Source organism: Embleya sp. NPDC055664, assembly GCF_053618075.1.
In genome coordinates this window covers 115,343-173,013 of the sequence record NZ_JBSHGZ010000001.1, presented here as the reverse complement: position 1 = coordinate 173,013, position 57,671 = coordinate 115,343, and the positions used below count along the sequence as shown (strand labels likewise).

Annotated in this window: 41 protein-coding genes and 2 pseudogenes (1 of these 43 cut by a window edge); 29 read left to right on the top strand and 14 right to left on the bottom strand. The window is 70.8% G+C overall.

Features of this window, described 5'->3' with window-relative positions; genetic code table 11:
* Nucleotides 1-246 precede the first annotated feature (246 nt).
* The 3 genes from ACWGR4_RS00670 to ACWGR4_RS00660 form a co-directional block, all read right to left on the bottom strand.
* Nucleotides 247-996 (bottom strand): hypothetical protein, encoded by a 750-nt coding sequence (locus tag ACWGR4_RS00670; RefSeq protein ID WP_452134159.1) that lies wholly within the window; start codon nucleotides 994-996, stop codon nucleotides 247-249.
* 75 nt (nucleotides 997-1,071) lie between these two features.
* The gene (locus ACWGR4_RS00665) at nucleotides 1,072-8,208 is read right to left on the bottom strand and encodes an RHS repeat-associated core domain-containing protein (RefSeq protein WP_452133713.1); all 7,137 of its coding nucleotides are present in this window, start codon (nucleotides 8,206-8,208) and stop codon (nucleotides 1,072-1,074) included.
* A gap of 271 nt (nucleotides 8,209-8,479) precedes the next feature.
* On the bottom strand, nucleotides 8,480-8,863 hold the full coding sequence (locus tag ACWGR4_RS00660) for a hypothetical protein (protein WP_452133712.1): 384 nt from the start codon (nucleotides 8,861-8,863) through the stop codon (nucleotides 8,480-8,482).
* Between ACWGR4_RS00660 and ACWGR4_RS00655 the strand changes: the two genes are divergently transcribed.
* Nucleotides 8,850-13,508: an FG-GAP-like repeat-containing protein gene (locus tag ACWGR4_RS00655; protein WP_452133711.1), complete on the top strand. Its 4,659-nt coding sequence runs from the start codon at nucleotides 8,850-8,852 to the stop codon at nucleotides 13,506-13,508. The two genes, ACWGR4_RS00660 and ACWGR4_RS00655, sit on opposite strands and share 14 nt — an antisense overlap.
* A gap of 74 nt (nucleotides 13,509-13,582) precedes the next feature.
* Here ACWGR4_RS00655 and ACWGR4_RS00650 read toward each other — a convergent pair whose 3' ends face one another.
* On the bottom strand, nucleotides 13,583-15,592 hold the full coding sequence (locus ACWGR4_RS00650; protein WP_452131133.1) for a S9 family peptidase: 2,010 nt from the start codon (nucleotides 15,590-15,592) through the stop codon (nucleotides 13,583-13,585).
* Between the two features lie 105 nt (nucleotides 15,593-15,697).
* Here ACWGR4_RS00650 and arfB point away from each other — a divergent pair, with 105 nt between their 5' ends.
* Both arfB and ACWGR4_RS00640 read left to right on the top strand, forming a co-directional pair.
* Nucleotides 15,698-16,120, top strand: coding sequence for an alternative ribosome rescue aminoacyl-tRNA hydrolase ArfB (arfB, locus tag ACWGR4_RS00645; protein WP_379996425.1), 423 nt, complete (start codon nucleotides 15,698-15,700; stop codon nucleotides 16,118-16,120).
* Between the two features lie 248 nt (nucleotides 16,121-16,368).
* On the top strand, nucleotides 16,369-16,872 hold the full coding sequence (locus ACWGR4_RS00640) for an ATP-binding protein (protein ID WP_379996423.1): 504 nt from the start codon (nucleotides 16,369-16,371) through the stop codon (nucleotides 16,870-16,872).
* Nucleotides 16,873-16,891: 19 nt separating this feature from the next.
* On the opposite strand, the gene ACWGR4_RS00635 is transcribed toward ACWGR4_RS00640, so the two are convergent.
* Nucleotides 16,892-18,073 (bottom strand): acyl-CoA dehydrogenase family protein, encoded by a 1,182-nt coding sequence (locus ACWGR4_RS00635; protein WP_439677051.1) that lies wholly within the window; start codon nucleotides 18,071-18,073, stop codon nucleotides 16,892-16,894.
* A 98-nt stretch (nucleotides 18,074-18,171) separates the two neighbouring features.
* Between ACWGR4_RS00635 and yidD the strand changes: the two genes are divergently transcribed.
* On the top strand, nucleotides 18,172-18,846 hold the full coding sequence (yidD, locus tag ACWGR4_RS00630) for a membrane protein insertion efficiency factor YidD (RefSeq protein WP_452131134.1): 675 nt from the start codon (nucleotides 18,172-18,174) through the stop codon (nucleotides 18,844-18,846).
* A 40-nt stretch (nucleotides 18,847-18,886) separates the two neighbouring features.
* On the opposite strand, the gene rsgA is transcribed toward yidD, so the two are convergent.
* From rsgA to ACWGR4_RS00615, 3 genes are all read right to left on the bottom strand, one after another.
* The gene (rsgA, locus tag ACWGR4_RS00625; protein ID WP_379996417.1) at nucleotides 18,887-19,981 is read right to left on the bottom strand and encodes a ribosome small subunit-dependent GTPase A; all 1,095 of its coding nucleotides are present in this window, start codon (nucleotides 19,979-19,981) and stop codon (nucleotides 18,887-18,889) included.
* Between the two features lie 240 nt (nucleotides 19,982-20,221).
* Nucleotides 20,222-21,589: a YihY/virulence factor BrkB family protein gene (locus ACWGR4_RS00620; protein ID WP_379996415.1), complete on the bottom strand. Its 1,368-nt coding sequence runs from the start codon at nucleotides 21,587-21,589 to the stop codon at nucleotides 20,222-20,224.
* A gap of 111 nt (nucleotides 21,590-21,700) precedes the next feature.
* A complete protein-coding gene (locus tag ACWGR4_RS00615) occupies nucleotides 21,701-22,231 on the bottom strand; it encodes a MarR family winged helix-turn-helix transcriptional regulator (RefSeq protein ID WP_379996413.1) in 531 nt (176 codons plus the stop codon).
* Nucleotides 22,232-22,458: 227 nt separating this feature from the next.
* Here ACWGR4_RS00615 and ACWGR4_RS00610 point away from each other — a divergent pair, with 227 nt between their 5' ends.
* The 11 genes and pseudogenes from ACWGR4_RS00610 to ACWGR4_RS00560 all read left to right on the top strand — a co-directional run bounded on the left by ACWGR4_RS00610 (nucleotide 22,459) and on the right by ACWGR4_RS00560 (nucleotide 32,396).
* Nucleotides 22,459-22,542, top strand: coding sequence for a putative leader peptide (locus tag ACWGR4_RS00610; protein WP_355541009.1), 84 nt, complete (start codon nucleotides 22,459-22,461; stop codon nucleotides 22,540-22,542).
* 133 nt (nucleotides 22,543-22,675) lie between these two features.
* Nucleotides 22,676-24,373 carry a nitrite/sulfite reductase gene (locus tag ACWGR4_RS00605; RefSeq protein WP_379996411.1) on the top strand — a complete coding sequence of 566 codons (1,698 nt, stop codon included), beginning with the start codon at nucleotides 22,676-22,678 and terminating at the stop codon, nucleotides 24,371-24,373.
* Nucleotides 24,370-24,570 (top strand): annotated as a pseudogene (locus ACWGR4_RS00600) (hypothetical protein); the annotation flags it as partial. The gene ACWGR4_RS00605 and the pseudogene ACWGR4_RS00600, both read left to right, overlap by 4 nt.
* Nucleotides 24,571-24,644: 74 nt before the next feature.
* Nucleotides 24,645-25,343 (top strand): phosphoadenylyl-sulfate reductase, encoded by a 699-nt coding sequence (locus tag ACWGR4_RS00595; RefSeq protein ID WP_379996409.1) that lies wholly within the window; start codon nucleotides 24,645-24,647, stop codon nucleotides 25,341-25,343.
* Between the two features lie 55 nt (nucleotides 25,344-25,398).
* Complete coding sequence (cysD, locus tag ACWGR4_RS00590; protein ID WP_379996407.1) at nucleotides 25,399-26,325, top strand: sulfate adenylyltransferase subunit CysD; 927 nt, start codon at nucleotides 25,399-25,401, stop codon at nucleotides 26,323-26,325.
* A gap of 2 nt (nucleotides 26,326-26,327) precedes the next feature.
* Nucleotides 26,328-27,674: a sulfate adenylyltransferase subunit 1 gene (locus tag ACWGR4_RS00585; protein ID WP_379996405.1), complete on the top strand. Its 1,347-nt coding sequence runs from the start codon at nucleotides 26,328-26,330 to the stop codon at nucleotides 27,672-27,674.
* A 217-nt stretch (nucleotides 27,675-27,891) separates the two neighbouring features.
* Nucleotides 27,892-28,956 (top strand): ABC transporter substrate-binding protein, encoded by a 1,065-nt coding sequence (locus ACWGR4_RS00580; RefSeq protein WP_379997304.1) that lies wholly within the window; start codon nucleotides 27,892-27,894, stop codon nucleotides 28,954-28,956.
* 83 nt (nucleotides 28,957-29,039) lie between these two features.
* Nucleotides 29,040-29,837 carry an ABC transporter ATP-binding protein gene (locus tag ACWGR4_RS00575; RefSeq protein WP_379996402.1) on the top strand — a complete coding sequence of 266 codons (798 nt, stop codon included), beginning with the start codon at nucleotides 29,040-29,042 and terminating at the stop codon, nucleotides 29,835-29,837.
* Nucleotides 29,824-30,744, top strand: a complete 921-nt coding sequence (locus ACWGR4_RS00570) for an ABC transporter permease (RefSeq protein ID WP_379996400.1) — start codon at nucleotides 29,824-29,826, stop codon at nucleotides 30,742-30,744. The genes ACWGR4_RS00575 and ACWGR4_RS00570 overlap by 14 nt, the downstream gene beginning before the upstream one ends.
* A 2-nt stretch (nucleotides 30,745-30,746) precedes the next feature.
* Nucleotides 30,747-31,484 carry a sirohydrochlorin chelatase gene (locus tag ACWGR4_RS00565; RefSeq protein WP_452131135.1) on the top strand — a complete coding sequence of 246 codons (738 nt, stop codon included), beginning with the start codon at nucleotides 30,747-30,749 and terminating at the stop codon, nucleotides 31,482-31,484.
* Nucleotides 31,485-31,508: 24 nt separating this feature from the next.
* Nucleotides 31,509-32,396, top strand: a complete 888-nt coding sequence (locus tag ACWGR4_RS00560) for a phosphotransferase enzyme family protein (RefSeq protein ID WP_452131136.1) — start codon at nucleotides 31,509-31,511, stop codon at nucleotides 32,394-32,396.
* A 49-nt stretch (nucleotides 32,397-32,445) separates the two neighbouring features.
* Here the strand turns inward: ACWGR4_RS00560 and ACWGR4_RS00555 are convergent, their stop codons facing one another.
* Complete coding sequence (locus tag ACWGR4_RS00555) at nucleotides 32,446-33,864, bottom strand: SAV2148 family HEPN domain-containing protein (RefSeq protein ID WP_452131137.1); 1,419 nt, start codon at nucleotides 33,862-33,864, stop codon at nucleotides 32,446-32,448.
* 309 nt (nucleotides 33,865-34,173) lie between these two features.
* On the opposite strand from ACWGR4_RS00555, the gene ACWGR4_RS00550 reads away from it, so the two are divergent.
* From ACWGR4_RS00550 to treZ, 4 genes are all read left to right on the top strand, one after another.
* The gene (locus ACWGR4_RS00550) at nucleotides 34,174-34,377 is read left to right on the top strand and encodes a hypothetical protein (RefSeq protein ID WP_379996391.1); all 204 of its coding nucleotides are present in this window, start codon (nucleotides 34,174-34,176) and stop codon (nucleotides 34,375-34,377) included.
* A 185-nt stretch (nucleotides 34,378-34,562) separates the two neighbouring features.
* The gene (gene glgX, locus ACWGR4_RS00545) at nucleotides 34,563-36,677 is read left to right on the top strand and encodes a glycogen debranching protein GlgX (RefSeq protein WP_452131146.1); all 2,115 of its coding nucleotides are present in this window, start codon (nucleotides 34,563-34,565) and stop codon (nucleotides 36,675-36,677) included.
* A gap of 75 nt (nucleotides 36,678-36,752) precedes the next feature.
* Nucleotides 36,753-39,044, top strand: a complete 2,292-nt coding sequence (treY, locus tag ACWGR4_RS00540; RefSeq protein WP_452131138.1) for a malto-oligosyltrehalose synthase — start codon at nucleotides 36,753-36,755, stop codon at nucleotides 39,042-39,044.
* Nucleotides 39,045-39,128: 84 nt separating this feature from the next.
* Nucleotides 39,129-40,889, top strand: coding sequence for a malto-oligosyltrehalose trehalohydrolase (treZ, locus tag ACWGR4_RS00535; protein ID WP_452131139.1), 1,761 nt, complete (start codon nucleotides 39,129-39,131; stop codon nucleotides 40,887-40,889).
* A 49-nt stretch (nucleotides 40,890-40,938) separates the two neighbouring features.
* Here the strand turns inward: treZ and ACWGR4_RS00530 are convergent, their stop codons facing one another.
* Together ACWGR4_RS00530 and zapE are read right to left on the bottom strand one after the other, a co-directional pair.
* Nucleotides 40,939-41,811, bottom strand: coding sequence for a PPK2 family polyphosphate kinase (locus ACWGR4_RS00530; RefSeq protein ID WP_452131147.1), 873 nt, complete (start codon nucleotides 41,809-41,811; stop codon nucleotides 40,939-40,941).
* A gap of 824 nt (nucleotides 41,812-42,635) precedes the next feature.
* Nucleotides 42,636-43,676, bottom strand: a complete 1,041-nt coding sequence (gene zapE / locus ACWGR4_RS00525) for a cell division protein ZapE (protein ID WP_452131140.1) — start codon at nucleotides 43,674-43,676, stop codon at nucleotides 42,636-42,638.
* A gap of 31 nt (nucleotides 43,677-43,707) precedes the next feature.
* Between zapE and ACWGR4_RS00520 the strand changes: the two genes are divergently transcribed.
* The 6 genes and pseudogenes from ACWGR4_RS00520 (at nucleotide 43,708) to ACWGR4_RS00495 (ending at nucleotide 49,367) form a co-directional block, all read left to right on the top strand.
* Nucleotides 43,708-44,448: a dihydrofolate reductase family protein gene (locus ACWGR4_RS00520; protein WP_452131141.1), complete on the top strand. Its 741-nt coding sequence runs from the start codon at nucleotides 43,708-43,710 to the stop codon at nucleotides 44,446-44,448.
* 137 nt (nucleotides 44,449-44,585) lie between these two features.
* Nucleotides 44,586-45,062 (top strand): indole-3-glycerol phosphate synthase, encoded by a 477-nt coding sequence (locus tag ACWGR4_RS00515; protein WP_379996381.1) that lies wholly within the window; start codon nucleotides 44,586-44,588, stop codon nucleotides 45,060-45,062.
* Nucleotides 45,063-45,121: 59 nt separating this feature from the next.
* Nucleotides 45,122-46,549: a UDP-N-acetylmuramate--L-alanine ligase gene (murC, locus tag ACWGR4_RS00510; protein WP_452131142.1), complete on the top strand. Its 1,428-nt coding sequence runs from the start codon at nucleotides 45,122-45,124 to the stop codon at nucleotides 46,547-46,549.
* 70 nt (nucleotides 46,550-46,619) lie between these two features.
* Complete coding sequence (gene msrB / locus ACWGR4_RS00505) at nucleotides 46,620-47,030, top strand: peptide-methionine (R)-S-oxide reductase MsrB (protein WP_379996377.1); 411 nt, start codon at nucleotides 46,620-46,622, stop codon at nucleotides 47,028-47,030.
* A 127-nt stretch (nucleotides 47,031-47,157) separates the two neighbouring features.
* Complete coding sequence (locus tag ACWGR4_RS00500; protein WP_452131143.1) at nucleotides 47,158-48,030, top strand: TIGR04222 domain-containing membrane protein; 873 nt, start codon at nucleotides 47,158-47,160, stop codon at nucleotides 48,028-48,030.
* 132 nt (nucleotides 48,031-48,162) lie between these two features.
* A pseudogene (locus ACWGR4_RS00495) lies at nucleotides 48,163-49,367 on the top strand (DUF692 domain-containing protein).
* Nucleotides 49,368-49,888: 521 nt separating this feature from the next.
* On the opposite strand, the gene hemQ reads toward ACWGR4_RS00495, so the two are convergent.
* From hemQ to hemE, 3 genes are all read right to left on the bottom strand, one after another.
* Nucleotides 49,889-50,686 carry a hydrogen peroxide-dependent heme synthase gene (gene hemQ / locus ACWGR4_RS00490; protein ID WP_379996373.1) on the bottom strand — a complete coding sequence of 266 codons (798 nt, stop codon included), beginning with the start codon at nucleotides 50,684-50,686 and terminating at the stop codon, nucleotides 49,889-49,891.
* 30 nt (nucleotides 50,687-50,716) lie between these two features.
* Nucleotides 50,717-52,168, bottom strand: coding sequence for a protoporphyrinogen oxidase (hemG, locus tag ACWGR4_RS00485; RefSeq protein ID WP_452131144.1), 1,452 nt, complete (start codon nucleotides 52,166-52,168; stop codon nucleotides 50,717-50,719).
* A 715-nt stretch (nucleotides 52,169-52,883) separates the two neighbouring features.
* Nucleotides 52,884-53,948, bottom strand: coding sequence for a uroporphyrinogen decarboxylase (hemE, locus tag ACWGR4_RS00480; RefSeq protein WP_452131145.1), 1,065 nt, complete (start codon nucleotides 53,946-53,948; stop codon nucleotides 52,884-52,886).
* Nucleotides 53,949-54,040: 92 nt separating this feature from the next.
* On the opposite strand from hemE, the gene ACWGR4_RS00475 reads away from it, so the two are divergent.
* The 4 genes from ACWGR4_RS00475 to efeU form a co-directional block, all read left to right on the top strand.
* Nucleotides 54,041-54,637, top strand: coding sequence for a DUF3000 domain-containing protein (locus ACWGR4_RS00475; protein WP_379996366.1), 597 nt, complete (start codon nucleotides 54,041-54,043; stop codon nucleotides 54,635-54,637).
* A gap of 179 nt (nucleotides 54,638-54,816) precedes the next feature.
* Nucleotides 54,817-55,485 carry a response regulator transcription factor gene (locus ACWGR4_RS00470; protein WP_078974877.1) on the top strand — a complete coding sequence of 223 codons (669 nt, stop codon included), beginning with the start codon at nucleotides 54,817-54,819 and terminating at the stop codon, nucleotides 55,483-55,485.
* A 245-nt stretch (nucleotides 55,486-55,730) separates the two neighbouring features.
* Entirely contained in the window at nucleotides 55,731-57,011 is a 1,281-nt protein-coding gene (locus ACWGR4_RS00465) for a ribonuclease D (protein ID WP_379996364.1), read from the top strand.
* Nucleotides 57,012-57,237: 226 nt separating this feature from the next.
* On the top strand, nucleotides 57,238-57,671 hold the 5' portion of the coding sequence (gene efeU / locus ACWGR4_RS00460; RefSeq protein ID WP_452129982.1) for an iron uptake transporter permease EfeU. 418 nt of this gene lie beyond the right edge of the window; only the first 434 of its 852 coding nucleotides appear in the window; its start codon is at nucleotides 57,238-57,240; its stop codon lies off the right edge, out of view.

The following is a 57,671-nucleotide window of genomic DNA, read 5'->3' as shown; positions in this document are numbered from 1 at the left end:
CCCAGTGAAACAATCAATGTTAACGCCACGTGTCCAACTGCTCACGCACTTGGCATGGGTCGCACCGTCTTCGCTACGGCAACAGACCGGCTGTCGCCAAGGTACGCAGCAGCCCCGCCAGGTACCGACTCCTGGCGGGGCTCCCATGTCCTCTTACTATTCGATCGGGATGGATTCCGGTTTCCCGCGGGCACATCTCCCGACGTGAGATTTTTTCGGGACCCCGGCCAACCGACTCCTCACCTTCTAAAAAGGCGGCTCGTCAACCGATTCCCAATTTTCCTGCGAATCATGAACTTTCCCGTACTCCCCGGAGGGGAGCTGATCAGTATACGATTCAATCAATATCCGCCCCTGCCCCCAGGCATTCAATGCCTCGGAAGCCAAACGTCTACGCAACTCACTGGAGCTTTGCGCCAGAATGTTCTCCACCAAAGGAGTCAATCCCCTGCGATGCATCGCCAATGCTGGGGACTCCAAGAATCGAACGGCGGCAACAAGGGCCACCTCCACTACTCTCGAATCAGAGTCATCAAAGTAGGAAGCAACACTTGGAAAAGCTTCCGGATAAACGCTCCTCATACCTATGAAATCGGGGAACGGCTCGGTTGGTGAATATTTGCCCCATTCTCGAATGCGCTGCTCCTGGCCAACGCTGACATCAAAAGCCACGTTGGCCAGCCATTTAAGAAGTTTGCCTCGGAGTGGGAATTTTCCCTCTTCCCACGGAGGGGCAAGTGCGGCTCGACTTGGCCGGTCACCCAAAAGCGCGGCAACATACCTGAAAGCTGGCACGGTTGCAGAATACACCACCCCATCGTTGAGGAGAGTGTTGTCAAGGTGATCGAGTGAACTCACTACCGCCGAAAAGTCACCCGATGCCAAGTCTCGAAGCTTGGCCGGAGTATCCGGGAAGGCCACGCCGTCAGCATTTTCGAGATCAGCCCAATCGGTGAGATCGATGATCGCATATGGATTCAAGTTATCGCCGTTCACATTTATAACGCCACCATAGTGGCCCACTGGAGAGCAGCCAAGGCGCGGCCATAGGGGCCGCGCCTTGGCAAATCCTCAGAAGGATACCTCACTGAAAACTTGGCCGCGCTGAGATCGAACCCCTAGCGATGAGTTCGCCGGCAGCATTCCCCTCACGTTCGACTTGCAGAATCCGCACGGCCCGCCAGGCTTTGAAACCATCAGCCGACCAACCAACCCCCCGGATCCCGACTGTTTAGCCAGAATCCTCATGATAGTGGCAGCCTGAACCTCGACATGCGAACCGAAAAACTTACCGCCGCCCGGTTTCGCCGCAGCAGGCATCTCGTCCATGTTGGCTTTGATCAAGGGATGGAGCCTATCGGAAGATAGGTCGAACAACTCCCTGTGTCCCTTAATCCAGAGGTACCCGCCGGTGGCTTCGTCCGGCCGACTGGAACGTGCGGCGCTCTCCGAAGCTCTGGCATGCGCCCGTTCATCCCGAGTGCAGTTGTGAACGAGTGCCGAAGCCCCGCCGGCCACCACATAGTACGTATGCAGCTTCGATACCGTCAGATTACGGACGCTTTGACTTTCCGTCCATGACTTGACCGAAACAGCCTGCACCCAAGTACCGGCGGATGTCCGCAGCCAAGCGCCAGGCACAATTTGATCGGCGCGTGTCCACTCTCGCGCCTCGGGCAACCAGAACGGATGACCATCGGTCGCGGTGATTTTTTCTGTCACCGACCCGGCGCTTCCGTCCGTGTCGACGGTAATCTCAACGAGGTTCTTGACTCCCTCGCCCTTGATCAGCGCCACGACAGTCTCTTCGCCGCTGCGCCCCGACTCGGGATCGTCTGCCAAGACCGTGTCACCGAGTCGAATGTCTTCGATTGGCTTTGCCGAACCATCCGCCATCAAGACTCCGGTACCCGGGACGAAACTGTTCGCCGTGCAGGAGTCATTCTTGGCGGGCTTCTCCGCCGCCTTCTTGTTTTCGGTCGACTTCGAGGCCTTGCCGTCGCCGTCCGAACTCTTGGCCTTGGTAGACGACTCCTTGCCCTGTTTCGCCGCAGACGCCGCTGCCTCGTCAGCCTTCTGGGCCGCCGCTGCGGCTTCCTCCTGGGCCTTCTTGGCTGCGGCGGCCTCCTCCTCGAGTTTTCGGGCTGCCGCTGCTGCCGCTTCCTGTTCTCGTTGCCATGCCGCCAGGTCTTCGGCGTACTTGGCCATTGCCTGCTGGTAGCGCTCGGCCCTCGCGATGATGTCGAGGGCGCGTTGCACGACGCCGGCCCACTTCTTCATGGCGTCGTAGGCGCGCTTCAGGCCCTTGGCTATTCGCTTGGCCGCGCCGCCGCCGCCGAAGAAGGAGAACGCCGCGTCCGCCGCGATGCCCGCGCAGGCCCAGCCGTCGCCGCCGACGCAGTCGCGGATGTCGTTGTAGCCGGATGCGTCCTTGAGGGCCGACATCGCGGCTTCCATCGCGACGTCGATCAGGCTGCGGCCCTTGGCCCAGTGCGCCCAGGCCAACTCGGCGTCCGAGAAGTCCTTGATCGGCATCACCGGCATGCTGATGGCCAGACCCGACGGGTCGCTGAACGTCACCGGAGAGTTGGCCGCGTACACGTACGCGTTCATCTGCTTCGGTTCGCTGTAGTCGATCACCGGGTCGACGGACAGAAACCGGCCTACCGCCGGGTCGTATTCACGTGCGCCGAGATGGACGAGCCCTGTGGACTCGTCGTTCGTCCCGCCCACGAAACCCTGGTTACCGGGCCAGATCGACGGCTTGACCCCGCGAACATCACCGAATGGGGTGAACTTTCGACGCGTCACCTCCTGGGTGTCCGCGTCCACCGCCGTGTTCGCGGTGCCGTTCTGGTCGGCCATCAGGTACGAACGTTTGGTCTGACCGTTCTCCACCGTCTTGACCAGCGTCGGCCCGGCCGGGTGCGCGTAATAACGCGTGCCCTTGACGATGTTGCCTGCCGGGTCGAGTTGGACCTCGGTTCCCGGGAGATACAACGTGGTGCCCGACGGGTCACGCTTGATCAGCCGCTCGCCGCCCGCGTCGTACAGGAACGACGTGACCTTCGTACCCTCGGTGACCTTCGAGACATGACCCTCGACGTCCCATTCCAGATTCTGCGTATCCCCCTGGATGGTCCGCGTTGCCGTGTTGCCCGCCGCGTCGTAGGAATACGACTCGGTCCGGCTTCCGCCTGGGCCCGTCGTGTCGACCTTCTTCAGGTAGTTGGCGCCCGCCGTGCCCGGAGTGCCGTACGTGTAGGCCCGGTTGACGTCCTGGCCCGCCGCGCCCGCCGGGTCGTGCTTCGTCTCCGTCTTGCGGTTGCCCGCGGCGTCGAAGCTGTAGGACGACCAGTACGCGTCGGGGCCGCCCACGCTCGGCCGGCCGCCGTTCGGGCCGACCTGGCCCGGCTTCGTGGCGCAGTCGTCCGTGGCCGACCACGCGTCCGTCATCCGGCGCATGTAGTCGTACACGAAGCACTGGGTGTCCGTCGTCGACGGCGTCGGGTTCGGCCCGAACGCGTCCGTGATCCTGGTGATGTTGCCGACCGTGTCGTACTCGGTCCGCGCGTCGTTGATCCGCGACGGCGAGGTCTCCCGGTCGTTCACGGTGCGTGTCGGCCGCCGCGTCTGCTCGTCGTACTCGTACGTCGACCACACCTGCTTCGGCGCCGGACCGGCATGCGTCCGCAGCACGTCGCCCAGCGGCGAATAGTCCACCCGGTCGACGAACGTGTCCCCGTTGATGCCCATCACGGTGGGCAGTTCGTACCGGTTGTAGGACATCGTGATGTCCTCGATCGGCAGACCCGCCACCGCCGGGAACGTGCTGGTCTCGGGCAGACCGTTGGTCTCGGAGTAGGTGCTGGAGAAGGTGTACGTCTTCGCCAACTTGCCCTCGGAGGGCGGGATGGTGATCTTCGTACCCTTCGGGCGGTACTCCGTGTCGTAGCCCGTGACCTCCTGCTTGTACGCGTTGCCGTTCACGAACCGCGTCGAGGAAACCGGCAGCCCCAGCGCGTTCGGCAGCGTGTCGAACACCGACTCGGTCAGCTTCGGGCCGGTGATCGAGCCCTCGTGCGTGGCCTTGACCCGGCCGAGCACGTCGTACTCCGGCGCGACCGTCTTCCCACGCGCGTCCGTCGTCGTCGCCAACCGGTCACCCGCGCCGTAGGTCATCGTCGACGTGCCCTTGTCCGGGTCCGTCACCTTGACCTGACGACCCCTCAGGTCGTACTCGAAGCCCCACGTGTTGCCGGCCTCGTCCACCACCGACGACAGTTGGCCGCGCCGGTTGTAGCTGTAGCGCGTCGTGTCGTGCGCGCCGCTGGGGTCGGTGCCCTTGAAGAACTGCAACTCCGTCTTGCGACCGACGGCGTCCAGGATGGCCTTCGTCGGCGTCTCACCCGTCGGCGGATCCACCATGACGAAGTCGCCACCGTAGGTGGTCGTCGTGCGCGAGGTCTCCACCCCGAACTTGCGCGAGATCTGGACCGTCGGCTGACCCGTCGAGTTGTACTCGGTCAACGTCGACGCCGGGACCTTGGTGTCCAACGGCGCGAACATCGCCCCCTCGGGCGCACCGTCGGCGTAGTAGCCGCCGTTCGACTTCCAGATCTGACCCAGGCTGTTGTAGAAGGTGTCGGTCACCATGCGACCGCCGCCCAGCGCCTCCATCTGGGTCTGCCGGATGCGCAGGCTGCCGTCGTAGATGTCGTAGCTGGTGCGGTAACTGCCGTCGTCCAACAGGTTCTTGTTGGTGATGACGACCGGCCCGTCACGACGCACCGTGTACGAGAACTCGGCGTCCGCCGACTTCTGATCGGGGTTCCGGTCCGGCGACCACGCCTTGACGAGCCGGCCCAGCGCGTCGTACCGCATCACGCTGCGCCGCTTGTTGGCGTCCTCCTGGACCAGCGTCGCGCCGCGTCCCGGGTCGGTCTCGACCGACTGCCGGTGACCCAGCGGGTTCGTGATCGTGGTCTTGGTCGGGATCTGCCCGGCGGCCGGGAAGTATTCGGTCGAGTTGACCGCGCCCAACACATCGGTGACCGACTTCGGCCGACCGTACGCGTCGAACGTGGCCGTGCCATCCAGCACATACACCGGCTGACCGCCCACGTAGTCCGAAAGGGACTCCGTGCGCTCCAGGTTGCCGACCCCGTCGTAGAACATCTTCGCGTCGGAGGTGACATCCTCCGGCCGCTGTACGTTCTGCGCGTCACACGCCTTCGCGACCGACTCGATCCGCGACTGGCGGTCGATCATCCACTTGGTCTCGTCCGGCGCGTACCAGTACCGGGTGCACGAGTCGTCGTTCGGATCCGCGATATCACCCAGCGACGACGTCGTCTCGATGAAACCCCGCGCGTTGAACGTGCTTTCCGTCGCCGTACGGCGCCAGCCCCGCCCGTCCGTCAGCAGCACCCGCGAAGCGGTCTTCGTCGTCTGCTGTACGAACGCCTGCAACGGCGGCGTCTCGTTCGGCCGCACGCGCGTCGCGGTCGGCCCCGACAACCACGGCGTGTACGTGGTGGCCGCCTGGAGCGGGCCACCCTCGCCGTCGTAGACCAACACCTCGCGCGTCTGGCCCGCGTACAGCTTGTGGTCGGCGATCTCGCCGTTCTCGGAGTCCTTGACCTTCACGCTCCGCCGGGCATCCGACGTCGGTGACGCCCGATCGCCGTCCAGACCGCGGAAGAACAACGTCTCGGTCTGCGTACGCCGGTCCGGGGCCTGCCCGATCAGCGTGCGCACCCGCTCGTAGCCGCGCCACTGCGACCACGTACGCGTCTTCGGCTCGGTGAGCTCGTTTTCCTCGTCGTACGCCCACGCCGGCGCGCCGAGGTAGTCGTACGAGGTGACCCGGGTCGGCGTGCCGGCGATCGCGTCCTGCTCCTGGACCCGCTCCACCACGTGCTTGTGGAAGTAGTCCGTGACGTAGAGCTTGCGCTTGCGGTCCGGGTCGCTCGGGTCCGGGATCTCCTGGATCACCGGATAGCACCGCAGCGCGTTCGACTCCGCCGCCGTCGGCAGCTTGACCGGGTCGACCGCCGAGCACTCGGTGTCCTTGAACTTCACCGAGACGATCGAGCCGGTCTCGGTGTCGATGTTCTCGATCCGGTAGCGAAGATACGGCGGCAGCGCGTCGCCATCCTTGTCGACGCGGTTGGGCAGTTGCTTGCCGCGGAAGGTGACCGGCGGCAGCGTGATCGGCGTGCCGTTCTTGCCGGTGCGCTGGATCGACGCGAGCCACAGCGGATAGTCGGTGCCGTCGCCCGTCATCGGAAAGTCCTGGGTCAGCGCCCAGGTGTCGACCGGCTGATAGGCGGCGCCCGTCCAGACCTTGGTGTTGATCTCGGTCAAGCGTTTGCGGGTGAAGAACGTCGGGGTGAACCGCGCCTTGCATTCCTCGTTCGCCGCGCACAGCTGGTCACCCGGGGTGTCCGGCCACATCTTGGCGATGTTCCAGTCGACTTCGGGCTTCAGCTTGTCCTCGGCGCAGTCGAACGTGGGCGAGGTCAGGCAGCGCTCGGCCACCGTGAAGTCGACCTGTGCCGGTGCGTTGGTGAAGAGGTTGTCGCTGCGCAGACCGTACGAGACGTGGTCGAGCCAACCACCGCGGTCGTAGGCCCGGTTGGTCGAACCACCGGCGAACTTGAAGTTCGCGCCGTAGTGGTTGACCTCCTTGTTGTACCAATACGTCATGGCATTGCCGCGCGGGTCCACGACGTAGTCGAGGTTCCAGCGCCAGGCCCGGTCACAGGCCGAGTCGGCGAAGTCCGGCTGGTAGCAGGGCTCTCCGGGCTGGTTGTTGTAGATCGGGACCAGCCACGCCGAGTTGGTGACGGGCTTGCCCGGCTGCCATCCGGGGACCTTGTTCAGACCGAACCAGAACTGCACGCCCTGCGGGTTGGTCACCCGCCAGTGCACGCCCTCCTTGTCGCCGTTGAGGTCCTGGGCGCCGGTGATCAGCTCGATCCGCGAGCCGTCGTCCTTGGCCGGGCGCCACACCTTGGTGACGTCGTCCTGCACCAGCGGCGTCGATCCGCCGTTGAGCGACATCGTCATCATCGGCGCGCCGTGGCACAGGTCGCCGGTGTCGTCCTTGGGGTTGTTGAAGCCGGACCCGTCCTTCTTGTCCTGGCTGCACGGGACCCAGGTGCGCTCGATGAAGTTCGAGCCGAGGTCCCAGCCGTCGCCGACCCACGAACTCTGCTGCAACGAGGCCGAGGTGCGGCCGTCGATGCTTGCCGAGGAGTAGCCGAGCGCGAGCGAAGGGGCGGGTCCGCCGAGCGAGCCGGGAAGTTCCAGCGGGTACGACCACGAGAAGTCACCCGCGGCGCCACCGGCCTGCCACGACCCGGACGCGCTCAGCGACGTCGCCTTGTAGGTCCCGTTCGGCCCACTCGCAGAGGGGGTGGCCGCGAGCAGCATGCCCTGCGCCGGAGCGCCGGCCGTCCGGGCCTGGAGACCCGCCACACCGGCGGCTGCCGGCTGCACGGTCGCGGTCAGCTTCCCCGTGCTCGGGTCGTTGCGCATCTCGACCGGGGTGCGGGTCTGACAGGCGGGCAACTGCGGTGTGGTCACGGCACATTCGGGCATCGCCACGAACTGCAACCGGGAACCCCAGCCGCCGCCGTACGCGTTCTTGAACGCGCTGTAGTCGAGTTCGACGGACACCGGAGCCGGCTCGGCACCACCGTCGGTGCGCTTGACGCCCAGCACCAGCCCGTTGCCCACGCCGGCCTTCGTCGCGGTCGCCCGGTCGAGCAGGTCGACCCTGACCTTGACCGGGGGCGCGTCCACGGCCGTCTGCGCCGAACGGTTCGCCGCTCCGGGCACCGTCGGCGAACCGACCCGGATCGGCAACGAGCCGGCCGGCGCACCTGCGGGGGCGCCGGCCGACCTGGCCGCCGACAACCCCTGCCCGCGCGGGACTTCCACCTCGGCCGAGCCGGGTGCGGGCCAGGCGACGCCGGGCGCGCCCCGCCAGGTCTTCAGCTGCGACTCCGCCGGCGGCGGATCGTTTCGCTTCGTCGACGCCCGCTCGCCCGGCACCCGGGTCAGCTGCTGCAATTCCGGCAACGAAGGCTTCGCGGCCGGCTCCGCGGCGGCCGGCATCACGGTCAGGCTCGATCCGACCAGCACCGCCGCGATCAGCGGTGCCGGCCATCGCCACGGGCGTTTGATCACCGTGCTCATCGCACGGGCTCTGCGTCTGCGCACAACCCCACCCAAGGAATTCGGACGTGGGGCCCCCAAGATCCACGCCACCCAATGATGGCGGTGAAGCTAGCAGTCGCAGAACCGTTCCGGCGACTTTATCGATTTTTATTTGTCGACGGGCAATTGGGCATTCGAAAGCGAACTCCCACAGGTCGGAAATCAAGATTTATAAACCGCATACCAACTACTTGGTCGTAATGTCCGTAAGGCACGATGCTCGCCAAGCACGTCTGTGACCTGCTAAAACTCACGCCATGTGCGGTGCTTTGCACCGGACCGACCAGTCGTTTTCGCGCCACGGCGGTGCCGCATCCGCTCCTTCGGCGCCGTTCTCGAAACGCCCATTCCTTCTCTCCCCCGGAAGCGCCGTGAAACCCTTGATAAAACCCCCGTCCACACCGTATTTTCGCCCGAAAAGGGCAGCGATCTGGGTGATTACGGCGGCATTGTCCGCCGGTTTGATCACCGCCATGCCGGCCGGCGCCGCATCCACCACGCCGACCACAAAGGTCGACAAAGAAACTCCCGCCGGCGCGAAATCGGCCCCGGCCAAGCAGGCCGACGACCAGGCCGCAGCCGCAGCCGAGGCCAGGAAGACCGGCCGCCGCGTCGAGGTGATGTCCCTGCGCACCGAGACGGACGAGGTCTGGGCCAACCCCTCGGGCACGTTCACCTCGGAGCGCGCGCTGAGCCCCGTCCGGGTCTGGCGCGACGGCACACTCGTCAAGGCCGACGACACCCTCGCGGCTCGCAAGGACGGCCGGCTCGCGCCCAGGGCGGCGAGGATCGGGATGTCGTTCTCCGCCGGCGGCAACGGCCCCTTGGCCGAACTCGCCAAGAACGACCGCAGGATCGCCCTCACCTGGCCCGGCACGCTCCCGAAGCCGATCGTCGAGGGCGACTCCGCGACCTACCCCGAGGTCCTGCCCGGCGTGGACCTCAAAGTCGTCGCCAACGTCGACGACTTCGCCCATTACGTCATCATCAAGACCCCCGAGGCCGGCCGGAATCCGGCCCTGGCCACGCTGAAGTTCGGCCTGAAGACCACCGGGCTCGACATCACCAGGGATGAGAGCGGCGAGCTGCGCGCCCTCGACCCGACCGGTCAAGCGGTGTTCACCGCGCCCAAACCGCAGATGTGGGAGGCCGGCGCAAACCCGACGGCCGGCCAGGATCCGGCGGCACGCGCACTCATCGCGGAGGGCCCCACGACGACGGCGCCCACCGACCCCACAGACGGCTACGACCCCGGCGCCAAGCATGCCGACCTCGGCGTCAAGCTCACCGGTCAGACCCTCGAACTGAGCACCGACCAGGCCCTGTTGACCGCGCCCGACACCAAGTTCCCGGTCGTCGTCGACCCGGTCTGGCGCGACGACTGGAAGTTCGCCTGGGCACTCGCCTACAAACACAACGCCATCGCCGGCTCCGCCACCACCAGTTACTGGAACGGCGGCACCATGCAGGAGAAGGTCGGCCGGGTCGGCTGCGCCAAAGACGGCGACCGGGGCGGCGCGGTCGTCTGCGCCAAAACGTTCTTCCAGGTCGGCATGACGGAGCTGTGGGACAAGCAGATCATCAACTCCGTCCTGCGCCTCCAGCAGTCCTACGCGGGTGCCTGGAACTGCCGGTCCGGTGAACTCGAGGTCTGGGACACCGGAAGCATCTCCAAGGCGACCACCTGGAACAACCAGCCGAGCTGGGACCGCAGGGTCGGCAGCATCGACGAGTCCTACGGCGGGCGAAACTGCCCGGGCGCCAACGACACCATCGAGATCAACGTGACGTCCGCGATCGACCAGGCGGCACGCAGCCACTGGGGCAGCTGGACGCTCGGCCTGAAGAGCCAGAACGACACGATCGACGTGTCCTGGCGCAAGTTCAAGCCCGACTCGGTCCGGATCAGCACCGAGTACAACACCCCGCCGCAAACGCCGGCCAACCGTGCCACCGACCCCTCGACGCCGTGCACCGGCGGCATCATCGGCCGGACCGACCAGGTTGTGCTCTTCGCGCGCGCCGACGACGCCGAGGACAACAACCTCACCGCCGAATTCCACTACTGGAAGGACGGTTCGACCGACGGTCCCACCAAGGTGTACCGCGACATCTCACGCGGCACCGTGGCCCGGGCCGAGATCCCGGCGAGCGCGCTCGACGGCACCTACCGCTGGGACGTCCGCATCTTCGACGGCCGCGTGTTCAGTCCATGGGCCGGCCAGTGCCTGTTCACCGTCGACGGCAGCCGCCCCGCCGAACTCCCCGGCGTCTCCTCGCCGCAGTTCCCCGCGGGCAATCCCGACCAGGCCGCCCAGGTGCGCACCCCCGGTGACTTCACCTTCACCGCCAACGGCGTCGCCGACGTCACCCGCTACCAGTGGTGGACCGAGAGCGATCCCAAGGTCCGGGACATCCCCGCGACGAGCGTCGGCGGCCCGGCGACCATCTCCTTCACCCCCACCGTCGCCGGCTCGAACTACCTCTACGTACGCAGTCTGGACGCCGCCGGAAACCGCTCCGACGTGCGCAACTACCTCTACTACGCGAAGCGTTCCCCGAACCGGGACAACCCGGGCGACCTCAACGGCGACGGCCACACCGACCTGATGAACATCGACCCGGGCTCGGGCAAGCTGCTCACCCGACCCGGCCAGGGCAACGGCACCTTCGGCGCGACCCTGCCGGTCGCCGGCTCCTTCGCCGACGTGCGCTCGCTCACCCACCGGGGCACCTGGACCGCGGACTACTACGAGGACCTGGTCACCCTGCGCCCGGCGCCGGACGGCCTGCGCAACCGCCTCTACGTCTACCCGGGACGCGGCGACGGCTCCCTGGAGAGTGCCGACAGCCAACGCCGAGAGCTGCGGGTACGCGACCGCGAGACCAACGACCACTGGGCCGACGCCGACCAGATCGTCTCGATCGGCAGCGTCAACGACGACGACGGCAACGGCGTCATCGACGAGGCCGACTACCCGGATCTGCTCGTCAAGACCGGCTCCGCGCTCTGGCTCTACCTGGGCAGCCCGACCGGCTTCATCGACACGCGCAGCGACGCCATCGCCCTCGGCAACGCCGACTGGCAGAACATGAGCCTGATGTCCCCGGGCGACCTCAACGGCGACAAGCTGCCGGAGATCTGGTCCCGGGACACCACCTCGGGCAGGATCCACCAGTACACCAGCCGTGCCAAGCCCGCTCCGGGCCCGGACGGCGACGGCAACCCCACCGCACTCGATCTCACCGTCTACGGCGACCCGACCGTGCGCGCCGGCGCCATCGGCACCGGATTCACCGGGACCGCCTACCCGCACCTGACCAGCGACGGCGATCTGGAGAAGGACGGCTTCGCCGACCTCTGGTCACGCGACGGTGAAGGCAGGATCGTCGAATTCCCCGGCCGGGCCCTGTCCAACGGCTCCGCCTTCGGCCCGGCGCGGCAACTCGCCCTCGGCAGCACGCCGTGGGGCGAGTGCGAGTCGTTCGAGTCGGCGGCGACCGGGCGGCACGAGTTGTGCGGCCCGGTCCTGGCCAAGTTCCGCGCGGCGGGCGGCGTGGCCACCGGCTATCCCGCCATCGACATGAGCATCGCCCCGGACGGGATCGGCCGCTACGCGCACTTCAAGACGCCGAACCGCCTGGACTGGTCGATCTACTGGCACCCCACCACCGGCGCCACCCTGATCGGCGGCGGCATCCGTCTCAAGTGGGCGGAACTGGGCTGGGAGACGAGCATCCTCGGCTACCCCACCGCCGACGACACCCTCGTCGGCATCGGCGAGGCATGGTTCAACACCTTCCAGGGCGACGGCGGCTACGGCGCCATCTACTGGACACCCGAGTACGGCACCTGGTCCATCCACGGCAACATCTACACCAAGTACCTCGCGCTCGGCGGCCCCGCCGCACTCGGCTTCCCCACCACCGACGAAAGCGACGTACCCGGCAACACCGGCCGCTACAACCACTTCCGCAAGCTCTCCGACGCCGCCGACTCGGCATCCATCTACTGGAACGGGACCACCAACGAAGCCTGGTCCGTCAAAGGCTGGATCCGGACCCGCTGGTCGCAGCTGAGCTGGGAACAGGGTTGGCTCGGCTATCCCACGTCCGACGAGTTCACCGTCGCCAACGGCGACATCCGGGAGAGCTTCCAGGGCGGCTACGTGCGCTTCAACGCGGTCACCGGCATCACCGCGGAACACCGCCCCGACGATCGCACCGCTCACCTGCGCACCGACCTGTCCGGCGACTTCAACGGGGACGGGCGCGCCGACATGCTGACCGTCTACGATCACGGCGAGGAGACCAGCGCGCTGTACACCCTGCTCGCCCGGCCCACCGGCGGATACGAACCGCCTCGCAACGCGTGGACGGCGCACCACGGCTGGTTCAGCTACCAACACTCCAAGTGGACCACCGGCGACTTCAACGGGGACGGCAAAACGGACGTCGCCGCCCTCTACGGCTACCCCAACGGCAGCAACCGCCTGTTCACCTTCCTCAGCAAAACGGACGGCACCTTCACCGAGGGCCTGGACAGCGCCTATGTGGCCGCCGGCAACTGGACCGCGAACAACGCCCGTTTCCTCTCCGGCGACTTCAACGGCGACGGACGCGCCGACACCGCCATGATCTACGACCAGGGCGGCAACTCCATCGGCACCTACACCTGGATCGCCAAACCCGACGGCACCTTCAACGACCCGCTGACCGGCTGGCGCGCCGCCTCCAACACCTGGGACGCGAACTCCGCCAAGTACGTCACCGGCGACTTCAACGGCGACGGACGCGCCGACATCGCCGCCATGTACGGCTGGTCCGACGCCAGCGTCACCCTCCACACCCTGCTCACCGACCCCACCGGCGTATTCACCGCGCCTCTCCAGTCCTGGCGCGCGACGCCGTACAACTGGGACTGGACCCGGGTCAAACTCACCGCCGGCGACTACAACGGCGACGGCAAAGCCGACGTCGCAGCCATGTACCGCTACGACAACGACCGCGCGGCGCTGTTCACCTTCGCCGCCAAGACCGACGGCAGCGGCGGATTCGGCAACGACGTGAAATCCTGGGACACCCCCGAGAACTGGTGGGCGAGCGGCTACGCCGGCCAACCCGTCTCGGGCGACCACGACAACGACGGCCGCGCCGACATCTCGATCATGTACAACTACGGCAACGGCGCCACCACCGCATACGTCTTCAAGGCCCGCCCCGACGGCGGCTTCGACGGCGGCGACGCCGCCTGGCAGACGGCCCCTGGCACCTGGTAGTCGGCGAGCCGCATCACACGCGGGCCCCCGCCGAACCGCACCACGCGGTCCGGCGGGGGCCGTCGGCGTGGAGATCAGAACCCGCCGCCCGGCGGCGGCTCGATCGGGTCGGCCGGGTCGAAGTCGAAAACCCGTCCGTAGAACCAGAGTTCGGCCTCCAGCGCGCGGATGATGTTCTCCGCCCGACGGAACCCGTGTTGTTCGCCCTCGAACGCCAGGTAGACGTAGGGGAGCTTCTTCTCCTTCAGGGCCGCCACGATCATCTCGGCCTGCGCCGGTGGCACCACCTCGTCCTCCAGACCCTGGAAGACCGCCAGCGGGCTGGACAGGCGATCGGTGTGGTTGATCGGCGAACGGTCCCGGTACACCGCCTCGGCCTCCGGATACGGGCCGACCAGGCGGTCCAGGTAGCGCGACTCGAACTTGTGCGTGTGCCGGGCCAGCGCCGCGATGTCGGCGACGCCGAAGTGGCTGGCGCCGGCGGTGAAGACGTCGTTGCCCACCAGCGCGGCCAGCGTGGTGTACCCGCCCGCCGAACCGCCCCGGATGGCCAGCTTCGTGCCGTCCACGACACCCGTGTCCGCCAGGTGCCGGGCCACCGCCGTGCAGTCCTCGACGTCGACGATGCCCCACGAGTCGTACAGCAGGTTGCGGTACTCCCGGCCGTATCCCGTACTGCCGCCGTAGTTCACGTCGGCCACCGCGAACCCGCGGCTGGTCCAGTACTGGATCCGCAGGTTGAGCACCGCCGGCGCCTGCGCGGTCGGGCCGCCGTGGATGGAGACGATCAGCGGCGGCAACGTACCGGCGGGCGCCTGCGCGTTCGGGTTCTTCGGCAGGTACAACAGCGCGTGCGCGGTGCGCCCGGCCGGCGAAGCGAACTCGATCGGCCGCGGCGGGCTGAACCACCGGGCGTCGAAGCCGAAGTCCCGGGCCGGACGCAACCGTTCGATCTGGAGCGCGGTACCCCCGGTGGGCGCGAGCCGGACCCGGCGCGGCGCATCCTCGTCGTCCGGACCGCCCCCGATCACCAGCACCCCGCCGGACACCGCGGCCAGGTCGGACAACCAGGTCAGCCCGGTCTCCACCCGCGTCGGCGCCTCCTCCGGACGGGTCGGATCGAGCACGCCCAGGTGCACGAAACCGCCCGCGTTGACCGTGCAGGCGATCCGGCCGTCGTCGAGGAAGGCGTAGTACCGCTCGCCGAACACCCACTGCGGGCCGCCGATCTCGGCCTCGACCGGCGCCACCGCCTCCACCTGACCACCCGCGCCGACCCGGTACAGGTTCCACCACCCGGTGCGGTCCGACGCGAACCACAACGCCCCGTCGGGACCCCACTCGGGCTGCACCACCGACTCGCGCCCACCACCCGCGACCGCCTGCGCGCCGGTCGTGCGCGGTCCCGCCTCGATCGCGGCCACCATCAACTCCGCCGCGTCCCACGGCATGTCCGGGTGCGACCACTGGGTCCAGGCCAGCGCCGAGCCGTCGGCGGCCGGTCGCGGCGAGGAGACGAAGTCCGGCCCGGTGACCAGGACCCGCGCCGGCTGCGTACCGTCCAGCGGCAGGGCGACGATCTCGTTGACCGCCTCGCCGTGCGCCTCGATCGCGGCCGGCTCGTGACTCTCGCGCACCGCGACCAGCCACTCCCCCGCCCCCCACTGCCCCGCGGGCACGACGGTGAAGTCCGCATAGCGCAGCCCCGCCGGCTCCCGCGGCTCGGCGGTGATCGCCACCGGCGTGTCGTCGCCGGGCCCCAGCCGGTACAACCGCTGGTCGGTCCAGTTCGCGAAGACCAGCACGCCGGCCCGCACCGTCCAGGCCGCGCCGCCGTACTCGTGCACCCGGGTCCGCGCCGAGAAACCCTCCGGCAGCACGTCCTCCGGCGCCCCGCCCGGACGCAGGCGCACCAATTGCACGCGCCCGCCCTCCGTCGGCCGCGCCTCGGCCCACCACACCTCTTCCCCGTCGGCCCGGATCTCCCCGGGACTCGCCGCCCCCTCCACCAACCGCTCGGCCGTGATCGGCGAGGGCCAGGAACCGTATGCCTGCGTCTGTTCCGCGTTCATGTCGGCACTCATCCCACGATCCTCGCCGTCCCACGCCGGGAAAGCACCCGGCGACCCCCGGGAAAACCCCGGAAAACCCGGTCGACCCCGGCCGGGTGCAGGCGGGATCATGTGCGTATGACGACAGATCTCGACATTCGCGGCGTGCCGATACCCGCCGCCGAGCTGTCGTGGCGGTTCTCCCGTTCCTCCGGCCCCGGCGGACAGTCGGTGAACACCACGGACAGCCGCGCCGAGGTGTCCTTCGACCTGGGCGCCACCACCGCGCTGCCCGACGTGCTCAAGCAGCGCGCGCTGCGCCGCCTGGAGGGGCGTCTGGTCGACGGCGTGCTCACCGTGGCCTCGTCCGAGCAGCGCTCGCAACTGATGAACCGACAAACCGCCGCCCGGCGGCTGGCCGACATTCTGGTCGAGGCCACGGCACCGCCCCCGCCGCCCCGGCGACCGACCAAACCCACGCGCGGCATGCGCGAGCGCCGGCTGCGCAACAAGCACCATCGCAGTGAGATCAAACGACTGCGCCGCTCGACCGGAGACTGATCCCGGGTCCGAACAGGCTCCGAAGCGGACCCAAAGTCGAGATGAAGCGTCGCTTACCGAAGCATTACGGATCACACCCGGAAAACCGGCGCATGAGCACGATTCGCCATCGCAGACTTCGAACGCCGGCCAGTGCCGCGTACCGCAGCGAACGAAGCGAAGGACTCCGGGATGCCCTCCCCCGCACGTGCGCCACACCCACCGCGACCCACGCTCCCTCCCGTCGCGTACCACTCGTGGAGTCATCCGTGACCGCCGTCGGGCGGGCCCGTGCCCGCGCTCGGTACGAGCGGCGCACCTCGACGAACCACCACCGCGAGCCCGAACCCGAACACCCGCCCGGGCCGGTGTTCGTGCGCTGGACCATCGCACCCACCGTCGCGGGCGTACCGGAGGTCCGGCACCGCCTGCGCGACCTGTTACACGGCTGGGGGGTCGCCGAGGAGCTGACCGACACCCTGCTTCTGATCGCCACCGAACTGACGTCCAACGCGGTGCGCCACGCGGCGATCCGCACCGACCGGATCCGGATCACCGCGGCCCACGGCGGCGCCGAGATCCGCCTCGAGGTCGCCGACGGACACCCCTTCCGCCCGCACGCGCTCCTGGAGACGGGGCCGGAGTCCGAGGACGGGCGCGGTCTGATGATCGTGAAACTGATGGTGGCCGAACTCGGCGGCCGGATCGACGTGGTGCCCTGCGGCGCCGGCAAGAGCATCCGGGTCACCCTGGACACGGACGCTCACGCCTAGCGCGACCGCGCGCGACGGCTCAGTGGAAGGCGTCCAGGCCGGTCAGCGCCTTGCCGATCACCAGCGTGTGCATCTCGGAGGTGCCCTCGTAGGTCAACACGGATTCCAGGTTGTTCATGTGCCGGATCACCGGATACTCCAGCGAGATGCCGTTCGCGCCCAGGATGGTGCGCGCGCTGCGGGCGATCGCGATCGCCTCGCGGACGTTGTTGAGCTTGCCGAAACTGATCTGCTCGGGCCGTACCCCGCCCGCGTCCTTGCGCCGCCCCAGGTGCAGCGCGAGCAACTGCGCCTTGCCGATCTCCACCGCCATGTCCGCCAACTTGGCCTGGGTCAGCTGGAACGCGCCGATCGGCCGGCCGAACTGCTCCCGGGTGCGGGCGTAGTCCAGCGCCGACTCGAAGCAGGAGCGCGCCGCGCCGACCGATCCCCACACGATGCCGTAGCGGGCCTCGCCCAGACAGCTCAGCGGACCGCGCAGGCCCACCACGTCGGGCAATACCGCGTCGGCCGGCAACCGCACGTCGTCCAGCGTCAACTCGCTGGTGATCGAGGCCCGCAGGGACATCTTGTGCCGGATGTCGACGGCCGCGAACCCGGGGGTGTCGGTGGGTACCACAAAACCGCGCACGCCCTCCTCGGTGCGCGCCCAGATCACCGCGACCTCGGCCACCGAACCGTTGGTGATCCACATCTTGCGCCCGTTGAGCACCCAGTCGTCGCCGTCGCGCTTGGCGTGGGTACGCATCGACGCCGGGTCCGAGCCGTGGTCGGGCTCGGTCAGGCCGAAGCAGCCGAGTGCCTCGCCGGCGGCCATCCGGGGCAGCCAGGTCTGCCGGTGCTCCTCGCTCCCGAAGCGGTGGATCGCGTACATCGCCAGCGACCCCTGCACCGACACCAGCGAACGCAGCCCCGAGTCGCACGCCTCCAACTCCAGACAGGCCAGGCCGTACTGCACGGCGCTGGTAGCCGCGCAGCCGTAGCCATCCAGGGTCATCCCGAGCACCCCGATCCCGCCGAGGCCGCGCGCCAGTTCGCGCACCGACGGCAGTTCGCCGCGCTCGAACCAGTCCGCCACGTAGGGCGTGACGTGGTCGGCGCAGAACCGCCGCACGGTGTCCCGGATCGCCCGGTCCTCGGCATCGAGCAGGTCGTCGATGCCGAGCGGGTCGGCCGGGTCGAACGCGGGTGCCTTGGCCATGCGGGTGCCTCCTGGGCTGTTCGGGAGACCCGAGCGGTGTCGGACGGGCCTCGATAGATTGCCCCGAACATAGATCCGGAACACGGGAGAGCACCACCATGACCGAGCCGCCGCCCGAACCGCATCCCCTCTTCGCGGGGGCGACGGGGCCGAACGACGAGACGCCCGAGGAGCGCCGTCGCCGACTCGAACAGGAAGAGGAGGACCGCCGCCGGCGCGAACGGCGCGAGGACCTCGCGGAGGGCGCCGGCGAGGGCCTAGGCGACCTGCCCGGAGGCGGCGGCGGGGGTGACGGCGGAGGCGGCTCCGGCGGCGGGGGCGGGGGCGGGGGCTGCTTCGGTCGAGGCGGCGGCGACCGCAGCCGCGACGGCAACGGCGGTTGCTTCGGCGGAGGCGGAGGAGGCGGCGGAGGCGGCGGTCGTGGCGGCAGCGGCGGGGGCGACGGCTGCGGCGGCTGCGACCCCTGCCTGCTCAACCTGCTCTCGCTCCGCCTGATGTGGATCACGCTCACGAGCCTGCTCCGCCCGCGCGCAGGCGCCCCCGCCCGCCGCCTCGGTGCCGCCGTCGACCGCTACCGCACCGAGATCAGCCCGAAGACCGCGCCGTGTTGTACCTTCACGCCCACGTGTTCGACCTACGGCAAACGGGCGCTGCACCGCCACGGCGCGCTTCGCGGTACGTACCTGACCGCCCGCCGACTGCTGCGCTGCCGGCCCGGCAACGGCGGATTCGACCCGGTACCGCCCGCGCGGCCGGCTCGGCGACCGCGCTGACCGGTGGTCGGGGCGGGCCCGCGCCCGCCCCGACCCGGGGTCACTTCTTCGGCGACGGCGAGCGGCGCATCTCCTTGTGGATCAGCTTCCACTCCCGGGCGCGTTCGGCCCGGATGCGGTGGTCCTCGCGCGAGGCCATCCACCGGGCCTCCCGGAGCAGCTTGCGATAGCTGTCCAGGCGGCGCTGCGGGAGTTCGCCCGACTCGATCGCGGCGAGCACCGCACACCCCGGCTCGCTGTCGTGCGTGCAGTCGGTGAACCGGCAGTCGGCCACCAGCGCGTCGATGTCGGAGAAGGTGCGATCCAGCCCCTCGCCGACGTCGTACATGCCCACCCCGCGCATTCCGGGGGTGTCCACGAGCACGCCGCCGTTGGGCAGCGGCACCAACTCGCGCCAGGTGGTGGTGTGTCGGCCCTTGCCGTCGCCGCGCACCGCCTGGACCGCGGTCACCTCGGTGCCCGCGAGCGCGTTGGTGAGGGTGGACTTGCCCGCGCCGGAGGTGCCGATCAGGGCGACCGTCTGCCCGGCGGTGTAGGCGTCCAGGACGTCCAGGCCCTCGCCGGTGACGGCGCTGGCGACGACCACGTCGACGCCCATCGCGACCGCCTCGACGTCCGCACGCAGATCGTCGGCGTCGGCCGCGAGGTCGGCCTTGGTGAGGATGACCAGCGGCCGGGCGCCGCTCTCCCAGGCGAGGGTGAGCAAGCGCTCCAACCGACCGAGGTCGGGGGGCGTGTCCAGCGGGACGACGGCGCCGATCAGGTCGACGTTGACCGCGAGGACCTGACCCGCCGAGCGCCCGGACGCCTGCGAGCGCACCAGGGATGTGCGCCGGGTCAACAGCGCCGCGACGAACGGCTCGCGACCGTCGTCGGGAGTTTCCAGGACCGCCCAGTCGCCGGTGCAGGGCAGGTCGCCGCCGCCGTGCGCGGCACGCACGGTGCCGTCGGCGGTGACCACCTCGCACAGCGAGCGATCCACCCGGGCGATCCGGCCCGGGATCAGGCCGTGCCCGCGGTAGGGGGCGAATTCGGTGTCGCGCTCCGCATCCCAGCCGTAGCCGGCGAGCACGTCGGAGGGCGGGAGGGAGGAAGAAGAGGAAGAGGTGGAACGGGGGTGCTGCTGGGAAGACAAGCCGGTGGCCCTTCGAGGGGCGGATCCGCCGACCTGCGTGCCGTCACGACGAACGACGTGGCGCGACTACGCGGTGCGGACCCTGAGGATGGGGGTGGGGTATGAGGTCCAGCCCGTCCGGGCGACCGTCATCAAGGTCGTGGTCACGACATCCACCTCCCACCTGTCTCGTGCGGCTCTGGGCCGCGCTCCGGGCACCGCTTCTCACGGCCCGCGGACCGCTCGGAAAATCCTAGGCCATCACGGGCGCTCGCGTCGAGCGTGTTCCTGCTCGCCGAGCACCGGTCGGGTCGGGCGCGGCGGCCACGCGGTGTCGTCCAGCGGCAGGCCCGGCAACTCCTGGCCGGCGGGCATGTGCAGGCTGGGCGGCTGACCGTTGGTGGGCGGCGGCCCCGGCGGGCGGGGCGGGCGGGACGGCATGCGGTTCTGCGGCTCGGCCGCGCGCCGGGCGCCGTTGGCCCGGCCGTTGACCGTGCCCGCGTCGCCGCGCTTGGCGTCGCGGGCGTGGATCGCCCAGCGTTCGGGGAACTCCGACGGCGGCTCGCCGAGGTCGGGGAGTTCGCCGTGGATGACGGTGTCCTCCATCTCGTCGTGCTCGCCCGCGGGCGTCCAGTCGCCGGGGGTGCCCCGGTGCCGCCCCGAGCGCAGGTGCTCCATCGCGGCGGCGATCTCCTCGGCGGCCTTCTCCTTGTCCCGCTCCGCGCGGGCCTGCGCGGTCTCCTGGCTCGGCCACACCTGGTCGATCGCGGCGTTGACGGCGGCGCCGATCAATACCGCCATGGCGGCAAAGTACATCCACACCATCACCGCGACCGGGGCCGCGAGCGAGCCGTAGACGGTGGGCCCGTCGATGGTGGTGGCCAGGTATACCCGGAGCAGGAAGCTGCCGACGATGCACAGCAGCAGTGCGACCAGCGCACCCGGTATGTCCTCGCGCCACGGCGTCCGCACCGGTACCGACACGTGGTAGAGCGAGGTCAGGAAGCAGACCGAGAGCACCACCAGGACCGGCCAATAAAGGATGTGCACCGTTCCCTCGAAGTGCGGGAACGCCTTGACCACCAACTCCGGGCCGGCCACCAGCAGCGGGATCAGGAACATGCCGAGCAGCAGCCCGACCACATAGAGGGTGAAGGACAACAGGCGGGTGCGCACGATGCCGCGCTTGCCGGACAGGCCGTACATGATCGTGATGGTGTCGACGTAGACGTTGAGCGCGCGCGAGCCGGACCACAGCGCGATCAGGAAGCCGGCCGAGATGATGTCCGCGCGGCCGGAGTCGAAGACGTCGTTGACCAGCGGGACGACCACCTGGTCGATGCTCTTGTCGGAGAGCACCGATCCGGAGGCCTTGATGATGTCGGCCTTGAGGTCGTTGACGGTGCTGCCGCCGATCAGCCCGTGCAGGTAGCCGACGGTGCCGGCCAGACCGAGCAGCAGCGGGGGCAGGGACAGCAGCATGAAGAACCCGGCCTCGGCGGCGAGGCCGGTCACCCGGTGGTTGAAGCAGGAGATCACCGTTTCGCGGAGTATCCGCCACAGTGCGCTCCGCAACCGGATGCGACCGGCCCCTCGCAGGCGAGGTCGTTGTTGGTAGTCCGCTGCCACCCCTTTAAGGTATCCGGCCCGGGGCCCGCCATTCGCCAAGTCGTCGTCCGGGTGAACCACCCCCGGTGCGGGGTGTCGCGCCGGACCGCCGCGCGGACCGGTCCGCGCTGGTCAGCGACTCGGGATCAGCACCCCGGAAAGCCGGCTGAGCACCCTGGCCGCGGTCCGCAGTTCCTCGGCCGGGAGGTCGGCGAAAGCGCTCTCCCAGCTCTCCCGGAACAGCGCGTCGAGCCGGTACAGCTCGCGCCGCCCGGCCGGGGTGAGCCGAGCCACCGAGCCGCCCCGCCCGCGCCCGGCCCGCACCGCCTCGACCAGGCCCTCGCGCCCGTGTACGTCCAGCAGGTCGCGCACCGCGGCCGGGGCCAACCCGAGCACCCGGCCCAGCCGCTCGTTGTCCAGGTCGAGTTCGTCGGCGAGCGTCGCGAGCAGGCGATAGCGAGCGGCGTCGGCGTCGACCGGATCGGCCCGCCCGGCGCGGTCGGCGCGGATCGCGGACAGGAAGCCGTTGAGCGCATAGCGCAGCGTCTCGACCGCCTCCTCGCGCCGCGGCTCGGGCCGCTCGGCGGCGGGCGCGGCGCCGGCCTCGACCACACAAACGGAGCGCGTTCTGCGCCGAGGCACACCCAGAATCTCGCCTGGCATACCGATCAGCTCCTCGTCCACTGTGGTGCGTGGGTCGTGATACCGCCCGGGGGTGCGTGATCCGACCACCCGTACCGTAACCAACCGCGGCGACGATCCATGCCGCGGCCGACCGCGAAAGATCATCTCATCCCACATTACGGGCATGCGTGTTCGACATATGAGATGGCTGTTCGCATCCCGGACACCGATGGACGGGTATCTGGCTCCATGTCAATCTTTGCGACATGTCTCGCGCCGGTATTGCTCTCGTAGGTCGACTCCACGTCGACCTCGGACGCATGTCCAGCGCCGTCTGTTCGCCGGTCTGACGACCCGCCCGCCGCATCAGCCTGCCGGGCGCGCGGTCGCACCGGCACCACGACTCTCACGGCCGGTCCGGCGAGGGTGCGGCCGGATGCTCCCCCGTGCGTCCCCCACCGATCCGCCCGGAGGACGCTCCCCATGGCCGCCACTACCGACACCGCCGGCAGCGGTCCCCGCGCCCGCAAGACCGCTCGCCATCGCGGCGAGGGTCAGTGGGCCCTCGGCCATCGCGAACCGCTCAACGGGAACGAGCAGTTCAAGAAGGACGACGACGGTCTCAACGTGCGAGCCCGCATCGAGAACGTCTACGCCCACCGGGGCTTCGCCTCGATCGACCCCAACGACCTGCGCGGACGCATGCGGTGGTGGGGCCTGTACACGCAGCGCAAGCCCGGGATCGACGGCGGCAAGACCGGCGTGCTCGAACCGCACGAGCTGGACGACGAATACTTCATGCTGCGCGTGCGGGTCGACGGCGGCCGGCTGAACCTGGCCCAACTGCGCGCCATCGCGGAGGTCTCCGAGCGGTTCGCGCGCGGCACGGCCGACATCACCGACCGGCAGAACGTGCAGTTCCACTGGATCCGGATCGAGGACGTCCCGGAGATCTGGCGGATCCTGGAGGGCGTCGGCCTGTCCACGACCGAGGCGTGCGGCGACACCCCGCGCGTGGTGCTCGGCTCCCCGGTGGCGGGCATCGCCGAGGAAGAAATCATCGACGGCACCTGGGCAATCGACGAGATCAACCGGCTCTACATCGGCAAGCCCGAATATTCCAACCTGCCGCGCAAGTTCAAGACCGCCATCTCCGGATCGCCGCTGCTCGACGTCGCGCACGAGATCAACGACGTCTCCTTCGTGGGTGTCGTGCACCCCGAGTTCGGTCCGGGCTTCGACGTCTGGGTCGGCGGGGGGCTGTCCACCAACCCCAAGCTCGCGGTCCGACTGGGCGCCTGGGTGCCGCTGGAGGAGGTGCCGCAGGTCTGGGAGGGCGTCATCTCGATCTTCCGCGACTACGGCTACCGCCGGCTGCGCAACCGCGCTCGACTGAAGTTCCTGGTCGCCGACTGGGGGCCGGAGCGCTTCCGCGAGGTGCTGGAGAGCGAATACCTGGAGCGCAAGCTGATCGACGGCCCCGCGCCGGACGCGCCCGCGCAGGTGTGGCGCGACCACGTCGGCGTGCGTGCGCAAAAGGGCGGCGGCTTCTACGTCGGCTTCGCCCCGCGCGTGGGCCGGGTGGACGGCGCCACGCTGGGCAAGATCGCCGACCTGGCCGAGCGACACGGGTCGGACCGGGTGCGCACCACGGTCGAGCAGAAGATGCTCATCCTGGACGTCGCCGAGGACAAGGTGGCCTCGCTCAAGGAGGGCTTGGAGGCGCTGGGCCTGCGGGTGGACCCGAGCCCCTTCCGGCGCGGCACGATGGCCTGCACGGGCATCGAGTTCTGCAAGCTGGCGATCGTGGAGACCAAGGGCCGCGGGATCACCCTGATCGACGAACTGGAGCAGCGGCTCCCGGAGTTCGACCAGCCGATCACGATCAACATCAACGGCTGCCCGAACGCCTGCGCGCGCATCCAGGTCGCCGACTTCGGCCTCAAGGGCCAGTTGGTCCTGGACGAGAACGGCGAGCAGGTCGAGGGCTACCAGGTGCACCTGGGCGGCGGCCTGGGCCTCGACCCCGGCTTCGGTCGCAAGATCCGCGGCCTCAAGGTGACCTCGGCGGGGCTGGCCGACTACATCGAGCGGGTGCTGCGTCGCTTCGAGGAACAGCGCGGCGAGGGCGAGCGCTTCGCCCAGTGGGCCGTGCGCGCGACCGACACGGACCTGTCGTGAGCGCCGCCGGCGGTGCCGAGCCGGGCCAACGGGCCGTGCCGTTCTACTGCCCCTTCTGCGGCGACGAGGACCTGCGCCCGCACGAGGAGGGGCACGGCACCTGGTTGTGCTCGGCCTGCCGGCGGGCGTTCTCGCTGAAGTTCCTCGGCCTGGTCTTCCCGACACGGCACAGCCCCGATCGGCATGGCGACGGGACGCCGGGCCCCGACGGGCCCGGCACCGAGCCCCTCGCCGGCCACGCGCACCAGTCGATCGCACAGAAGGAGGGCCGATGACCGTCACCGAGAGCACCGACCTCGAAGCGCTCGCCGGCCGGGCGGCGCTCGAACTGGAGGACGCGACCGCGTCCGAGATCCTGGCCTGGACGCACGAGCAGTTCGGCCCGGCCTGGTGCGTGACCTCCTCGATGGAGGACGCCGTGGTGGCGCACCTGGCCTCGAAGGTCGCCCCCGGGGTGGACGTGGTCTTCCTCGACACCGGCTACCACTTCCCCGAGACCATCGGCACGCGCGACGCGGTCGACGCGGTCTACGACGTGAACGTGATCACCGTGCACCCGGAGCTGACCGTCGTCGAGCAGGACGCGAAGTACGGCCCCGCGCTGCACGATCGTGATCCCGACGCGTGTTGCGCGATGCGCAAGGTGGCGCCGCTGGAGCGGGCGTTGACCGACTACCGCGCGTGGGCCACGGGCCTGCGTCGGGACGACTCGCCGAGCCGGGCGAACACCCCGGTCGTCTCCTGGGACGCGCGTCGGCGCAAGGTCAAGGTCGCCCCGATCGCGCGCTGGACGCAGGACGACGTGGAGGCGTACATCGCCGAACACGGCGTGCTGACCAACCCGCTCCTGATGGACGGCTACGCCTCGATCGGCTGCGCGCCCTGCACCCGCCGGGTCGCCCCCGGCGAGGACGCCCGCGCCGGCCGCTGGGCCGGCCTGGGCAAGACCGAGTGCGGGATCCACGCATGATCGGCCCGATACGCACCACGGCACCGTGCTCGACGAAGACGAAGGAGGGGTTGGCGTGACCACGACGATCGACAAGGGCACCGCACCCGGGGCCCTGACCCACCTGGACGCGTTGGAAGCCGAGTCCGTGCACATCTTCCGCGAGGTGGCGGGCGAGTTCGAGAAGCCGGTCATCCTGTTCTCCGGCGGCAAGGACTCGATCGTCATGCTGCACCTGGCACGCAAGGCCTTCTGGCCGGCGCAGGTGCCGTTCGCACTCCTACACGTCGATACCGGGCACAACTTCCCCGAGGTCATCGAATACCGCGACAACGTGGTCGCCGAGCACAACCTGCGGCTGCACGTGGCGAGCGTGCAGGAGTTCATCGACAACGGCCGGCTGCGCGAGCGCCCCGACGGCACCCGCAACCCGCTGCAGACGGTGCCACTCCTGGAGGCGATCGAGGCCAACCGCTTCGACGCGGTGTTCGGCGGCGGCCGACGCGACGAGGAGAAGGCCCGGGCCAAGGAGCGGGTGTTCTCGCTGCGCGACGAGTTCGGCGCGTGGGACCCGCGGCGCCAACGGCCCGAGCTGTGGCAGCTGTACAACGGCCGGCACCGCGTCGGCGAGCACGTGCGGGTGTTCCCGATCTCGAACTGGACCGAGCTGGACGTGTGGCAGTACATCGAGCGGGAGAAGATCGCGCTGCCGCGGATCTACTTCTCGCACGAGCGCGAGGTCTTCGAGCGCAACGGCATGTGGCTCTCCCCCGGCGAGTGGGGCGGACCCCGGGCCGGCGAGGCGGTCGTGCGGCGCGTGGTGCGCTACCGCACGGTCGGCGACATGAGCTGCACCGGTGCCGTCGACTCCCCCGCCGCCACGGTGGCGGACGTCATCGCCGAGATCGCGGTGAGCAGGCTGACCGAACGAGGTGCCACGCGCGCGGACGACAAGATGTCCGAGGCCGCGATGGAGGACCGCAAGCGCGAGGGGTACTTCTAGTCATGAGTGGGACGTCCGAGATTTCCCCGACGGCCGGCGCGGCCGTCGACGATCGTGTGGGCCTGCTCCGACTGGCCACCGCGGGCTCCGTCGACGACGGCAAGTCGACCCTGGTGGGCCGGCTGCTGCACGACTCGAAGTCGGTGCTGAGCGACCAGTTGGAGGCGGTGACCCGGGTCAGCAACGAGCGCGGCCAGGAGGAGGCGGACCTCGCGCTGCTCACCGACGGCCTGCGGGCGGAGCGCGAGCAGGGCATCACCATCGACGTCGCCTACCGCTACTTCGCCACCGCCCGGCGCCGGTTCATCCTCGCCGACACCCCGGGCCACGTGCAGTACACGCGCAACATGGTCACCGGCGCCTCCACGGCAGAGCTGGCCGTGGTGCTGGTGGACGCGCGCAACGGCGTGGTCGAGCAGACCCGGCGGCACGCGGCGGTGGCGGCGCTGCTGCGGGTGCCGCACGTGGTGCTCGCGGTCAACAAGATGGACCTGGTCGACTACAGCGAGGAGCGCTTCGCCGAGGTCGCCAACACGTTCACCGCATACGCGAAGGCGCTCGGGGTGCCGGACGTGCGCTCGATCCCGGTGTCCGCGCTGCGCGGGGACAACGTGGTGGACCCCAGCTCGCATATGGACTGGTTCTCCGGGCCGACACTGCTGGAATACCTGGAGACGGTGCCGGTCGAGACCGACCCGACGCAGGAGCCCGCGCGCTTCCCCGTGCAGTACGTGCTGCGGCCGCAGTCCGACGACGAGTACCGCGACTACCGGGGCTATGCCGGGCAGATCGCCTCCGGCGTGTTCCACGAGGACGACGAGGTGGTGGTGCTGCCGTCGGGGCAGCGCACCACGATCGCCGGCATCGATCGGCTCGGTGTCCCGGTCCGGCGGGCCCGGCAGGGCGAGTCGGTCACCCTGCGGCTCGCCGACGACGTGGACGTCTCGCGCGGTGACCTGATCGCGCCGATCGGCGAGGCGCCCACCCCGACCCAGGACGTGGAGGCGACCGTGTGCCACGTCGCCGACCGGCCGCTGCGCACCGGCGATCGAGTGCTGCTCAAGCACACCACCCGCACGGTCAAGGCGATCGTCAAGGACATCGCCTACCGGCTGGACCTGGACGCGCCGATCGACGGCGAACTCGGCCACGAGCAGCACCCGACCGAACTGCGCGCCAACGACATCGCGCGAGTGGTCCTGCGCACCGCCCAGCCGCTCGCGCTCGACGACTACGCCGTCGGCCGCCGTACCGGTTCCTTCCTGTTGATCGACGAGGCCGACGGCTCGACGCTCACCGCCGGCATGGCCGGCGCTGCGTTCGCCGCGCCGGGCCGATGTCACGGCTGATCCGAACGCGGGTCTGACCACCCGCTTTTGACGCTCCGTCAGCCCTGTCCGCACGATCGCCCGTCGCCCATCACATTCGTCATCCCGGCCCGCGCCCGACGGCGCGGGCCCGAGGGAAGGTCCCCGCATGTCCGTTTTCGGGACGTATTCCGGCCAATACCGCCGCAGATCCATCCGTACCGGCTTCGCTGCCGCCCTCCTCCTGCCGCTGCTCGCCATGTCCGCGTGCGGCTACGGCTCGGACAAGAAGGACGACAAGAAGAAGACGCCCGCCGCGGGCGCGGGTCCGGCGACGGCGGGCGGCGCGAAGGCGGGCACGTCGGCCTCGCAGATCCGGCTCGGCTTCTTCGCCAACGTCACCCACGCAACGCCACTGATCGGGCTGAACGAGGGCTTCTTCGCGAAGGAGTTGGGCACCACCGAGATCAAGCCGCAGGTGTTCAACGCCGGTCCGGCCGCGATCGAGGCGCTCAAGGGCGGTTCGATCGACGCGACCTACATCGGCCCGAACCCCTCGATCTCCGGGTTCACCAGCACCAACGGCGAACTCTTGCGGATCGTCGCCGGCGCCACCTCGGGCGGCGCGTCCCTGGTGGTCAAGCCGGGCATCAACGGGCCCGCCGACCTCAAGGGCAAGAAGATCGCCTCGCCGCAGCTCGGCGGCACCCAGGACGTCGCCCTGCGCGCGTGGCTGACCAAGAACGGCTACAGCGTGGACACCTCCGGCAAGGGCGACGTGAGCGTGGTCCCGACCGACAACGCGCAGTCCCTCGCCGCGTTCCAAAAGGGCGAGCTGGACGGCGCCTGGCTGCCCGAGCCGTGGGCCACCCGCCTGGTCCTGGAGGCGAACGCCAAGGTGCTCGTGGACGAGCGCACGTTGTGGCCGGAGGGCAAGTTCGTCACCACCGACCTGATCGTGTCCACCAAGTTCCTCAAGGAACACCCGGACACCGTCGAGGCCCTGATCAAGGGTCAGGTCGCCGCGAACGACTGGGCGGCCGGCAACCAGGACAAGGCCAAGGCCGCGGTCAACGCCAAGATCACCGAGTTCGCGGGCAAGCCGCTCGCGCAGAACGTGCTCGACGCGGCGTGGCCGAACATCGCCATCACCAACGACCCGCTCGCCGCGTCGCTGGTGAAGCTCTCCGAGGACGGGGTCGCGGTGGGCGTGACCAAGAAGCTCGACATCCACGGCATCTACGACCTGACCATCCTGAACAAGGTCCTCACCGCCGCCGGCAAGCCCGCGGTGAGCGACGCGGGCCTGGGCCCGAAGAAGTAGCGCCCACGCCCGTTCCGCCCCGGGCCGGCCGGCCCGGGTGAGCACTTCCCGCCCGACGCGCCACCGAGAGAGGTGATCCGGACATGACCCAGACCATCAGCGAGGCCACGCCCCAGGCCACGACCCCCGTCGGAACCGGCTTCGCGGTCCGCCTTGACCAGGTCACCAAGGTGTTCGGCCGCTCCGGCGGTGCCCCGGTCCTGGACGGCATCGACCTGACCGTGGCCCCGGGCGAGTTCGTCTGCCTCCTGGGCGCGTCGGGCTGCGGGAAGTCCACTGTGCTCAACCTGATAGCCGACCTGGACCAGCCGACCTCGGGCACCATCGAGGTCCCCGGCGGGCGCCCCGCGCTGATGTTCCAGGACCACGCGCTGTTCCCCTGGCTGACCGCGGGCAAGAACATCGAACTGGCCCTGAAACTGCGCGGGGTGCCGCGCGAGCAGCGCCGCGCCGAGGCCCAGGCGCTACTCGGGCTGGTCCGGCTCGGTGAGGCGTACGACAAGCGGGTGCACGAGTTGTCCGGCGGCATGCGCCAGCGCGTCGCACTGGCGCGCGCGCTGGCGCAGGCCGGCGATCTGCTGCTGATGGACGAGCCGTTCGCCGCCCTGGACGCGATCACCCGCGACGTGCTGCACGACGAACTGACCCGGATCTGGGCGGAGACCGGCCGCTCCGTGGTGTTCGTGACGCACAACGTGCGCGAGGCGGTACGACTGGCCCAGCGCGTCGTGCTGATGTCCTCGCGCCCCGGGCGGATCGCCCGTGAATGGACCATCGACATCCCGCAGCCGCGCCGGATCGAATCGGCCGGCGTATCGGAGTTGTCCGTCGAGATCACCGACCACCTGCGAGGGGAGATCCGCCGCCATGGCCGCGCCTGATCTGACCAAGTCCGCCCCCGCGGCGGGGGCCGACGCCACGGAGCCCGACGCGGCGGACCTCGCCGGCCTCGAGGCGGGGCTGGACGCGCTGGAGACGTACGACAAGGAGCGCGCGTCGTTCGGTCGGGTGCTCCTGGAGAAGGTGCTGCCGCCGGTCGTCGCGATCCTGCTGGTGCTGGTGGCCTGGCAGATCGCCTACTGGATGGAGCTCAAGCCCCGCTACGCGCTGCCCAGCCCCGCCGACGTGTGGGACGCGTTCATGGTGCAGTGGAACAAGGGCACCGTCTTCGACATCCTGTGGACCAGCCTCTCCCGAGGCATCCTGGGCTTTGCGATCGCGGTCGCCATCGGCACTCCGCTGGGTCTGATCGTGGCCCGGGTGAGCTGGATCCGGGCGGCGATCGGACCGATCCTGTCCGGGCTCCAATCGTTGCCCTCGGTCGCGTGGGTACCGCCGGCGGTGATCTGGTTCGGGCTGAACAACAGCGCGATCTACGCGGTGGTGCTGCTCGGCGCGGTGCCCTCGATCGCGAACGGTCTGGTGTCCGGCATCGACCAGATCCCTCCGCTGTACCTGCGCGCGGGCCGGGTGCTCGGGGCGCGCGGGCTCAACGGCGTGTGGCACGTGATGTTGCCCGCGTCGCTGCCCGGCTACCTCGCCGGCCTCAAGCAGGGCTGGGCGTTCTCCTGGCGCTCGCTGATGGCTGCCGAGCTGATCGCGGCCGGGCCGGAACTCGGCGTGGGCCTGGGCCAGTTGATGAACCAGGGCAGAGACCTGGGCGACATGCCGATGATGTTGACCGCGGTGGTGTTGATCCTGATCGTGGGCATCGGCATCGACATGCTGGTGTTCACCCCGATCGAACGTGTGGTACTGCGCCGACGCGGACTGACCGGAGGCGCATAGCCGTGAACCTCGCTCCCCCGCTTTTGGCCGTCGCGCACGGCAGCCGCGATCCCCGGCATGCCGCGGCGATGGCCGCTCTGGCCGCGCGGGTGCGCGCGCTGCGGCCCGGGTTGCGGGTGGAGATCGGCTATCTGGACCACTGCGGGCCGCGCGTGCCGGAACGGTTGGCCGAGTTGGCCGCGGCCGGCGCGGGCACCGTGGTCGCGGTGCCGCTGCTGTTCACTCCGGCGTTCCACGCCAAGCAGGACGTGCCGAACGTACTGCGCCATCGCGGCTTGACGGTGCATCAGACGGCCACGCTGGCCCCGTCCCCGCTGTTGCTCGACGCTTTGAACCTGCGCATGCACGAGGCCGGGATACGGCCGGGAGACGCCCGATACGGCGTCGTCCTGGCCACCGCGGGCTCCACCGATCCGGAGGCGAACGCGGTGACCACCATCGTCGCGCGGGAGTGGCGGCGTACCGGTTGGTGCGCCGTGGTCCCCGCGTTCGCCTCCGTCCACCAGGGCTCCACCGTCGCCGCCGCGGTCGAGGGGTTGCGCTCCCTGGGCGCCGAGCGGATCGTGGTGGCGTCCTGCATGCTGGCGCCCGGGATCCTGCCTGACCGCATCGTCGAACAGGCGCTTGCGGCCGGTGCCGAACTGGTCACCGAACCGGTCGCGGACACCCCCCAAATCGCCCGGTTGGTGCTCGATCGCTACGACGCGGCGCTGCCGTCGAGATCCGGGCTCTCCGCCTGAGTCCGGACGGGTACCATCACCGGCGTGATCGACTCGGTGGCCGGCGAACGTTCGGTGCTCGTGCGCGCGTGTGCGGAGGTCGGAGTGCCGTCCGCCGACGCGACGTTGCTCTCCTTCGGCGAGAACGCGGTGTTCGCGCTGCCCGGTCCGGGCCTGGTCGCGCGGGTGGCCCGAGGGGCGCATCTGGCCGAGCGCGCGCGGCGCGAGATCGCGGTCGCGTGCTGGCTGGCCGAACAGGACTTCCCGGCGGTGCGACCGGCGGCCGGGGTCGAGGCCCGGCCGGTGTTGGTGGACGGACGCCCGGTCACTTTCTGGGAGTTGTTGCCGCCGGCCGAGCGTGAGCCGAACGTGGGCGATCTGGCCCGGCTGTTGCGCAAGCTGCACGCGTTGCCCGCGCCGCCGTTCGCGCTGCCCGCGCGGCATCCGCTGGCGCTGGTGGAGACCTGGTTGGATTCGGCCGACGCGGCGGTGGGGCTGGCCGATCGGCGCTATCTGTCGGCGCGCCGCGACGAGTTGGAGGCGGCCTGTCGCGAGCTGACCCCGGCGTTGCCGACCGGCCTGATCCACGGCGACGCGCTGCTGCGCAACGTGGGCGTACACGGCGGCCGGGCACTGCTGTTGGACTGGGAGACGGTTGCGCACGACCTGCGCGAGTTCGACTTGGTGCTCACCCCGATGGCCGCCGCCCGCTACGGCCTGCCCGACGGCGCGGAGCGGCGGTTCGCCCGCAAGTACGGCTTCGATGTGACCGAGTGGGCCGGCTACCGGGTGCTGCGCGACACCCGCGAGTTGGCCGCCACCGCGTGGGTTGCCCAGCACGTGCCGGGCAACCCGGCGGCGGAGGAGGAGTTCCACCACCGGGTCCGCACCCTGCGCACCGGTGACACCGAGGCGCGCTGGCACGCGTTCTGACGGGCGCTCCGGCGTCGACCGGCACACCTTCCGACCGGCGCCCCGGCGCTCACGAGGTCCGCTTGCCCGCCGCCCACAGTTGCTCGAACTCCTCCTGGAACAGCGGGTAGAGCCCGCGCACGGGGCCACCCGCCGCGTCGGCACGCAACACGAACGCGGGCGACTCGACGCCGCGCGCGTGCCGCAGATACGGCTGGATCAGCCCCACGTCCCCGTCCACCAGGTAGGCCCCGAAGCGCGGCGCCTCGTCGTAGAGGCGGATCTCGATCCGGCGCGGCTCGCGCAGCTTCGCCCGGACGCGGCGCATGTGCAGGATGTTGAGCGTGGTCATCCGGGACAGCAGTCCCTTCTTGATGCCCTCGTCGCGCTCGCGCTGCTTCATCGCGTCGCCCGCCGGGTTGAGGAAGAGCAGCCGCATGTCGCACCCGCCGGCGCCGAGTCGGGCCAGATCGCGGCCCGAGTAGTTCTGGCACAGCAGGTTGAGCGAGACGCCCATCGCGTCGATCCCGCGCGCGCCGTCGACCAGGTCGGCGAACGGCAACCGGCGCTGCAGCGCGGAGCGGTCCTGGAAGACGCCCACCACGTCGGCGTAGCGCCCGGCGAACAACTCCTCGACCGCGTCCAGGGCCAGCCGCCGGTCGCCCTGTTCGGCGAGCGGCCCGTCCAGCATGGCCAGCACGCGCAGGCACGCGCGTTCCACCTGGGCGAGCACGTCGGGCGAGAGCACCCGGTTGCGGGCCACGATGTGCCGGCCGATCTCGACCTCCTCCAGGGCGCGTTCCAGCTTGCGCCGGTCCGGCAGGAAGGGCTCGAAGCACCACCAGTTGCGCACCATCAGCTCGCGCAGTTGCGGCAGGGTCAAAAAGGCGATCAGCTCGTCGTCGGCGGGGTCCACGATGTAGCCGCGCCGGCGGCTCATCTCCCGTACCGCCTCGGCCCGTTCGACCCATTCGTTCTGCACGTTGCCGGCCGCGGCGAGCACCCAGGCGCCGTCGTCGTGTGGGTGCTCGCCGGGTCCGTAGACGGGGACGAGCACCGCGCTGATCACCGCGCGCAGCCGCTGCTCGATCAGGTTCAGGTACACGTACGCCCGACCTGCCCGGCGCCCACGCAGCAGGGCGGCGGCCCAGTCGTCCTCGGTCCAGGTGAGCGTCGCGGGGTCTATCCCCGGCAGCGGGTCGGGCGGCCCGGAACCGTCCAGGACGGCCGTGCCGGCGGCCGCGTGGCGGGGGCCGGGCAGGCCGCCCGGGTCGAGGGCGAACGAGCCGGTGTCGGTGAGTCCGACGGTGCCCGGGAGGCCGGCGGTGCCGCCCGGGGGATCGCCGTCGGGACAGGGGGCGTACGGGTCCGGGAAGGTGTCGCCACCCGAGCCGAATCCGGTCGTGCCGTCGAGGCCGGTCGTACTCGTCCCCGCCGCGGGATCCTCGTCGGTTGTCGAGGGTGGCGGGTTGGACTCCCGATCGGCCATCGCGTCCCATCCGTTCGTCGTCGAGCCGGAACCGAACGAGCGTATAGCGAAACCCGGCGGCCTCGGGGGGCCCGCGCGGGCCGGTCGGCGTGCCCCGTTCGGGTGACGAATCCACCGGCATTACCCGGATGGCGTAAGGCGATTGGGGGGACTCGACACGCTCTGGCAACTTCTGCCGAGCAACGCAATGTCCCAGCGAAACAATTGCCGGATGGGGGAGGGTCTTCCCTCCTCCTGGTCCGGGGCGCAACCGAGACGGATCGACGATCCGTCTCATCCGGCAGGAACCGTGGCACCCAGGAGGTCGTCATGTTGGCCACGAACAGCAGGATCCCGGCGGTACACGACGGCGCCGAGGACGATTTCGCCCGGTATCGCGATGTGGTCGCGGGGATCTTCGCGCACCATCGGCGCACCGCGACCCCCGGCAGCGACGGCGTGGCGTGCTCGTGCGGCGGCGCTCGGCCCTGCCGGGAGGAAATGCTCGCCGCCGAACTGCTCGACTGGATCTGACCGTTACGACCACAAATGATCGGCAACGATCGGTTCGGCCGACCGGACGACGCCCGCTCCAGGCATGAAATCCACCCGACCGGGGGACGCCGGAGTGGATTGCACCCCCGGATCGGGTCCGGTACGGGAGACTGCAAGCTGCCGAAATGCTGCCGAAGCACGATCCGCGACAAAGCAGGTTGCTCATGCAGGTCTGGCCCGGTCATTCGTATCCGCTGGGCGCCACGTACGACGGCGCCGGCACCAACTTCGCGGTCTTCTCGGAGGCCGCCGAACGCGTCTGGTTGTGTCTGCTGGACGAGGAGGGCACCGAGGAGCGCATCGAGCTGCGCGAGGCCGACGCCTTCGTCCGGCACGCCTACCTGCCCGGGATCCAACCCGGGCAGCGCTACGGCTACCGCGTCCAGGGCCCGTTCGACCCGGCCGCGGGCGCCCGGTGCAACCCGAACAAGCTGCTGCTCGACCCGTACGCCAAGGCGATGTGCGGCGAGGTGCACTGGCACGAGTCGATGTACGGCTACTCGTTCGAACACCCGGATCTGATGAGCACCACCGACTCCGGTCCGCACACGATGAACTCGGTGGTGATCAACCCCTACTTCGACTGGGGCGACGACCGGCCGCCGCGCACCGGCTACCACGACACGGTGATCTACGAGGCGCACGTGCGCGGGCTGACCCGCAGCCACCCGGGCCTGCCCGAGGAGATCCGGGGCACCTACGCGGGCATGGCGCACCCGGCGGTGATCGAGCACCTGGTGAGCCTGGGGGTGACCGCGATCGAGCTGATGCCGGTGCACCAGTTCGTCCAGGACCACCGGTTGTCCGACCTGGGGATGCGCAACTACTGGGGCTACAACACGATCGGTTTCTTCGCGCCGCACGCGGCCTACTCCTCCACCGGCGAACGCGGGCAGCAGGTCCAGGAGTTCCGCTCGATGGTCAAGGCGCTGCACGCAGCGGGCATCGAGGTGATCCTCGACGTGGTCTACAACCACACCGCCGAGGGCAACCATCTGGGCCCCACACTGTCCTTCCGCGGCCTGGACAACGCGTCCTACTACCGGCTCGCCGACGACAAGCGCTACTACCTGGACACCACCGGCACCGGCAACAGCCTGCTGATGCGCAGCCCGCACGTGTTGCAGCTGATCATGGACTCGCTGCGCTACTGGGTCACCGACATGCACGTGGACGGGTTCCGCTTCGACCTGGCCGCCACGCTGGCCCGGCAGTTCCACGAGGTGGACCGGCTGTCCTCGTTCTTCGACCTGGTCCAGCAGGACCCGGTGGTCTCCCAGGTCAAGCTGATCGCCGAGCCGTGGGACGTCGGCGAGGGCGGCTACCAGGTGGGCAACTTCCCGCCGCTGTGGACCGAGTGGAACGGCAAGTATCGCGACACGGTGCGCGACTTCTGGCGCGGCGAGGAGCGCACCCTCGCCGAGTTCGGCTCGCGGCTGACCGGCTCCTCCGACCTGTACCAGGACGACGGCCGCCGACCGATCGCCTCGATCAACTTCGTCACCTGCCACGACGGCTTCACGCTGCACGACCTGGTGTCGTACAACGACAAGCACAACGCGGCCAACCGTGAGGACAACCGCGACGGCGAGAGCCACAACCGGTCCTGGAACCACGGCGTCGAGGGCGAGACCGACGACCCGGACATCCTCGCGCTGCGCGCCCGCCAACAGCGCAACTTCATCGCCACGCTGCTGCTGTCCCAGGGCGTGCCGATGATCGCGCACGGCGACGAGTTCGGCCGCACCCAGCAGGGCAACAACAACGTCTACTGCCAGGACAACGAACTCTCCTGGGTGCGCTGGCCCGAGGGCGAGGGCCCCGACCTGCTCGAATTCACCCGGATGATGACCCGGCTGCGCGCCGACCACCCGGTCTTTCGGCGCCGCCGCTTCTTCCACGGCAGATCCGTCCAGGGCACCCACGACGAGCTGACCGACATCGCCTGGTTCACCCCCACGGGCGAGGAGATGTCGGACGGCGACTGGTGGGCGGCCGCGGCCAAGTCGGTCGCCGTCTTCCTCAACGGCAACGCCATCTCGGAACCGGACCCGCGCGGCCAAAAGATCACCGACGACTCGTTCCTGCTGCTGTTCAACGCCTCGCACGAGGCAGAGGAGTTCACCATCCCCGTGGACCTGGGCCGATCCTGGACCGTGGTGGTCGACACCGCCGACGACAAGACGGTGATACACGAGCCCAAGTCCCGCCCCACCATCGAGGGCGGCGCCGCCCAGACCGTCGAGCCCCGCTCGCTGGTGGTCCTGCAACGACCGTGACCCGATCACCCGCCGGCGTGGGTTTCACCACCCCGGCGGGTGGTAGGTCGCGGATGTCCGGGGAAGCTTGTCGGCATGACCTCGTCGCCTTCTCGTGTTCCGACCGGCACCTACCGGCTCCAGCTGCAACCCGCCTTCGGGTTCGCCGAGGCCGCCGCAGCCGTGCCCCACCTCGCCTCGCTCGGGGTGAGTCACCTGCACCTGTCGCCGATCCTGCAGGCCGTCCCCGGATCCACCCACGGCTACGACGTGGTCGACCACTCGCGCGTGTCCGCCGACCTCGGCGGCGAGGACGGGCTGCGCGAGTTGGCGACGGCCGCCGCCGCACACGGGCTCGGCATCGTGGTGGACATCGTGCCCAACCACATGGCGGTGCCCGCACCCGAGTCGCTGAACCGGCCGCTGTGGGAGACGCTGCGCGAGGGGGCCGACTCGCCCTACGCCCGCTGGTTCGACATCGACTGGACCCGGCACGACGGGCGCGTCCTGCTGCCCGTGCTCGGCGGCCCGGTCGAGGAGGTCGCCGACGAGCTGATCGTGGACGGCCACGTGCTGCGCTACCACGACCACGAGTTCCCGCTCCGGCCCGGCACCGAAAAGCTCGCACTCGACGAACTGCTCGCCGCCCAGCACTACGAACTCGCGCACTGGCGGCGCGCCGACACCGAACTGAATTACCGCCGCTTCTTCACCATCGCCGGCCTCATCGCCCTGCGCCAAGAGGACGACGAGGTCTTCGCGGCCACCCACGCCACCATGGTGCGGCTGCTGAACGAGGGCCTGATCCACGGGCTGCGGATCGACCACCCCGACGGCCTCGCCGACCCGCGCGCCTACCTGGAGCGGCTGCGCGCCGCCGCGCCGAACGCGTGGATCGTGGTGGAGAAGATCCTCTCCGACGAGGAGACCCTGCCCGCCGACTGGGCCTGCGACGGCACCACCGGCTACGACGCGCTGCGCCGGGTGGACAACCTCTTCCTGGACCCCGAGGGCGCCGACCCGCTGCGCGCGCTGCACCGCGAACAAACCGGGGTGCGCGAAGGCTTCGACTACCTCGCGCAAGAAGCCAGGGCCGAGGTCCTCGCCGGCGGCCTGGCCACCGAGTTCGCCCGGCTGCGCCGCACCCTGGACCGGCTGGAGCCGGTGGCCGGAGCCGGCGACGTCGGCCGCGCGCTGCCCCCGCTGCTGACCGCGTTCCCCACCTACCGCCCCTACCCCGGCGCCGGTCCCGGCTCGATCGCCGCGATGGCCCGGGCCCTGACGGGAGTCCCGGGACAGGTTTCCGAGGCGGCCCGCGAGATCGCCGAACTGGCGCTCGCCGACGGTGAGTTCGGCATCCGCTTCGGCCAGGTCGCGGCGGCGCTCGCGGCCAAGGGCGTGGAGGATCGTGCGTTCTACCGCTGGTACACCCTGAGTTCGCTGAACGAGGTCGGCGGCGCGCCCGACACGTTCGGGTTGGACATCGCCGGGTTCCACGCCGCCTGCCGGCGCATGTCCCCGACCACGATGACCACGCTGAGCACCCACGACACCAAGCGCAGCGAGGACGTCCGGGCCCGCCTGTCGGTGCTCGCGGAGATCCCCGAGGACTGGGCGCAGCGGGTGCACGCCTGGAACGACCGGTCCCGACCGCACCGTTCCGAATTCCGCTTCGGCCCGGACCGCTACGACACCTACCTGCTGTGGCAGACCCTGGTCGGCGCCTGGCCGCTCACTCCGGACCGGGCGGTCGCCTACCTGCGCAAGGCGATGCGCGAGGCGGCCCGGGAAACCACCTGGGCCGACCCGAACCCGGACTACGAGACGGCGAGCGAGGCATTCGTGCGCGCCGTCCTCGCCGACGACGAACTCACGGCCGACATCGCCGACTTCGTCGCCGTGGTGGACCGCGCCGCACACGCGGTCTCGCTCGGCGCCAAGCTGGTCCAGCTGACCATGCCGGGCGTACCGGACGTGTACCAGGGCGGCGAACTGGCGCTGTACACCCTCGTCGACCCGGACAACCGGGCCCCCGTCGACTTCGGGCGCGAGCACGGCCCGCTGGACACGCTCAAACTCGAGGTCACCTCCGCCGCGCTGCGGCTGCGCCGCGCGCATCCCGACTGGTTCGCCGGCGCCTACACGCCGCTGCGCGCTCGCGGCAAGGAGGCGGACCACGCCATCGCCTTCATCCGCGGCGGCGAGGCGATCACCGTGGCGACCCGGCTGCCGGCCGGTCTCGCCGCCAAGGGCGACTGGGGCGGCGCGCTGCTCCCGCTGCCCGAGGGCCGCTGGGTCGACGCGCTGACCGGCGGCACGTACACCGGCCAGGCCCGCCTGCGGCACATCCTGGAGGACCTGCCCGTCGCCCTGCTCACCCGGGGCTGACCGGCCGGGGCCGGCGCCCGGCCGTTCCCCTCCGTTCGCACCCGCTCCCCCGTTCGCACCCGTTCCCGAAAGGACACAACCATCGTGGTCAGGTTCGAGGTCTGGGCTCCGAAAGCGTCGTCCCTGGAGGTCGTCGTCGACGGCCGACGCAAGCCGATGCGCGACGCGAACCGGCCGGGGTGGTGGCAGGCGGACGTACCGACGGCGGTACACGGCAGCGACTACGCGTTCGCCATCGACGGCAACGACCCGCTACCCGACCCGCGGTCGCCGTGGCAGCCCACCGGCCCCGACGGCCCGAGCCGCGTGGTCGACCACGCGGGGTACGCGTGGGGCGACGGGGCCTGGACCGGCCGGCCGCTCCCGGGCGCGGTCGTCTACGAGCTGCACATCGGTACGTTCACCACCGAGGGCACGTTCGCCGCGGCCGTCGAGCGCCTCGACCACCTGGTCGACCTCGGCGTCACCCACGTCGAGGTGATGCCGGTGTCCGCGTTCCCGGGCCGGCACGGGTGGGGCTACGACGGCGTGTGCCCGTGGGCGGTGCACGAGCCCTACGGCGGCCCGGACGGCCTCAAGCGGTTCGTGGACGCCTGCCACGTGCACGGCCTGGGTGTGATCCTCGACGTCGTGCACAACCACCTGGGCCCGTCCGGGAACCACCTGCCCGCCTTCGGCCCCTACTTCACCGACCGCTACCGCACCCCGTGGGGCTCGGCGGTGAACCTGGACGGCCCGGGCTCCGACGAGGTCCGCGCCTACCTGGTCGGCAGCGCGCTGATGTGGCTGCGCGACTACCACGTGGACGGACTGCGCCTGGACGCGGTGCACGCGCTCGCGGACAACCGCGCGGTGCCGTTCCTGGAGGAGTTGTCCGAGGCGGTGGACAAGCTCGCCGCCGCCACCGGCCGGCCGCTGTTCCTGATCGCCGAGTCGGACCTGAACGACCCCCGCGTGGTCACCCCGCGCGAGAGTGGCGGCATGGGCGTGCAGGCCCAGTGGAGCGACGACTTCCACCACGCGTTGCACGCCCTGCTCACCGGCGAACGCCAGGGCTACTACGGCGACTTCGGCTCGATGGGCACCCTCGCCAAGACGCTCACCCGGGTCTGGCTGCACGACGGCACCTGGTCCTCGTTCCGCGAGCGCACGCACGGCCGCCCGGTGCCCACCTCGCGGATGCCCGCCTACCGTTTCCTGGGCTACCTCCAGACCCACGACCAGGTCGGCAACCGGGCCACCGGCGACCGGATCTCGGCGACCCTGCCGCCGGCCCTGCTCGCGGCGGGCGCCGCGCTCGTGCTCACCGCGCCGTTCACCCCGATGTTGTTCATGGGCGAGGAGTGGGGCGCGTCCACGCCCTGGCAATACTTCACCGACCACACCGACCCGGAGCTGGCCGAGGCGGTACGCAACGGCCGCCGCGCCGAGTTCGCCTCGCACGGCTGGGACGCGGCGCAGATCCCCGACCCGCAGTCGGCGCAGACCGTGCGCGACTCGTGCCTGGACTGGAAGGAGCCCGCCCGCGCCCCGCACGCGGCCCTGCTGGCCTGGTACCGGCGGCTGATCGCGCTGCGCCGGGAATGGGAGAACCTGACCGACCCGGACCTGACCCGGGTGCAGGTCAGCTTCGAGGAGACCGCCGGCTGGCTGATGGTGCACCGGGGCGCGTTCCGTACCGCGGTCAACCTGGCCGAGCAGCCCGCGACGCTGCCGATGGGCACCGGGGCGGCGGAGATCGTCGCGGCCTGGGACGACCGCGCGGAGATCCGCCGGGGCCTGGTCGGCACCACCCTGCGGCTGCCCGCGACCTCGGTCGCGGTGGTCCGGATCGGCACCCGCTAGGGAGTGCCGCCTCGCCGACCGCGACCGCCGGCCCGGGTGGTCGGGACGCTCAGGCGTCGAGCAGGCGCTTGCGCTCGGCCTCGACGTCGAAGTCGCCCGCCGGGTACCGGGGGTCCAACTCGGTCAGATGCTCCAGGAGCAGCCGGCTGATCGCCCAGTTGCGGTACCACTTGCGGTCGGCCGGCACCACGTACCAGGGTGCCGCGTCGCCGTCGCACTTCTCCAGCGCGGCCTCGTAGGCGGTCCGGTAGTCGGGCCACACGGAACGCTCGTCGATGTCGGCCGGGTTGAACTTCCAGTGTTTGTCCGGATTGTCGAGCCGGGCCAGCAGGCGTTCCTTCTGCTCTTCGGGCGAGATGTGCAGGAAGACCTTGATCACGGTCACCTCGTCCTTGGCCAGGCCCTGCTCGAAGCGGTTGATCGTGGCGTAGCGGCGCGACCACACCTGACGCGGGACCAGGTTGCGCACCCGCGCGATCAGTACGTCCTCGTAGTGCGAGCGGTCGAACACGCCGATCAGACCTGGCCCGGGCACCTGGGTGCGGACCCGCCACAGGAACGGGTGGGCGAGCTCCTCCTCGGTCGGCGCCTTGAACGCGTGGATGTGGCAGCCCGACGGGTTGAACTGGCCGATCACGTGCTTGACCGTGCCGCCCTTGCCGGAGGTGTCCATGCCCTGGACCACCAGGAGCACCCGGCGGCGCGCGCCGCTGGCCACGGCCTGCGCGTACAGCCGCTCCTGGAGCTCGGCCAGCCGGGGTCCCATCGCGCCGATGTCGGCGAGCGCGTCGGCCTTGTCGCCCGCGAAGCTCGGCGTGGCGCGCGGGTCGATCGCGGCCAGGTCCACCGGGCCGCCCGGCAGCCGCAACGCGGCCCGTACGGACGGCACATCGGCCGGGGGCGCGTACTTCTCGGCGGGCACCTCGACGAGCACCCGGAGCCGGGGCGGGGCGGGCTCGGGCACCTGCTCGGCCAGGCCCGGCTCGACGGCGGACGAGGCGGTCGGGTCGACGGCGGGCTCGGCAGCGGGGTCGGCGTCGGGGTCCGGATCGTCCGCCGGGTCGGCGACCAGGTGCACGGCCGGGCCGACGGCGGGCTCCGGGTCCGCGGCCGGTGCCTCGGCGATCGCGCGCTCGGCCTCGGTCTGCTTCGCGAGTGCCTTGGCCGCCTTCGCGGCCTCGGCGGCGACCCGCTCGGCCGCGGCCTCCAACGCCTCGGCGGCCTTACGATCGGCCTTCTTCGTGGCCTTCTTCGCCGCCTTGGCGAGGTCGGCCTGCGCTTCGCGCTCGGCCTTGAGCACCTTGGCCGCCTTCTTCGCGGCCTTCTTGGCGGCCTTGGCCGCCTCGTCGACCCGGTCCGCCTTCGCGGCTCGGGCGACCTTGTCGAGCTTGGCGGCCTTCTTGGCGGCCTTGTCCTTGTCGAGCTTCGCGGGCTTGTCGAGCTTCGCGGCCTTCGCGGGCTTGGCGGCCTTGTCGCCCTTCGCGGGCTTGTCGCCCTTCGCGGACTTGTCGAGCTTGGCGGCCTTGGCTGCCTTCTTCGTGGCTGTCGCCCCCTTCACGACCGCCTCGGCGTCCGGGGCCTCGCCCAGACCCACCGGCGTCGACCCCTTCGCGCCCCGGTCGGCCCTGCCTGCACTCCTGCCGTCGGCCTTCTTCGCCATGCCGCTGCCTCCGCGTCGTCGGGACCCGGGTCCGATGATGCCGCACCGACCCGCCGATCGCCCACGGGCGGTACCGCGGCGGCGGATCAGCGAGGGGCGGGGATGCGCTCGGCGCCGTCGCGGGCCATCGAAACCAGGCGCGAGATCGCGCGCAGGTACTTCTTGCGGTAGCCGCCGCCGAGCAGTTCCTCGGTGAACAGTTCGTCGAACGGCACGCCCGAGGCCACCACCGGCAGCTCGCGGTCGTACATCCGGTCCGCGAGCACCACCAGACGCAGCGCGGTGCCCTGGTCCTCGACCGGGTGCACCCCGTGCCAGAAGACACCGGTGATCCCGTCGAGCATCGCGCCGTAGCGGCTGGGGTGCACCGTGGCCAAGTGCGCGAGCAGCGCGGGGAAGTCGTCCAGCGCGGCGCCGTCGGGCGCGGTCTCGGCGGCCGCGGTGACCATGTCCTCGGCCACCGGCGCGGGCGCCGCCGGCAGGCCCCGGTGCCGGTAGTCCTCGCCGTCGATGCGCAACGCCTCGAAACGCGAGGACAACCCCTGTATCTCGCGCATGAAGTCCTGCGCGGCGAACCGTCCTTCGCCGAGTTTGTCCGGCAGCGTGTTCGAGGTCGCGGCGAGCTTGACGCCGGCGTCGGCGAGCTTGCCCAGGAGGGTGGACACCAGGACGGTGTCGCCCGGGTCGTCGAGTTCGAACTCGTCGATGCACAGCAGCCGGTGTCCGGACAGCGCCTCGACGGTCCGCCGGAATCCGAGCGCGCCGACCAGATTGGTCAGCTCGACGAAGGTGCACAGCGACTTCGGGCCGGGCGAGGCGTGCCACAGCGAGGCCAGCAGGTGGGTCTTGCCGACGCCGTAGCCGCCGTCGAGGTAGATCCCGCTCGGCCCGGCCGCCTGCTCCCGGCGGAACCAGCGGCGCTTGGCGCCGTCCCCGTTCAGCTCCGCCGCGAACCGCTCCAGCCGGACCACGGCCGCGGCCTGCCCGGGTTGATTCGGGTCGGGGATGTACGTGTCGAAACGCACGTCGCCGAACCGCGGCGGCGGGACCATCTCGGCGACGAGGCGGTCGGCGGGGACGCTGGGGTGGCGCGTGGTCAACGACACAGGAGCTACGGACACGATCATCAAGCCTACGACGCGTGCGAAACTCGGTCGCATGCGCCGTCTCCTTCCCGTGCCCTCCACCCCCGACGAACCCGACGTCGACCTGGTCGAGGCCTATGCCTATCCCCCCGACCGCACCTGGCTGCGGGCGAACATGGTGGCGAGCCTGGACGGCGCCGCGCAGGCCCCCGACGGCCTCTCCGCCGGACTGTCCTCGCCCGCGGACAAGCGCGTGTTCGGCGTGCTGCGCGGCCTGGCCGACGTGATCGTGGTGGGCGCCGCCACCGTGCGCCAGGAGGGCTACCGGCCGCCGCGCCCCAGGCCCGCCTACGCCGCCGCCCGGGCCGCCGCCGGGCAGTTGCCCGCGCCGGTGATCGCGATCGTCTCGCGCAGCCTCGCCATCGACTTCACCACGCCACTGTTCACCGAGGCGGTCACCCCCACCATCGTGATCACCTGCGAGGAGGCCCAGCCCAAGGGCCTGGCGGCGGCGGCCGAGTACGGCGACGTGCTCCTGGCCGGGCGCGACCGGGTCGACCTGGGCCTGGCCCTGGACGCGCTGGCCGCCCGCGGGCTGACCCGGCAGCTCACCGAGGGCGGCCCACACGTACTGGCGCAGATCGCCGCGTGCGGCCGGCTGGACGAGCTGTGTCTGACCGTGAGCCCGCTGCTGACCTCGGGACCCGCCCACCGGCTCCTGGCCGGCCCCGCGCTCCCCGAGGCACAGGCGATGCGCCCGATCTCGATCCTCGAGGAGGACGGCGCGCTGTTCTCCCGCTACGTCCGCGCGTAACGCGTGCCTTCGGCACCCGGCCGGGGCCGTTGCGGCGGCCCCGGCGGCGCCCGCCGGTCGGCGAAAGTGGGAGGGTGAACTCCCGGGCAGACGGGGCACAGACACCCGGCTCGGCCGATGGATCAAGGGAGAGTTGCGTGTACACGATCGTGCTGCTCGTGGAAAAGGTCCTGAACGAGGCGGACGTCGCGTTCGTGACCGGCCTGCACGAGGGCGTCGAGACGTCGTTCGTGGTGGTCCTGCCCGGCAAGGCCGACCACCGCAAACTGCTCCAGGCGCTGGACGACGTGGCCCTGGTGCGCCTGGACGAGGCGGCCGAGGACATCGAGCAGCGGCCCGGCCCCGACGACGGCGCGGAGGCGGCCCGACGCACCCTGGAGGCGAGCGTGGCGGCACTGCGCGCGAGCGGCGCCGACGCCGTCGGCGAGACCACCCCCGGCCGGGACCCGCTGGACACCCTCAAGCAGATCGTCGACCGGCACCACGCCGACGAGGTGATCGTGCTCACCGACCCGCACTTCATCGAAGAGGTCTTCCACCGCGACTGGGCCTCGCGGGCCCGACAGAACGTGGGCGTGCCGGTGCTCAAGCTCTTCGCACACGACATGAGCTGACACAATCGCGGGGAGCCCGCGCCGAACGCGGGTCCACCCCACTCGAAGGAGCCCGCTTCATGGCACCCCCCGCCGAGCCCGTCGACCTCGGCAGCCCGTTCTTCGTCGGCATCGGTGGCGCCGGCATGTCGGGGCTCGCCAAGATCCTCGCGATCCGCGGCGCGAGGGTCTCCGGCAGCGACGCCAAGGACTCCACCCAGGTGCTGGCGCTGCGCCGGCTCGGCTGCACGGTGCATGTGGGCCACGATCGGGCGAACGTCGCCGAGGACGTCTCGTGCGTGGTCGTGTCCTCGGCGATCCGGGAGGACAACCCCGAACTGGTCGTCGCGCGCGAGCGGGGCATCCCGATCGTGCATCGCGCGGACGCGCTGGCCCGGCTGATGGACGGCCGGCGCTCGGTGGCCGTCGCGGGCACGCACGGCAAGACCACCACGACGAGCATGCTCGCGGTCGGCCTGACCTCGCTCGGCCTGGACCCCTCCTTCGCGATCGGCGCCGACCTCAACGAAGCGGGCAGCAACGCCCACCACGGCCTGGGCGAGATCTTCGTGGCCGAGGCGGACGAAAGCGACCGCAGCTTCCACAAGTACGCGCCCGAGGTGGCCGTGGTGTTGAACGTGGAGCTGGACCACCACGCCAACTACGGCTCGCTGGACGACGTGCTCGACGCGTTCGAGATCTTCGCCGGCCGGATCGTGCCCGGCGGCACGCTGGTGCTCTCCGCCGACGACGCGGGCGCCGGCGCCCTGCGCGAGCGGCTGGCGGTCTCCGCGCCGACGCTGAACGTGGTCACCGTCGGCGAGCACGAGGCCGCGGATCTGCGCCTGACGCAGATCGAGGCGTCGGGCCTGAGCAGCCGGGTCACCGTGCACGGCAAGGCCGTGGGCGGCGAGCTGGTGCTGGCCGTCGCGGTGCCGGGGCGGCACAACGCGTCCAACGCGGTGATGGCGCTCGCGGTGGGCCTGGCGCTGGGTGTCGAGCCGCGGCGCATGGCCGACGGGCTGGCCAACTACCAGGGCGTGCGCCGGCGGTTCCAGCTCAAGGGCGAGGAGGGCGGCATCCGGGTCGTCGACTCGTACGCGCACCACCCCACCGAGATCGCCGCCGACCTGGCCACCGCCCGCGGCGCGGTGGGCGCGGGCCGGGTGATCGCGGTGTACCAGCCGCACCTGTTCAGCCGCACCCAGCAGCTCGGGGTGGAGATGGGCCGCGCGCTCGCCGCCGCCGACATCGCCGTGGTGATGGACATCTACGCCGCCCGGGAGGACCCGCAGCCCGGCGTGACCAGCAACATCGTCGCGCACGCCGCGCTGGACAACGGCGGCTTGGTGCGTACCGAGCACAGCTGGTCCGACGTGGCCGGCTCGGTGGCCGCGCTGGCCCGCCCCGGCGACCTGGTCCTGACCATGGGCGCGGGCGACGTGACCCTGCTCGGCCCGGAGATCCTGGACACCATCCGCACCCGCGGCACCGCCGCCGCTCGCTGAGCCGTCCGCCCACCGGCGCCGTGCCGTCCCTCGGGGAACGTCGCGGCGCCGTTGCGTGTTGGATGTGCACATGGCCTACAAAATCGAGAAGACCGACGACCAGTGGCGGGCCGAGCTGACCCCGGACGAGTTCCGGGTGCTGCGTCGGGCGGGCACCGAGCGTGCCTGGACGGGCGAGTACACCGAGACCAAGACGACCGGCGTCTACCGCTGTCGGGCGTGCAAGGCGGAGCTGTTCCGCTCCGACACCAAGTTCGACAGCCACTGCGGCTGGCCGTCGTTCTACGCGCCGCTGGCCGAGGACCGGGTCGAATACATCGAGGACGACACGATGGGCATGACCCGGGTCGAGGTGCGCTGCGGGACCTGCGGCTCGCACCTGGGGCACGTGTTCGAGGGTGAGGGCTACGGGACGCCCACCGACCAGCGCTACTGCATCAACTCCATCTCGCTGACCCTGGAGCCGGACCCGCAGGGCTGAGCCGAGGCGCGGGTCGGCCCTACGGCCGGCCCGAGCGCCGCCGCCCGTTCAAACATCGGTACGGACGGTGCGGCAAAACTCACATCCAGCCCGCGTGCGGCGGGTGCGTCCGCTATGTCTGGGGACCATGAATCCCTGGCTGCCACCCCTCGCGTACTCGGTCTGGACGGCGCTCGTACTCGGCGTCGCCATCGGGTCCGCCCGGCGCGGCGGCCGGCGGGCGAACCGGGCGCGCCTGGCCGAACTGGGCGCCGCCGAATACGCGTTCGTTGTCGGCGGCGCGGCCCGCGCGGCCGACGTGTCGATCCTGGCCCTGCTCGGCGAGGGCGCGCTGCACCTGAACCGCGACGGGCAGGTGGTCGCGGCCCGGGCGGCGGCCGACGCGGCGGGCGACGCGCCGCTGCGGATCCTGGATCGGGAGTACGGCGGCCTGCCGCTGCGCGACCTGCGCGCCCGGGTGGCCGCGGCGCCGCAGATCCAGGGCATCGGCGCCGACCTGTTCGCGGCCGGCCTGATCGCCCGCCCGGACGCGGGTCCGCGCCGACTGCCCCGCTGGGCGCTGTTCGCCACCCTCCCCCTTGGCCTGGCCACCGCGGTCGCGGGCTTCGTCCGCGCCGACGACGCGACCTCGGGCGCGCTGCCGTGGGTGGGCCTGCTGCTCGCGGTGATCGGCAGCCAGGCGTGTGTCGCGGGCCTGCTGCTCCTGGGCGTGTTCGGCGAGCGGCTGGTGCCCACCGCGCCGACCACGCGCCGGCTGATCCGGCTGCGCCGCGACGAGGCGGCCGTGGCCGCGCTCGGCGCCGACGACCTGGGCGCGGTCGCCCTGTGGGGCCTGGACCGCTTCCCCGACCCGGTGGTCAAGGAGATCTTCCGCCGCAACGCGCCCACCCCCGCCGGCCGCCCCCCGGAGTCCGTCTGGTGCGGCAACACCTCCTGTGCCTCCCCCCAGGGCGCCCGGGCCGGCTCCTGCGGCGGCACCGCCGACGGCTGCGGCAACTGACCCGACCGCGCCCGTCGCGCGGCCCGCAATCCGTCGGTGTCGCGGGCCACTTGCCGCGCGGGGCGTCCGGAGCGGGCGAATCGAGGGAACTCCGCCTGTTTCGGTCCGGGACGGACCCGCCATGCTGGACGTATGCGGACAGCGGTGGGAATCGGATGGCGGCCCGAGATCGATCTGACCGTCGAGCGCCTGGCCGGCGTCGACTTCGTCGAGGTCGTCGCGGAGAACGTGTGCGTCGGACACCTGCCCGAGTCGCTGCGCGTGTTGTGCGAGCGCGGCGTCGAGGTGATCCCGCACGGCGTCGGCCTCGGCCTGGCGGGCGCGGACCGTCCCGACCCCGCACGCCTTGCCCGGCTGGCGGAGGTGGCGGGAGCCCTCGGCTCGCCGGTGATCAGCGAACACCTGGCGTTCGTCCGGGCCGGCGGCATGGAGGCCGGTCACCTGCTGCCGACGCCGATGACGTGGGACGCGCTCGACGTGGTCACGGAAAACGTCCGCATCGCCCAGGACGCGCTGCCGGTCCCGCTCGCCCTGGAGAACCCCGCGACGCTGCTGACCTGGCCCGACAACGAGATGAGCGAGGCCCGCTTCCTGACCGAACTGGTCGAGCGCACCGGCGTGCGGCTGCTGATCGACGTGGCCAACCTGCACACCCAGCGGATCAACCACGGTGTCGACCCGGCCGCCGCACTGGCCGAACTCCCACTGGAGGCGGTGGAGTACGTACACGTCGCCGGCGGCGTCGAACGCGACGGCCTGTGGCACGACACCCACGCGCACCCGGTGACCGCGCCGATCCTGGAGGTGCTGGCCACGCTGTGCGGGCTGCGCCCGCCGCCGCGCGTACTGCTCGAACGCGACAGCGACTTCCCTACGGCGGGCGAGATCGCCGCCGAATTGGCCGCGATCCGGGGCGTGGTGGACCGGACGGCGGTGCGCCGGTGAGCGCGCGCGAGCGGCTGGCCGCACAGCAGACCGCGCTGCTCGCGGCACTGGTCGCCGGCGGGCCGACACCGCCGGGCTTCGATCCGGACCGGGTGCGCGTACAGGCCCGCGCGCTGGCCGCCAAACGGCGCGACTCGGCGCTGCGCGCGCTGCCGGAGCTGGCGACGACGCTGGGCCCGCGCTGGCCGGGCGAGTTCATGGCCTGGGCCCTGGTCCACCCAAAGCCCGCCGAGGGAGGCACCCGCGCCGACGTACACGCCTTCGCGGCCCATCTGTGGGAGCGGGACGCGCTGCCGAAGGCGCTGGCCGAGGTGTTCGTCGAACGAAAGCCGTCCCGATGGGCCCGGCTGCGCGCCCGATTCGCATCCCGCGCGCCGGCCGGCCACGGGTAGGCACTTCACGCACGGGGGTCGACACCATGTTCTGGTTGCTGCTCGGGGTGTTGGTGGTCCTCGCCGCCGCCCTGCCGATCGTGATTGTCGTCGTGGCCCACCGCGCGGCCCGACGCCGGCTCCGCCACACCTTCGGCCGACCGGCGGGACCGGCCTTCGGGCGGGCACCGGGCACCGGCAGGCCGTACGGCGGCGGGCCCGGTCCGTACCCCGACCCGTGGCCACTCGGCCCGCAGGGATACCAGGGGCACGACGCGCACGACCACCATCACCATCACCACTGGCACGGCCACCACACCTCGTGCGGCATCGGTTGGTCCTGCGGGGCGGGCGCAGGCGGCGATTCCTCGGGTTCGAGCGGGACGTCCTGTTCTAGTGGATCGTCCTGCGGGTCGTCGTGTTCGAGCGGGTCGTCCTGCTCCAGCGGATCGTCCTGTTCGAGTTCGACCTAGATTCGACGCGTCGCCGCGCCCCGGTCGGTCGGAGCGGTCGATCGCGGTCCGACCGACCGGGGTGAAGGCTCAGACCAGACCGGCGAGCAGTTCGGCGACCGGGTGCCGGCGACCGGTGTAGAACGGCACCTCCTCGCGCACGTGGCGGCGCGTCTCCGAGCCGCGCAGGTGCCGCATCAGGTCGACGATGCGGTGCAGCTCGTCCGCCTCGAAGGCGAGGATCCACTCGTAGTCGCCCAGCGCGAACGACGGCACCGTGTTGGCCCGCACGTCCGGGTAGCCGCGCGCCATCCGCCCGTGCTCGGCGAGCAGCCGGCGGCGCTCGTCGTCCTCCAGCAGATACCACTCGTACGAGCGCACGAACGGGTACACCGCGACGTAGTCGCGCGGGGTCTCCTCGGCCAGGAAGGCCGGGATGTGGCTCTTGTTGAACTCGGCCGGACGGTGCAGCGCCATGTTCGACCACACCGGCTCCAGGAGCCGGCCCAGGCCGGTGCGCCGGAAGAGGTTGTACGCCTCCTGAAGCGCGTCCGAGTCCTCCGCGTGCCACCAGATCATCAGGTCCGCGTCGGCGCGCAGGCCGGAGACGTCATAGGTGCCGCGCACCACGACGTCCTTGTCGAGCAGCTGCTCGAACAACTGCTCGACCTCGCCCGCCAGCCCGGCCCGCGCACCCGGCAGCGGCTCACGGAGTCGGAAGACCGACCACATCGTGTACCTGATCACCTGGTTGAGGTCGCGGGCCTTGCGCCGGGCCGGCGCGGGTTCGCCTGCGGACTCCGGGCCGTCGGCGTTGAGGGCGGCGTCGACCACCGCTGCGGCGGCGTCGACCGGTTCCGGGCTGTTCTCCGCGGTGCTTTGCGTCATGGTCCGATTCTGCCTGGCTCGTCCCCGCGCTCAGTGCACGGGGCGCGCGTACGGCCTGGCGAGCTGCGCCAGCACCTCGGTCGCGGCCTTGGTCGCGCTCGCCACACACGCCGGGATGCCGACGCCCTCGTACACCGCACCGCACACCGCCAGGCGCGGCAACCGCTCGACCGCGTCGCGCACGCAGGCGATGCGACCGAGGTGGCCGACCGCGTACTGGGGCAGCCCGCCGCCCCAGCGGGTGACCCGGGTGTCGATCGGCTCGGCGGTCAGTCCGACCGCCTCGCGCAGGTCGTCGAGCGAGTCGGCGATCAGTTCGGCGTCCTCGCGCTGGAGCACCGCCTCCTCGCCGGCGCGGCCGAGCGAGGTGCGCAGCACGAACAGGTCCGGATCCGATTCGGCGAGCCAGCCCCACTTGTTCGACGCGAACGTGCTCGCCTTGATCCGCCGGCCGTCCACCGGCGGCACCAGGAACCCGGTTCCGGCGGGCGTCGACGCCAGGTCGGCGCGCCGGAACGCGAGGGTCACCAGCGCCATGCCCGCGTATTCGATCGAGGACAGTTCGACCGCCGCGACCGTCGAGTGCGGGCGCAGGAGGCGGGCCGCGGGCGCGGCCGGTACCGCGAGCACCACCGCGTCCGCCTCGATCGGGACGGGGGTGTTGGTCGGCCCGGTGATCAGCCGCCAGCCGGTCGGCGTGCGCTCCAACTCGCGCACGGTGGTCCGGGTCCGGATGCTGCCGCGCCCACCGGCCACCACGGCGCCGGCGACCGCGAGCGGCAGCCGCCCGACACCGCCGCGTACCCCCATGAACACCGGCCCCGCGGGCCGCTCGGCGGCGTCGTCGAGCAGGTGGCGCACCCCCGCCACCAGCGAGCCGCCGGAGCGGGCGATCGGCAACAGCTGCGGGACGGCGGCGGCGAGCGAGATGTCGTAGGCGTTGCCCGCGTACACCCCACCGAGCAGCGGCTCGACGAGCCGGTCCACCACCTCGTGGCCGAGCCGTTCGGCGACGTAGCGGCCGACCGAGACGTCGTCCTCGTAGCGGTGCGGCGCCAGCGCGTGGTCCAGCGGGATCCGGGCCAGGCCCGCCGGCGACAACACCCCGCTCGCCGCCAGCGGCTCCAGGTCGCCCGGCACACCCATCACATGGCCGCGCGGCATCGGCCGCAACGCACCACGCGTCCACAACGACGCGCCCGCGGTGGCCGGCGGCTGAAGATCGTCGCCCAACCCGACCTCACGAGCCAGGTCGATCGCCTCAAAACGCCGAGCCAACATCGACTCCGCACCCTCGTCGACCGCAACCCCGGCAATACTCCCGGCATGCAGCTTCCCCCCCACCCGGGAAGCCCCCTCGAGCACGGTAACGGTGAGCCCGGGATCCCCATCCCGCAGCAAAACCCAGGCAGCCGTCAACCCGGCGATCCCACCACCGACAACAACCACATGCCGCCCGCCACCCACCACCGAACCACCCACGTCACACCCGCTCCCGAAAGCCGCCCCAACCGAACCCCCGAAGCCAAACCCCCCTAAGCCCCAACCGCAACCCGACAACCCCAAGCCACCCAACCCGGCAGAGCCAGGCCAACCCCACCCACCCCAACTCACCAAACCCGGGGCACCAAACCCACCAGCCCCAAACAACCCAGCTCACCAAATCCAACCCACAACGCCCAATAAGCCCACCCAACCAGACCAACCCAGCGAACCCACCTGCCCCAACCACCCCAGCCGAACCCGGCCCAACCAAGCCGATCCGCCCAACCCATCCAGCCCAACCAGCCAACCCGGCCCGATCCGACCAATCCGCCAGCCGGCCAAGTCAGCCCACCAAAATCAGCCCGGCCGGCGCATGAGGCCACCCCAACCCGACCAAATCCCAACGCCGGCCCAACCACAAACCGCTTCAGCCCGGCCGGCGCTTGAAGCCACCCAACCCAACCCCGACCCCAGCCCGACCGGCGCTTGAGGCCAAGCCACCCAGCTCACCGCAACCAATCCAGCCCGGCCGGCGCATGAGGCCACCCCAACCCGACCAAATCCCAACGCCGGCCCAACCACCACATCAGCCCGGCCGGCGCTTGAGGCCAAGCCACCCACCCCCAGCCCGGCCGAACCGCAAACCCAAGCGCAGCGCGGGCGCAGCCCGGGCCACGGCGAGCCCGGCCGGCGCATGAGGCCAAAAGCCGACCTACCGAGCGCCGGCCGAGTGCACATGCGCCACCAGGCGCGTGAGCACCTCGGGGTCCGTATTCGGCAAAACCCCATGCCCCAAATTGAAAATGTGCCCCTCCGCACCACGCCCCGCCGCCAACACCTCATCGGCCTTGGCCCGAACCGCCTCCCACGGCGCGAACACCACCGCCGAGTCCAGGTTCCCCTGCAACGCCCGCCCCGGTCCCACCCGCCGCGCCGCCTCGTCCAGCGGGATGCGCCAGTCGACGCCCACCACGTCCGCCCCGGCCTCGCCGAACATGCGCAGCAACTCGCCGGTGCCCACCCCGAAGTGGATCCGCGGCACGCCGTAGTGCTCGACCGACGCCAAGACCTTCGTGCTCGCCGGCAGCACCGACGCCCGGTAGTCCGCCGCGGACAGCGCCCCGGCCCACGAGTCGAACAGCTGGATCGCCGACGCGCCCGCCTCGATCTGTACCTTCAGGAACGCCGAGGTGATCTCCGCGAGCCGGTCCACCAGGTCGGCCCACAGCTGCGGGTCGCCGTACATCAGCGCCTTGGTGCGCTCGTGGTTCTTCGACGGCCCGCCCTCGACCAGGTAACTCGCGAGGGTGAACGGCGCACCGGCGAAGCCGATCAGCGGCGTGGCGCCCAACTCGCCGACGAGTTGGCCGACCGCCTCGGTGATGTACGGCACGTCGTCGGGCGTGAGGTCGCGCAACTGCGCGAGGTCGGCGCGCGAGCGGATCGGGTTCGCCACCACGGGACCGACACCGGGCTTGATGTCGAGGTCGACCCCGATCGCCTTGAGCGGGACCACGATGTCGCTGAAAAAGATCGCCGCGTCCACCCCGTGCCGCCGCACCGGCTGCAGCGTGATCTCGGTGACCAGGTCCGGCCGCATGCACGAGTCGAGCATCGCGATGCCCTCGCGCAGCTTGCGGTACTCGGGCAACGAACGGCCCGCCTGACGCATGAACCACACCGGGGTGTGCGGGACGGGTTCGCGCCGGCAGGCGCGCAGGAAGGCCGAGTCGCGGACGGTGGCGTGCGGAAGGCTCGTTTCGGTCACATCCGCCATGGTCCCAGACGCACGCGGGCGGCCCAGACGGAGCACCCCGCCCGGCGCGTCGCCCGGGCCCGACCCCCCCGATGCGGCCTAGGCTGCCAGGCATGGCAGGAGTCGGCGAGACCGAGGAGCCCGAGGAGTTCCGGCAGGCACTGGCCGGATGGCGGGCCGCGGTCCTGCGCCCGGAGATCGTGCTGGAGGAGATGGCCCGGCCGCGTGGCCTGGCGCCGTACTCCGCCGCGTTCGCCGCCGAGGTGGCGCTCGGCGAGGACGAGGACGAACTCGCCGGCGGCCGGATCGTGCTGCTGCACGACCCGGCGGGCCACGAGGCGTGGGAGGGCACGTTCCGCGTGGTCACCATGACCCGCGCCGAACTCGAACCCGAACTGGCGATGGACCCGCTGCTGCCCGAGGTCGGCTGGACCTGGCTGACCGAGTCGCTGTACGCGGTCGGCGCGACCTATCGCGCCCCCAGCGGCACGGTCAGCCGCAGCACCTCGCAGGGCTTCGGCGGACTCTCCGGACAGATCGCCCGCACCGAGATCGAGGTCAGGGCGTCGTGGACACCGGCCGACGACGAGTTGCTGCCGCATCTGCTGGCGTGGACCGAACTGCTGTGCACCTGCGCCGGTTTGCCACCGGTGACGGCCGGGGAGGGCGTCGTCGCCATACCGCGCCGGCCCTCGCGACCCGGTTCCTGACACGCCGGATCACCGTCGCGAGACCCCTCGGTCACACACCCGGGTCAACGTCGCATAACGGATTTGGATCTTCCTCTAAAGCCCGGCGCCATATGTGCCGAAGGACAGGGTGACCACCCCGAAGGAGTAGCTGGTCGGGCCGCTTCTTCGGGAATCGCGATCACTGCGCAGGAGGCCCGGTGTCGGTACTTCTCGATCACCCTGCAAACCTGCTTGCCTATCGTCCTTCCAAGCCCACGGCGATGGTCGTCGTCGCGGACCCCCGGGTTCGCGACGCCGTCATCCGCCACCTGTGGGCCCTCGGTGTACGCGACGTCGTCGGGGCGTCGACCATCGCCGAGGCTCGCTCCCGTGCCGGCACGCCGCGCGACCTGTGTGTCGCCGACGTGCACCTGCCGGACGGCTCCGGACTCACGCTTCTCACCGAGATGCGCGCGTCCGGGTGGCCGAACGGCCTGGCACTCTCCGCAGCCGACGACATCGGTGCCGTTCGCTCCGCGCTTGCCGCGGGTGTTCGGGGCTACGTCGTGACAGGCGCGCGAGCGGGACTGAACCCTGGACACGCACGGCAAGCCGGAATGCACCACGGGATGCCCCAGGCAAACCGCATGCGTCCGTCGGAACAGCGCGGGACGGAGCCCGGCTCCGGCGTCCGGGAGCTTTCGGCGCGCGAGATCGAGGTCCTGCGCCTCGTCGCGGAGGGCCGGTCCAACAAGGCGATCGGTCAGGCGATGGGCCTGTCGGCGCTGACGGTCAAGAGCCATCTCGCCCGCATCGCCCGCAAGATGGGCACGGGCGACCGGGCCGGCATGGTGGCCCTCGCGTTGCGGGCGGGCATCATCAGCTGACCCCGGTCGGCACCGACCGGTCCAGGGCCGGCGGAGCGTCAGGACACCTCATCAGGTGACACATCATCAGGTACAGCCGAATCCCGGCGGGTGAACCCACCCGCCGGGATTCGGCTTTTCCGAGAGTCGGCTTTCCGGTTCCCCGCGCGATTTCGTGCGGTTCCGACCGCCCTACACCCGCCGTGGCACGCCCACCTTGGCGGGGACCTGCCCGGTCGGCCGGGCGGGCGGGTTATTTTGGTGGGGTGACCGACGCCTCCTTCGAAACCTCATCCGAACTTCCGGCGCCGGTCCCCCCGGCGCCGGTCCCGCTCCTGGCACCTCGCGAGGGCGTTCCGCCGGTCGTGGCGGACCCGGAGGCGCTCGCCGAGACCGTCGCCGCCTTCGCCGCCGGAGCGGGACCGGTCGCCGTCGACGCCGAACGGGCGTCGGGCTATCGCTACGGGCAACGCGCGTATCTGATCCAGCTGCGCCGGGCCGGCGCGGGCAGCGCCCTGGTCGACCCGGCGGCCTGCCCCGACCTGTCCGCGCTCGGCGCCGCGATCGTCGACGCCGAATGGGTCCTGCACGCCGCCTCCCAGGACCTGCCCTGCCTGGCCGAGGTCGGCATGGTCCCCCGGCGCATCTTCGACACCGAGCTGGCGGGCCGGCTGGCCGCCTTCCCCCGGGTGGGCCTGGGCGCGATGGTGGAGGCCGTACTCGGCTTCTCGCTGGAGAAGGGGCACTCGGCGGTGGACTGGTCCACCCGTCCGCTGCCCGAGCCCTGGCTGCGCTACGCGGCGTTGGACGTCGAGGTGCTGATCGAGCTGCGCAACGAGCTCGAGGCGACGCTGACCGAGCAGGGCAAGCTCGACTGGGCGCTGCAGGAGTTCGCCGCGATCGCCGCCGCGCCGCCGCCCGCCCCCCGGGTCGACCCGTGGCGCCGCACGTCGGGCCTGCACCGGGTGCGCCGCCGCCGGCAGTTGGCCATCGTGCGCTCGTTGTGGCAGGCCCGGGACACCATCGCCCGCCAAAAGGACGTCTCGCCGGGTCGGGTCATCCCGGACACCGCGATCGTCGAGGCCGCGCTGGCCGGGCCCGCGTCGGTGGCCGCGCTGCTCGCGCTGCCCGGCTTCACCGGCCGGGACAGTCGACGCCAGGCCGGGGTGTGGCTGGCCGCGATCGAGCAGGCCAGGGCGCTGCCCGAGGTCGAGCTGCCGATGTCCACACTGCCGCACGAGGGCCCGCCGCCGGCCCGCGCGTGGACCGACAAGGACCCGGCCGCCGCGGAGCGCCTGACCGCCGCCAAGACCGCGGTGGCGGCCATCGCGGACGAGCACACGCTGCCCACCGAGAACCTGCTCGCGCCGGACTACGTACGCCGGTTGGCCTGGGCGCCGCCGTCGGCACCCACCGCGGACGCGGTCGGCGATGTACTGCGCGAGTTCGGCGCCCGGCCCTGGCAGATCGCGCTCACCGCGCCGGCCCTGTCGGGCGCGTTCCTGCGCCTGGCCGCACACGCCGCCAACGGCACCGGCGGGACCTGAGTCACACGCCGGGGCCAAAGCCTCGGAACGACCGCCGCGAGCCGGGCGCATCGGTCCCGGCGCGGCGCGCTTTCGGGTGCCCGCGGACGCCCGGCGAGCCGGCGGCCGGCCGCCCGTACCGCCTTACCCGAGCTTTGCTTTGTCCGCATTGACGCCGGATCCCTCCGAATGGTTTGGTTAGGCTCGCCTAATTTTCTCACCATGTGTTCGAGCTGCGGGGTGGCCTGTGTTCGCCAACTATCTGATTGGCCTGCGCGAGGGCCTGGAAGCGGCCCTGGTGGTCAGCATCCTGATCGCCTATCTCGTCAAGACCGGTCGACGCGAGGCACTGCCGGCAGTGTGGGTGGGGGTCGGCGCGGCCGTCGCGATGAGCGTGGCCCTGGAGGCCGCCCTCGAACTGACCTCGGCGGAGATGGACTTCAAGGAGCAGGAGGCGTTCGGCGGCTCGTTGTCCATCTTCGCGGTGGCGCTGGTCACGTGGATGATCTTCTGGATGCGGCGTACCTCGCACGCACTCAAGGCGGAGTTGCAGGGCAAGCTGGACCACGCGCTGGCGATGGGCACGGGTGCGCTGGTGTTGACCGCGTTCCTGTCCGTGGGGCGGGAGGGCCTGGAGACCGCGGTGATCGTGTGGGGCACGGCCCGCTCCACCGGCGAGAA

Coding starts and splice junctions, on each gene's coding strand:
- arfB (WP_379996425.1), top strand. CDS start 15,698: ATGACGACAGATCTCGACATTCGCGGCGTGCCGATACCCGCCGCCGAG.
- yidD (WP_452131134.1), top strand. CDS start 18,172: ATGACCGAGCCGCCGCCCGAACCGCATCCCCTCTTCGCGGGGGCGACG.
- ACWGR4_RS00520 (WP_452131141.1), top strand. CDS start 43,708: ATGCGCCGTCTCCTTCCCGTGCCCTCCACCCCCGACGAACCCGACGTC.
- ACWGR4_RS00570 (WP_379996400.1), top strand. CDS start 29,824: ATGGCCGCGCCTGATCTGACCAAGTCCGCCCCCGCGGCGGGGGCCGAC.
- ACWGR4_RS00655 (WP_452133711.1), top strand. CDS start 8,850: ATGTCCCTGCGCACCGAGACGGACGAGGTCTGGGCCAACCCCTCGGGC.
- hemQ (WP_379996373.1), bottom strand. CDS start 50,686: ATGACGCAAAGCACCGCGGAGAACAGCCCGGAACCGGTCGACGCCGCC.
- ACWGR4_RS00575 (WP_379996402.1), top strand. CDS start 29,040: ATGACCCAGACCATCAGCGAGGCCACGCCCCAGGCCACGACCCCCGTC.
- ACWGR4_RS00665 (WP_452133713.1), bottom strand. CDS start 8,208: ATGAGCACGGTGATCAAACGCCCGTGGCGATGGCCGGCACCGCTGATC.
- zapE (WP_452131140.1), bottom strand. CDS start 43,676: ATGATCGTGTCCGTAGCTCCTGTGTCGTTGACCACGCGCCACCCCAGC.
- treY (WP_452131138.1), top strand. CDS start 36,753: ATGACCTCGTCGCCTTCTCGTGTTCCGACCGGCACCTACCGGCTCCAG.
- ACWGR4_RS00605 (WP_379996411.1), top strand. CDS start 22,676: ATGGCCGCCACTACCGACACCGCCGGCAGCGGTCCCCGCGCCCGCAAG.
- ACWGR4_RS00580 (WP_379997304.1), top strand. CDS start 27,892: ATGTCCGCGTGCGGCTACGGCTCGGACAAGAAGGACGACAAGAAGAAG.
- ACWGR4_RS00615 (WP_379996413.1), bottom strand. CDS start 22,231: ATGCCAGGCGAGATTCTGGGTGTGCCTCGGCGCAGAACGCGCTCCGTT.
- msrB (WP_379996377.1), top strand. CDS start 46,620: ATGGCCTACAAAATCGAGAAGACCGACGACCAGTGGCGGGCCGAGCTG.
- ACWGR4_RS00550 (WP_379996391.1), top strand. CDS start 34,174: ATGTTGGCCACGAACAGCAGGATCCCGGCGGTACACGACGGCGCCGAG.
- ACWGR4_RS00610 (WP_355541009.1), top strand. CDS start 22,459: ATGTCTCGCGCCGGTATTGCTCTCGTAGGTCGACTCCACGTCGACCTC.
- ACWGR4_RS00475 (WP_379996366.1), top strand. CDS start 54,041: ATGGCAGGAGTCGGCGAGACCGAGGAGCCCGAGGAGTTCCGGCAGGCA.
- ACWGR4_RS00585 (WP_379996405.1), top strand. CDS start 26,328: ATGAGTGGGACGTCCGAGATTTCCCCGACGGCCGGCGCGGCCGTCGAC.
- ACWGR4_RS00555 (WP_452131137.1), bottom strand. CDS start 33,864: ATGGCCGATCGGGAGTCCAACCCGCCACCCTCGACAACCGACGAGGAT.
- ACWGR4_RS00500 (WP_452131143.1), top strand. CDS start 47,158: ATGAATCCCTGGCTGCCACCCCTCGCGTACTCGGTCTGGACGGCGCTC.
- ACWGR4_RS00595 (WP_379996409.1), top strand. CDS start 24,645: ATGACCGTCACCGAGAGCACCGACCTCGAAGCGCTCGCCGGCCGGGCG.
- glgX (WP_452131146.1), top strand. CDS start 34,563: ATGCAGGTCTGGCCCGGTCATTCGTATCCGCTGGGCGCCACGTACGAC.
- ACWGR4_RS00635 (WP_439677051.1), bottom strand. CDS start 18,073: ATGGCCAAGGCACCCGCGTTCGACCCGGCCGACCCGCTCGGCATCGAC.
- ACWGR4_RS00650 (WP_452131133.1), bottom strand. CDS start 15,592: ATGAGTGCCGACATGAACGCGGAACAGACGCAGGCATACGGTTCCTGG.
- hemE (WP_452131145.1), bottom strand. CDS start 53,948: ATGGCGGATGTGACCGAAACGAGCCTTCCGCACGCCACCGTCCGCGAC.
- murC (WP_452131142.1), top strand. CDS start 45,122: ATGGCACCCCCCGCCGAGCCCGTCGACCTCGGCAGCCCGTTCTTCGTC.